This is a genomic window from Paracoccus sp. (in: a-proteobacteria) (genome assembly GCF_047605025.1).
In the GTDB taxonomy this organism is placed as follows: Bacteria; Pseudomonadota; Alphaproteobacteria; order Rhodobacterales; family Rhodobacteraceae; genus Paracoccus.
Genome location: NZ_JASGGO010000031.1, coordinates 1 through 44,000, shown reverse-complemented (window position 1 = coordinate 44,000; position 44,000 = coordinate 1). Strand labels below are relative to the sequence as shown.

36 protein-coding genes, 1 tRNA gene, 3 pseudogenes and 1 riboswitch are annotated in these 44,000 nt (G+C 67.7%); of the genes and pseudogenes, 21 read left to right on the top strand and 19 right to left on the bottom strand.

Annotated features, from left to right (window positions below; translation table 11 throughout):
* Positions 1–164 precede the first annotated feature (164 nt).
* Positions 165–1,526, bottom strand: a complete 1,362-nt coding sequence (locus QM682_RS15775; protein ID WP_415131411.1) for a condensation domain-containing protein — start codon at positions 1,524–1,526, stop codon at positions 165–167.
* Between the two features lie 211 nt (positions 1,527–1,737).
* Between QM682_RS15775 and QM682_RS15770 the strand changes: the two genes are divergently transcribed.
* Together QM682_RS15770 and QM682_RS15765 are read left to right on the top strand one after the other, a co-directional pair.
* A complete protein-coding gene (locus QM682_RS15770; protein ID WP_415131409.1) occupies positions 1,738–3,348 on the top strand; it encodes a (2,3-dihydroxybenzoyl)adenylate synthase in 1,611 nt (536 codons plus the stop codon).
* 25 nt (positions 3,349–3,373) lie between these two features.
* Complete coding sequence (locus QM682_RS15765) at positions 3,374–3,610, top strand: phosphopantetheine-binding protein (protein ID WP_415131407.1); 237 nt, start codon at positions 3,374–3,376, stop codon at positions 3,608–3,610.
* 9 nt (positions 3,611–3,619) lie between these two features.
* On the opposite strand, the gene QM682_RS15760 is transcribed toward QM682_RS15765, so the two are convergent.
* Genes QM682_RS15760 through QM682_RS15750 form a run of 3 tightly spaced genes read right to left on the bottom strand, consistent with a single transcriptional unit; the run spans position 3,620 to position 6,212 of the window.
* Positions 3,620–4,390, bottom strand: coding sequence for an SDR family oxidoreductase (locus tag QM682_RS15760; protein WP_415131405.1), 771 nt, complete (start codon positions 4,388–4,390; stop codon positions 3,620–3,622).
* Positions 4,381–5,028, bottom strand: coding sequence for an isochorismatase family protein (locus QM682_RS15755; RefSeq protein WP_415131403.1), 648 nt, complete (start codon positions 5,026–5,028; stop codon positions 4,381–4,383). The genes QM682_RS15760 and QM682_RS15755 overlap by 10 nt, the downstream gene beginning before the upstream one ends.
* On the bottom strand, positions 5,028–6,212 hold the full coding sequence (locus QM682_RS15750) for an isochorismate synthase (RefSeq protein WP_415131401.1): 1,185 nt from the start codon (positions 6,210–6,212) through the stop codon (positions 5,028–5,030). The genes QM682_RS15755 and QM682_RS15750 overlap by 1 nt, the downstream gene beginning before the upstream one ends.
* Before the next feature lie 322 nt (positions 6,213–6,534).
* On the opposite strand from QM682_RS15750, the gene QM682_RS15745 reads away from it, so the two are divergent.
* Positions 6,535–7,482 carry a diacylglycerol/lipid kinase family protein gene (locus QM682_RS15745; RefSeq protein WP_415131399.1) on the top strand — a complete coding sequence of 316 codons (948 nt, stop codon included), beginning with the start codon at positions 6,535–6,537 and terminating at the stop codon, positions 7,480–7,482.
* Positions 7,479–8,267 carry a metallophosphoesterase family protein gene (locus QM682_RS15740; protein ID WP_415131397.1) on the top strand — a complete coding sequence of 263 codons (789 nt, stop codon included), beginning with the start codon at positions 7,479–7,481 and terminating at the stop codon, positions 8,265–8,267. Before QM682_RS15745 ends, QM682_RS15740 begins: the two co-directional genes overlap by 4 nt.
* Positions 8,268–8,804: 537 nt before the next feature.
* Here QM682_RS15740 and QM682_RS15735 read toward each other — a convergent pair.
* Positions 8,805–9,599 (bottom strand): VOC family protein, encoded by a 795-nt coding sequence (locus QM682_RS15735; protein WP_415131395.1) that lies wholly within the window; start codon positions 9,597–9,599, stop codon positions 8,805–8,807.
* A gap of 243 nt (positions 9,600–9,842) precedes the next feature.
* Between QM682_RS15735 and QM682_RS15730 the strand changes: the two genes are divergently transcribed.
* Positions 9,843–10,946, top strand: a complete 1,104-nt coding sequence (locus QM682_RS15730) for a THUMP domain-containing class I SAM-dependent RNA methyltransferase (RefSeq protein ID WP_415131415.1) — start codon at positions 9,843–9,845, stop codon at positions 10,944–10,946.
* A 64-nt stretch (positions 10,947–11,010) separates the two neighbouring features.
* Here QM682_RS15730 and QM682_RS15725 read toward each other — a convergent pair whose 3' ends face one another.
* The 3 genes from QM682_RS15725 to ribA form a co-directional block, all read right to left on the bottom strand.
* The gene (locus tag QM682_RS15725; RefSeq protein ID WP_415131393.1) at positions 11,011–12,309 is read right to left on the bottom strand and encodes an MFS transporter; all 1,299 of its coding nucleotides are present in this window, start codon (positions 12,307–12,309) and stop codon (positions 11,011–11,013) included.
* A 213-nt stretch (positions 12,310–12,522) separates the two neighbouring features.
* Positions 12,523–13,053, bottom strand: a complete 531-nt coding sequence (locus QM682_RS15720) for a L,D-transpeptidase family protein (RefSeq protein ID WP_415131391.1) — start codon at positions 13,051–13,053, stop codon at positions 12,523–12,525.
* Positions 13,053–14,126: a GTP cyclohydrolase II gene (gene ribA / locus QM682_RS15715; protein WP_415131389.1), complete on the bottom strand. Its 1,074-nt coding sequence runs from the start codon at positions 14,124–14,126 to the stop codon at positions 13,053–13,055. Before ribA ends, QM682_RS15720 begins: the two co-directional genes overlap by 1 nt.
* Before the next feature lie 133 nt (positions 14,127–14,259).
* Here ribA and QM682_RS15710 point away from each other — a divergent pair, with 133 nt between their 5' ends.
* The 3 genes and pseudogenes from QM682_RS15710 (at position 14,260) to QM682_RS15700 (ending at position 16,304) form a co-directional block, all read left to right on the top strand.
* Positions 14,260–14,946, top strand: coding sequence for a response regulator transcription factor (locus QM682_RS15710; RefSeq protein WP_415131387.1), 687 nt, complete (start codon positions 14,260–14,262; stop codon positions 14,944–14,946).
* 363 nt (positions 14,947–15,309) lie between these two features.
* Positions 15,310–15,956 (top strand): annotated as a pseudogene (locus tag QM682_RS15705) (transposase).
* A gap of 102 nt (positions 15,957–16,058) precedes the next feature.
* Positions 16,059–16,304 (top strand): hypothetical protein, encoded by a 246-nt coding sequence (locus tag QM682_RS15700; protein ID WP_415131385.1) that lies wholly within the window; start codon positions 16,059–16,061, stop codon positions 16,302–16,304.
* A 911-nt stretch (positions 16,305–17,215) separates the two neighbouring features.
* On the opposite strand, the pseudogene QM682_RS15695 reads toward QM682_RS15700, so the two are convergent.
* Positions 17,216–17,525 (bottom strand): annotated as a pseudogene (locus QM682_RS15695) (IS5/IS1182 family transposase); the annotation flags it as partial.
* Positions 17,526–17,729: 204 nt separating this feature from the next.
* On the opposite strand from QM682_RS15695, the gene QM682_RS15690 reads away from it, so the two are divergent.
* The 4 genes from QM682_RS15690 (at position 17,730) to QM682_RS15675 (ending at position 20,389) form a co-directional block, all read left to right on the top strand.
* Complete coding sequence (locus QM682_RS15690; protein ID WP_415131383.1) at positions 17,730–18,515, top strand: exodeoxyribonuclease III; 786 nt, start codon at positions 17,730–17,732, stop codon at positions 18,513–18,515.
* A gap of 87 nt (positions 18,516–18,602) precedes the next feature.
* Positions 18,603–19,520 (top strand): thioredoxin, encoded by a 918-nt coding sequence (trxA, locus tag QM682_RS15685; protein ID WP_415131381.1) that lies wholly within the window; start codon positions 18,603–18,605, stop codon positions 19,518–19,520.
* A gap of 3 nt (positions 19,521–19,523) precedes the next feature.
* Positions 19,524–20,156 (top strand): LON peptidase substrate-binding domain-containing protein, encoded by a 633-nt coding sequence (locus QM682_RS15680; RefSeq protein ID WP_415131379.1) that lies wholly within the window; start codon positions 19,524–19,526, stop codon positions 20,154–20,156.
* A 74-nt stretch (positions 20,157–20,230) separates the two neighbouring features.
* The gene (locus QM682_RS15675; RefSeq protein WP_415131413.1) at positions 20,231–20,389 is read left to right on the top strand and encodes a Trm112 family protein; all 159 of its coding nucleotides are present in this window, start codon (positions 20,231–20,233) and stop codon (positions 20,387–20,389) included.
* Positions 20,390–20,841: 452 nt separating this feature from the next.
* Here QM682_RS15675 and argC read toward each other — a convergent pair whose 3' ends face one another.
* The 7 genes from argC to QM682_RS15640 form a co-directional block, all read right to left on the bottom strand.
* Positions 20,842–21,864, bottom strand: coding sequence for an N-acetyl-gamma-glutamyl-phosphate reductase (gene argC / locus QM682_RS15670; protein WP_415131377.1), 1,023 nt, complete (start codon positions 21,862–21,864; stop codon positions 20,842–20,844).
* 167 nt (positions 21,865–22,031) lie between these two features.
* Positions 22,032–22,334, bottom strand: a complete 303-nt coding sequence (locus tag QM682_RS15665; protein WP_415131375.1) for a hypothetical protein — start codon at positions 22,332–22,334, stop codon at positions 22,032–22,034.
* Between the two features lie 184 nt (positions 22,335–22,518).
* On the bottom strand, positions 22,519–24,045 hold the full coding sequence (adh, locus tag QM682_RS15660; protein ID WP_415131373.1) for an aldehyde dehydrogenase: 1,527 nt from the start codon (positions 24,043–24,045) through the stop codon (positions 22,519–22,521).
* A 142-nt stretch (positions 24,046–24,187) separates the two neighbouring features.
* Positions 24,188–29,731, bottom strand: coding sequence for an alpha-2-macroglobulin family protein (locus QM682_RS15655; protein WP_415131371.1), 5,544 nt, complete (start codon positions 29,729–29,731; stop codon positions 24,188–24,190).
* A gap of 61 nt (positions 29,732–29,792) precedes the next feature.
* The gene (locus QM682_RS15650) at positions 29,793–30,380 is read right to left on the bottom strand and encodes an ATP-binding cassette domain-containing protein (RefSeq protein WP_415131369.1); all 588 of its coding nucleotides are present in this window, start codon (positions 30,378–30,380) and stop codon (positions 29,793–29,795) included.
* On the bottom strand, positions 30,377–31,126 hold the full coding sequence (locus tag QM682_RS15645) for an ABC transporter permease (protein WP_415131367.1): 750 nt from the start codon (positions 31,124–31,126) through the stop codon (positions 30,377–30,379). The genes QM682_RS15650 and QM682_RS15645 overlap by 4 nt, the downstream gene beginning before the upstream one ends.
* Positions 31,123–32,124: an ABC transporter substrate-binding protein gene (locus QM682_RS15640; protein ID WP_415131365.1), complete on the bottom strand. Its 1,002-nt coding sequence runs from the start codon at positions 32,122–32,124 to the stop codon at positions 31,123–31,125. The genes QM682_RS15645 and QM682_RS15640 overlap by 4 nt, the downstream gene beginning before the upstream one ends.
* 183 nt (positions 32,125–32,307) lie before the next feature.
* On the opposite strand from QM682_RS15640, the gene QM682_RS15635 reads away from it, so the two are divergent.
* The 9 genes from QM682_RS15635 (at position 32,308) to QM682_RS15595 (ending at position 41,696) form a co-directional block, all read left to right on the top strand.
* Complete coding sequence (locus tag QM682_RS15635) at positions 32,308–33,021, top strand: response regulator transcription factor (protein ID WP_415131363.1); 714 nt, start codon at positions 32,308–32,310, stop codon at positions 33,019–33,021.
* A gap of 57 nt (positions 33,022–33,078) precedes the next feature.
* Positions 33,079–33,861, top strand: a complete 783-nt coding sequence (locus QM682_RS15630) for an SDR family oxidoreductase (protein WP_415131361.1) — start codon at positions 33,079–33,081, stop codon at positions 33,859–33,861.
* A gap of 83 nt (positions 33,862–33,944) precedes the next feature.
* Positions 33,945–34,035, top strand: a riboswitch (glycine riboswitch).
* A 128-nt stretch (positions 34,036–34,163) separates the two neighbouring features.
* Positions 34,164–35,276, top strand: a complete 1,113-nt coding sequence (gene gcvT / locus QM682_RS15625; protein ID WP_415131359.1) for a glycine cleavage system aminomethyltransferase GcvT — start codon at positions 34,164–34,166, stop codon at positions 35,274–35,276.
* Between the two features lie 10 nt (positions 35,277–35,286).
* Positions 35,287–35,643, top strand: a complete 357-nt coding sequence (gcvH, locus tag QM682_RS15620; RefSeq protein ID WP_415131357.1) for a glycine cleavage system protein GcvH — start codon at positions 35,287–35,289, stop codon at positions 35,641–35,643.
* A 164-nt stretch (positions 35,644–35,807) separates the two neighbouring features.
* The gene (gene gcvP / locus QM682_RS15615; RefSeq protein WP_415131355.1) at positions 35,808–38,639 is read left to right on the top strand and encodes an aminomethyl-transferring glycine dehydrogenase; all 2,832 of its coding nucleotides are present in this window, start codon (positions 35,808–35,810) and stop codon (positions 38,637–38,639) included.
* 202 nt (positions 38,640–38,841) lie between these two features.
* On the top strand, positions 38,842–39,207 hold the full coding sequence (locus tag QM682_RS15610; RefSeq protein ID WP_415131353.1) for a hypothetical protein: 366 nt from the start codon (positions 38,842–38,844) through the stop codon (positions 39,205–39,207).
* 5 nt (positions 39,208–39,212) lie between these two features.
* Positions 39,213–41,096, top strand: a complete 1,884-nt coding sequence (locus QM682_RS15605; RefSeq protein WP_415131351.1) for a pyrroloquinoline quinone-dependent dehydrogenase — start codon at positions 39,213–39,215, stop codon at positions 41,094–41,096.
* Between the two features lie 9 nt (positions 41,097–41,105).
* Positions 41,106–41,552: a thioredoxin TrxC gene (gene trxC, locus QM682_RS15600; RefSeq protein WP_415131349.1), complete on the top strand. Its 447-nt coding sequence runs from the start codon at positions 41,106–41,108 to the stop codon at positions 41,550–41,552.
* Between the two features lie 68 nt (positions 41,553–41,620).
* Positions 41,621–41,696, top strand: a tRNA-Ala gene (locus tag QM682_RS15595).
* Positions 41,697–42,255: 559 nt separating this feature from the next.
* Here the strand turns inward: QM682_RS15595 and QM682_RS15590 are convergent.
* From QM682_RS15590 to QM682_RS15580, 3 genes and pseudogenes are all read right to left on the bottom strand, one after another.
* A pseudogene (locus tag QM682_RS15590) lies at positions 42,256–43,233 on the bottom strand (recombinase family protein); the annotation flags it as partial.
* A 30-nt stretch (positions 43,234–43,263) separates the two neighbouring features.
* Positions 43,264–43,596, bottom strand: coding sequence for a hypothetical protein (locus QM682_RS15585; protein WP_415131347.1), 333 nt, complete (start codon positions 43,594–43,596; stop codon positions 43,264–43,266).
* A gap of 102 nt (positions 43,597–43,698) precedes the next feature.
* Positions 43,699–44,000, bottom strand: a 302-nt coding sequence (locus tag QM682_RS15580) for a hypothetical protein (RefSeq protein WP_415131345.1), incomplete at its 5' end; no start/stop codon positions are given.

The window sequence follows — 44,000 nt, the reverse complement described above, 5'->3', positions numbered from 1 at the left end:
CGACCCTAACCTTGGCAAGGTTATGCTCTACCCCTGAGCTACGCCCGCACTCCGTTCCCTTGGGCTTGTCGCCTTCGGTGAGCGGTCATTTATGGGACCGTGCCGATGGGTGCAAGGGAAAAAAGCAGATTCCCGAAAAAATCTGCCGAGGGGCAGGGGCTCGGTCAGGCGGCCTCGCGCAGTGCGGTCAATGCGCCGACGGGGCGGTTCAGCGCGGCTTCGGTCAGGCCCGTGCGCAGGAAGGCCGGCAGGCTGGCGGCATGGCGGGCGAAGTCGTCGGCTGGGGTCAGGGCGGGGTCCGCCTCGATCAGCAGTTCCAGGTGGCGCGCCTGCCCGTCGGCGCGGATGGTGATGTTGAACCCGTCGCCCGGTCCGTTCGACAGCACATGCCGCTGGCAGGCACAGCCCTGGAACTGTGCCGGGTCAAAGGGCAGCACATTGATAAGCGGCGAGAAGAAGAACCGCTGCCGGCTGCTCAGCCCGTGATCCGAGGCGATCTGCTCGATCCGGTAGCGCCCGTGCCGCCGCAGCTTGCGCAGCCGTCCGGCCAGGCGGGTCAGCACCTGGCCCAGCGGCTCGGATGCGGCCAGGTTGGCGTCGAAGGGCAGGATATTGACCACCAGCGCAGGGATATTGATCGCCACGCTGCCCATTCGGCTTAGATAGGGAAGCCAGACCGGCATGGCCAGCCGCCCGTCATGGTCCCGCTGCCGCGCGGCCGAACCGTCGCCCAGATGCAGCACCGTCCAGGCCGAGGCCAGCGTCGTCAGCAGGTCGGGCCAGCCGATCCCGGTTCGCGCAGCCTGCGCCAGCAGGGCCTCGCGCAGGCTCGACAGATCTTCGTCATGGGTCAGCGGGTGGGCGGGATAGTCCTCGGAGCCTTTGTCCAGCATCTGCGGCGCGGGCGTGGCGGACAGGATGTCGGCCCAATGCCGGCCATCCGCGAGATGGCGCGGGCTGTCGCGATAGGCGGCTTCCTCGGCCAGATAGGCGGCGAAATGATCCAGCGCACGGCCCGGCGTGGCGCCGTGGCCTTGGGCGTAAAGCTGGGCGCAGCGCGATTCGATCAGGCTCATGGCATAGCCGTCCAGCGCGATGTGATGGCCGCGATGATACCAGACCGCATGATCGGGCCCCAGCCGCACCAGCCATTGCGCGGCGATGGGGCGGCGCAGCAGATCGACGGGGGCGTCGACATCCTGCCGCATCAGCCGCATGGCGTGGCCCAGCGGGTCGGCATCCCCGGACAGGTCCAGCAGCCGCAGCGCCGGGCGCCGCTGGGGGTCGACCATCTGGCGCGGCAACCCGTCGGGGCCAGGCTGAAAGCGCAGCGCCAGGACATCGGTTTCGGCGATGGTGGCGCGGATCGCCTGCGCCAGGGCTGCCATGTCCAGAGCGCCGCGCAGTTCCAATGCATGCGCCACTGTCGAGACCGCCTCGCCGGGGTGGGCCTGGAACTCTTCCCAGAAATCAAGTTGCGCCAGCGTCAGCGGCGTCGCCGCGCCCGGATCATTGTCCTGAGTCATGAAAACACGGCCCCTTTCGGCGGGGATAGGAAATTGTGCGGTGGGGGAGGGGGCTGGCCGAGCCGCGGCGCTATCGCCGCGGCCCTGCTTGCTTCGAGAGAGAAAGCTGGATAAAAATACTCGCCTATTATGCCTCGTCAAGGGGGCGTCGGGGGTGTGCCGCCCGGCCAGAAAGATGAAGGACCAGATGCGAAGGAGGAACGGGTTTCAGATGATCGAATTCAGCCCCTGGCCGCAGGAACTGGCCCATCGCTATCGGCAGGCGGGCTATTGGATCGACCAGCCGCTGACCCATATCCTTGACGCCCAGCTTGCCGTCCGCCCCGAGGCTTCGGCGGTGATCTGCGGGAACCGCCGCTTCAGCTATGCCGATCTGGACCGCCAGTCGCGGCATCTGGCCGCGCGGCTGGCCGTGCTGGGTCTGGGCCGGGGCGATACGGCGCTGGTCCAGCTTCCGAACCTGGCTGAGTTCTATGTCGCCTTCATCGCGCTTTTGCGGATCGGTGTGGCGCCGGTGCTGGCGCTTTACAGCCACCGCCGGATGGAGCTTTCGGAATATGCCCGCCAGATCGCGCCACGCCTTCTGATCGCCGACCGGGGGCATGAACTGTTCGGGGACGACGCCTTCGCGGACGAACTGGGCATCGGTCAGGCGCTGTTTCTGAATGAAAGCGATCCGGCGCGCAGCCTGTCGCATTGGCTGGCCGACGGGCCGGACCTGCCCGAGGGGGCGGGGCCGACGCCTGCCGATCAGGTGGCCTTCTTTCAGCTTTCAGGCGGCTCGACCGGGACGCCCAAGCTGATCCCGCGCACGCATAACGACTATGATTACAGTGTCCGCGCCAGCGCCGAGATCTGCGGCTGCGATGGTGACACGCGGATGCTTTGCGCGCTGCCCGCCGGGCATAATTTCGCGCTCTCTTCTCCGGGTGCGCTGGGGGTTTTCCATGGCGGCGGCTGCATGGTGATGGCGCCCAGCCCCGATCCGCTGACCTGCTTTCCGATCATCCGCGACGCGGGCGTGACCATGGCCCAGCTTGTGCCGCCCGCCGTCGCGCTTTGGCTGCGCATGGTCGAGGAAAAGCCGGAACTGCGCCCGATGCTGGACAGCCTGCGCCTGATCCAGGTCGGGGGTGCAAGCTTTGCCGAGGCGACGGCGCGGCGCGTGCCTCAGGTCCTGGGCGCGATGCCGCAGCAGGTCTTCGGCATGGCCGAAGGGTTGGTGAACTATACCCGCCTTGACGACGATGCCGAGACGATCTTCACCACCCAGGGCCGCCCGATCAGCCCCGATGACGAAATCCGCGTGCTGGACGCGGACGGCCAGCCCGTCCCCGACGGCACGCCCGGCGCGCTTGCCACGCGCGGCCCCTATACCTTCCGCGGCTATTACCGCAGCCCCGAGCATAATGCCAAAGCCTTCGATGCCGATGGCTTCTATCACTCGGGCGACGTGGTGGTGCGCGAAAACGGCTATCTGCGCGTGGTCGGCCGGATCAAGGACCAGATCAACCGGGGCGGCGAAAAGATCGCTGCCGAAGAGATCGAGAACCTGCTGGTCCGTCATCCCGACATCACCCATGCCGCGCTGGTCGCCATCCCGGACGCGCATCTGGGCGAGAAAAGCTGCGCCTTCCTGGTCCTGCGCGAGGGGGTGGGCAAGCTTTCCTCGCCCGCCCTGCGCCGTCACCTGCTTGAACAGGGCGTGGCGGAATACAAGCTGCCCGACCGTTTCCGCTTTACCGACGTGCTGCCGCTGACGGCGGTGGGCAAGATCGACAAGCGCCGGCTGCGCGACAGCCTGGCCCATGAAAACGCCTAACGAGCAACCGCCTGAAAGGATGCCCATGCTGGACAAGACCGAACTCAGCCCCGAATGGCTGGCCGCCCGCGTCGTTGCCATGATCGAGGATGATTGCGAAATCGACCCGACCGAGAATCTGGTGCTTTACGGGCTGGATTCCATCGCCGTGATGACCTTTTCCAGCGAATTGGATCAGATGGGCATCTCGGCCAGCTTCGACGAACTGGCCAAGGAACCCCGCCTTGACGCCTGGTGGGCGCTGATCGAGGCGCGCCGCTAGGCGCGCGCCCTAAGCTCTCAGCGTGGCGCCGCCATCCACATAAAGGTCCGCCATGGTGACATGGCCGGCCTGATCGGACAGCAGGAACATGACCGAGGCCGCGATATCCTCGGGCGTGGCCAGCTTTTTCAGCGGGATGCCTGTGCGATAGGCCGCAAGGCTGCCCTCGATCACCGCGCGCTCGCCCGCGCCGCCATCCTCGGCCCACATGCCCGTCTGCATCGGCGTCAGGGTGGAGCCCGGCGCAACGATATTGCAGCGCACGCCCCGCGCTGCCAGTTCCAGCCCCAGGCAGCGGATCAGCATCGTCGCCGCCGCCTTGGACGCCGCATAGGCCCCCATGTTCAGGCGCGGAATCCCGGCGGCATTGGAGCTGACCGCGACGATGGCGCCCTGCCCGTGGCGCGCCATGGCCTGACCGAAGGCGCGGGTGACGTTGAAGGTGCCGGTGGTGTTCACGCCGATCACCCCTTCCCATTCGTGGGGGTCCAGGTCCAGCAGCGGCCCGATCGCCAGCACCCCCGCCGCATGGACGCCAAGCGCCAGGGGGCCGAATTCGGTCTCGGCCTCGGCGATCAGGGCCTGCGCGGCGGCGCCGTCGCGCACGTCCAGCACGCGGTTTGGCACGCCCGGCACCGGCGCGGCCTCCAGGGCGGCGATGGTGTCGGTGGCGACGACCTTCGCGCCGGCCTCGACCAGCGCGCGGACCACGGCCCGGCCGATGCCGCCAGATGCGCCGGTGACGACCGCCAGCCGGTCCTGGAACCCCGTCAGGCGCATGCGGCGACCTCTGCGGTCAGGGCAGCGACCGCCGCGCCGGTCAACAGCGGCACGCCGCAGGTCGCCGCGATCCACTCCATCGCCAGGCGGTGCTTCTCTTCCGAGAAATCGGCCTGCGCATCGGCCACGGCAAAAGCCTCGATGTCGCGCTGGAACGCCTCGGCGGCGGTGGCGAGGCAGCCGATATGGGCGTAGATGCCGCAGATCATCAATTGATCCCGCCCCCGCGCCCGCATCAGGTGATCTAGATTCGAGCGTTGGAACGCGCTGTAGCGGTGCTTGACCAGCACGATGTCGCCCTCTGCCGGCGCAAGCTGGGGCAGGATCTCCTCATGTTCGGGGATGGCGCTCATGCCCGGTCCCCAAAGGTCGGCCTGAAGGCCCCGGTCGGGGCGGAACTGGTTGCCCTTCTGCGCGGTATAGAACACCGGCACGCCCGAAGCCCGCGCGGCGGCGATCAGCCGGGCGATATTGGCGACGGCCGGGGCCAGGGGCGCGCCCTGTGGGAAGGGGCGGCAGAAATACCGCTGCATGTCATGGACCAGCAGCGCCAGCCGTTCGCGCCGGGGGTGCCAGGGGCCGCGCGGGGCGGGCAGGGCCTGGGGCAGATCATAGCCGGGAATACCGGGCAGGGCCATCAATCGTCTCCGTTTCTGGCGACACCCTCCAGCCCGGCATCCGGGGGCAGCCCCAAAGCCTGAAGGAAGGCGCCGAATTTCGCGCCGGTCTCGGCGGCCTCGGCCATCGGGTCCGAGCCGGGCACGATCCCCGCCCCGGCGTAAAGCCGGGCCTCGGCGCCGCAGATCTCGGCGCAGCGGATCGCGACATACCAGGCGCCGTCGCCTTGCGCGTCGCACCAGCCGACTGCCCCGGCATAAAACTCGCGGTCCACGGGTTCAAGCGCGCGAATCAGCGCCCCCGCCCGCGCCAGGGGCACGCCGCAGACGGCGGGCGTCGGGTGCAGCGCCGCCGCCAGCACCGCCGAGGACAGGCGCGGATCCTTCAGCCGCCCCTCGATCCGCGTGCCCAGATGCCACATGCTGCGCGTGCTGGTCAGCGTGGTCCCCGCCGGCACCGAAAGTTCGCGGCACCAGGGCGCCAGCACGTCAAGGATGCTCTCGACCACGATGGCATGCTCGCGGTGATCCTTGTCCGAGCGCATCAGCGCCTCGGCCGCCGCGCGGTCGCGGTCGGGATCGCCGTCGCGCGGCGCCGAGCCGGCCAGCGGATGCGAGGCGATCACCGCCCCGTTTTTTTCCAGCAACAGTTCGGGCGTTGCGCCGCAAAGCGTGCGCGCCTGGCCCGCGCGGGGCGGCAGCGCGACCTCGAAGGCGGTGACGGCCGGATCCAGGCCCAGCCGCGCCATCAGTGCCGCGACAGGAATAGGTGCCTCGGCGCGGATCTTCAGGCTGCGCGCCAGCACGATCTTTTCCAGCCCGCCAGGCTGTCCGGCCTCGGCCTGCATTACGGCCAGGGCCTGGGCCACGGCGTTGGCATAGCTTTGGGCGGACGGCTCGGCGGCAAGCTGCCAGCGGGCCAGCGGCAGACCCAGGGGGGCCTCGGCCAGGGCGGGGCTTGCCGCCGCTTGCGCGCGCCACAGGCAATCGGGCGCCGCCCGGTCAAAGGGCAGGGCGCCGCCGATCAGGCTGCCCGCCGGGGCGTCGGCCAGGGCGGTTTCGATCCGCAAGGCCAGGTCCGTTGCCGTGCCGGGGGGCAAGGCGGCTTCGGACCCCCGGCCCAGAACCGCGCCTCGGGCGCCGCGAAAGGCAAAGCGTGGCAGACCCGCCTCGGGCTTGGGCATCAGGGTGCTGGCCTCTGACATCCGCATATTCATGATTTGTCTCATCAAATTGGCTCGGCGCATGACCTGGGCCCGCCGGGATGGCGCCCGCCGCCGCAACTGTCCTTGGCCAGCGGCGCGGGGAAAATTCCGTCCGGCTGGCGGTTTCCTGGTGGCCAGCGCCGCGATTGCCATGTGGGATATGCGGGCTGCGGATGGCCGCTGGGGCTACCTGGCCATAAACTGCCAGACCCGGCAGGTAGGCACAAGCATTTTTGTCAGGATTGACGGGTCCTGTCACGGGAACCAGCGCCTTGCGCCTTTGGTTCCTGCATCTCAACAGGGATCAGGTGCCGGGGCGCTCATGGACCAAGCCGATCAGCCATACCAGCTTTCTGCGGCGCGCTGCTGCATTATCGCCAACACCGGATCGGGCAAAAGGGCCGGGGCCGAGATCGCCGACCGGCTGGACGCGCGGCTGCGCGGCCGGGTCGCCCAACTGGCGCAGCGCCGGATCAAAAGGGGCGCGGATCTGCCCCATGCCGCCGCCCAGGCCGTGCGCGAGGGATATGACCTGATCGTCGCGGCCGGCGGCGACGGCACCCAGGCGGCGGTGGCCAGCGCGGTCGCGGGCAGCGGGGCGGCGATGGCGGTGATCCCCGGCGGCACCTTCAACTATTTCGCCCGCGACCTCGGCGTCGGCGAGACGGTGGAGCAGGCGCTGAAGGTCTTCGACGCCCCGGTCCTGCGCCGCGTCCATGTGGCCGAGATGAACGGCATGGTGTTTCTCAACAATGTCAGCTTCGGCGCCTATCCCGAGATCCTCAAACGCCGCGAGGACATCTACAGGCGCTGGGGCCGTTCGCGGCTGGCGGCCTATTGGTCGGCGCTGGCCGCGCTTTGGGCCCTGCGCCATCCCCTGCGCGTGACCGTGCGCGCCAATGGCCAGGAACGCCGCTTCAGGACCGCGCTCGCCTTCGTGGCGAAAAGCGCCTATCAACTGGATACGTTCGGGCTTGAGGGTGCCGAGGCCATCCGTCGGGGCCAGCTTGCGCTTCTGGTCGCGCGGGCGCATCGGCCGGGGCCGCTGATCCGCTCGGCTCTGCGGCTGGCGCTGGGGAAATCCGCGCGCTATCAGGATTTCGATCTGATCGCGGCCTCGGAAATGGAAATCCAGACCGTGCCGCGCAACGAATATGTCGCTCATGACGGGGAAAAGGACTGGATGGATTCGCCTTTCCTGGTGCGCGTGCGCCCGCATGATCTGGCCGTTCTGGTCCATGCCGAAAGCCGGGGCCGCGACGCGGCATGACCCGGCTCTTGCATCTCTCGGACCTGCATTTCGGGCATGAGCGGACGGCGCTGGTCCAGCCGCTGCTGGACCGGGTGAACCAGGCGGGGGCGGATCTGGTCGTGGTCACGGGCGATCTGACCCATCGCGCGCGCTCGGCGCAATTCGCCGCCGCCGCCGCCTTCCTGCGCCGGATCGAGGCGCCGCTGATCGCTGTGCCCGGCAATCACGACATCCCGCTTTACCGGCTGGCGAACCGGATGATGCAGCCCTATCGGCGCTACCGGCAGGCGGTGGCAGGCAATCTGGAGCCGGTGGGCCATGTCGGCAGGCTGCGGGTCCAGGGGCTGAACAGCGTCGATCCGATGTCCTGGCAGCGGGGCATGATCAGTGCGGACCAGATACGCCGGGTCTCGGACGGGATCGACCCCGATTGCGTGAACATCGTGGCGCTGCACCATCCGATGCAGCAGGCCCCGGCGATCGACAAGCAGCTCATGCGCGGCGCGGCCGAGGCGCTCTCGCAGTTCGAGTCGCAAGGCATCCAGATCCTGCTGACGGGTCATCTGCATGTCTGGTCCGCCGGCGCCTTCCTTGGCCCCAAGGGGCGCGGCATCCTGCAAATCCAGGCCGGCACCGCCCTTTGCGCGCGCGAAGGCGACCGCCGGAACGAATTCGCGGTCCTGGACTTCCAGGGGCCGGACCTGCTGATCCAGCGCCATGTCGCGCCCATGGACGAGCCGGGTTTCCGCCCCCCCGAGCACCTACGTTTCACGCGCCGCGACAACCGCTGGAACCGGGCCTGAGGCCATGCGTCTTTCTTGCCCAAATATCCAAGATGCTATGCGCCCACCGTTGTCGGCTGTCCGGCCCTATGCCGCTTGGCACAGGATTTGACATGCGAAGACCCTCATGGGACTCGCGCCTGTCGCGAAAGCCCGATGACGCCGCGCCCGGAAAGGGACGGATGGGCAGGAAGCGGGCCGCGACCTGGCGATAGGTCGGCGGGGGCAGCGGCGGGGCCAAGGCCATATCCGGCGCATTCATCCGGTCGATGCACCTTTCGTCATCGGCCGATCATCAAGCCGAAACAGAGGCGCTGGGCGATGCTTACCTCCACGAGGAAGCATGTCGCATCGGAACAGGCCATGGGCACCGCAGCCACGGCTTCGTTTTTCAACTTATCGATACTTATGACATGAAGCCGTTCCTGATCGGAAAATCGGCCGGTTCGCGGTCCCAAGCCGCAAACGCCGCGACAAATCCGTCGGCCTGCCATTGGTCCATGGGGTCTGGAAAGTGCGCCGGTGGCAGGGGCGCCAGCGCGGCATCCCCAACCCCGCTCAACCCTTGGGCCGCAGGCTGATTCTGGTCCCCCAGGGATCCCGTAGCTCGACCTCGGCCAGATCGGCCAGCACGCCGGGATCCGCCTCCAGCACGATCTTTTCCAGCCCGGCGGCATCGGCGCTGCGCTGCCCCGCTCCGCGCGAATGCCAGACATTGCCCGCCAGATGATGGTGATAGCCGCCCGAGGCGAAAAAGCTTGCCCCGGAAAGATGCGCGGTCCGGTCCAGGCCCAGCCGGTTCATATAGAAATCCTCGGCCGTCGCGACATCGCCGACTTGCAGATGCACATGACCGATCACGGTGCCATCGGGCGCCGCTTTCCAGCCGTCCCGGCCAGCGGCCACCAGCCCGTCCAGATCCGCGCGGATCGTGTCCATCCGCACCTCTGCGCCCTGTCGGTGCCACTGGGCGCGGGGGCGGTCGACATAGATCTCGATACCGTTGCCCTCGGGATCGCGCAGATAGATCGCCTCGCTCACCAGATGGTCCGAGGCCCCGTCCAGCCGCTGCCCGCGCGCCGCCACATGGCGCAGCCAGGTGCCCAGATCCTGCCGCGAGGGCAGCAGGAAAGCGGTGTGGAACAACCCCGCCTCCGACGGACGCGCCCGCGCCGCCTTGTCCTGGCGCAGTTCCAGCAGAACCCGGTCGCCAATCCCCAGCCGCCGCTCGGCCGTGTCCCCGCCCAGGCGGTGCAGGCCGATCACCCGTTCGTAGAAATCGCCGACCGCGCCCAGATCGTTCACCACCAGCCGGACCCGGCCGACTTGCAGGGGTGCATCGCTCGTCGCCATGATCATCTCCTTATCATCTTGCTGTCGGTGCCCAACATAGCTATCGCGCGCCCATCCCCATATGGCGACGATAGGGAATGATTGACGCCATGGCGTGGACAGTCTGCCCGCGATTGCCTTCCGCCCCCATTCGGCGCAAGATGCGGCTCCTTTTTTCGTCGCGACTCCATGACCAGACCCAAGCCCCAGCCCCCACGCGCCCCGCAGCCCGAGGCCGCGCCCCTTGCCGCCGATCCCGCGCGTATGGAGATCTTTCTGGTCGCGACTCCGGGCCTTGAGGAACCGCTGCTGGCCGAGGCCCGCGCGCTGGGATTCCCGGCCCAGCCGCAGCCCGGTGGCGTCGCCTTCACCGGCGGCTGGCCCGAGATCTGGCGCGCGAACCTGGCGATCCGGGGCGCCACCCGCGTCCTGGCCCGCATCGGCGCCTTCCGCGCCATGCATCCGGCGCAGCTGGACAAGCGCGCGCGCCGCTTTCCCTGGGCCGACTGGCTGCGTCCCGACACGCCCCTGCGGATCGAGGCGACCAGCCGCAAATCCCGCATCTACCACGCGGGCGCCATCACCCAGCGCATCGAGGCTGCCATCCGCGACACCCTGGGCGCACCCATCGCCGAGGATGCGCCCGTCACGCTGAAGGTGCGGATCGAGGACGATCTTTGCACCATCAGCCTGGACACATCGGGCGAATCCCTGCACAAGCGCGGTCATAAGCAGGCGGTGGGCAAGGCCCCGCTGCGCGAGACAATGGCCGCGCTGTTCCTGCGCCAATGCGGCTTTATCGGCGATGAGCCGGTGCTGGACCCGATGTGTGGTTCGGGCACCTTCCCGATCGAGGCCGCCGAAATTGCCGCGAACCTCGCCCCCGGACGCCTGCGCGGCTTTGCCTTCGAGCATCTGCCCAGCTTCGATTCCGCCGCCTGGTCCGCCCTGCGCGCGCCTGCCCAGCGTTCGCCGATACCGCACGGGCCGAAATTCCGCTTTTACGGCCGCGACCGCGATCCCGGCGCGATCCGCATGAGCCATGAGAACGCCGCCCGCGCCGGCGTCGCCGACTGGACCGATTTCCAGACCTGCTCCTTTGCCGAACTGACCCGCCCCGAAGGTCCGCCGGGCCTTGTGATGATCAACCCGCCCTACGGCGCCCGCATCGGCAACAAGGGCCCGCTTTTCGGCCTTCATGCAGCGATGGGCGAGGTGCTGCGCACCCGCTTCCAGGGTTGGCGCGTCGGCCTGATCACCACCGAGCAGCAACTGGCCCGCGCCACCGGCCTGCCCTGGCTTGAGCCTGGACCCTATGTCGCCCATGGCGGGCTGAAGGTGCGGCTGTGGCGGACGGGGGTGCTGTAAGGGCCTTGGGCGGATGGCCGAACCGGCGGCGGATGCATCCGCCGTTCATTCGGCAGGCGCGGCGCTATCTGTCCGGGCTGGTCCGCCGGGCAAGGCCCGCGCCCAGCGGCCGCCATCCCGCAAGGCTGACCGACAGGATTCCCGCCGCCGCGATCCAGAACGGCGCGGTCAGGGCCGTCTCGCGCGTGGCGAAAGCCTCGGCGCCGCGAACGATCAGCCCGGACAGCATCACTCCCACCGGCATCATCCCCCAGGCCAGCAGCCGATAGGCGCTGTTCACCCGGCCAAGCAGGTGATCGGGAATCACCCTTTGACGGGTCGATACCGAAACCGTGTTCCAGACCAGCCCGGAAAGCTCGAACAGGGCGAGGATCAGGCCCAGGGACCATGCATTCGGCGCCAGGGCGATGCCAGCGAATGCGGGGGCGGACAGGAAAAGCATCCATCGGGCCGCCGGGCCTGCGCCCATCCATCGCACCACGCGTTCACCCAGGAACCCGCCTGCGATTCCGCCCACGGCCCCGGCTGCAAGGACCAGCCCATATTCGGCGGATGACAGGCCGAGATTTTCCTGCACATGCAGCACAAGCCCGATCATGACCATCTGGAAGAACAGGTTCCACAGGCCCGTCAACCATGCGAGCAGCCGCAGAAGCGGCGCGGCGCGCAGGAACGCCATCCCTTCGGCCAGTTCGCGGCGCCAGTCCCGCCCTTGCGTCCGCGCGGGACGGAAGCTGCCCGCGATCCCGGCGACGACCAGCGCCGCGAAAGCATAGATCAGCGTGTTGATGAAAAAGGGCAGCGGCAAAGCCACCGCGACCAGCATCGCGCCAAGAGGCGGCCCGGCCAGCGCGTTGCCCGTCAACTCCACGCTCCACAACCTGCCGTTGGCCGCTTCCAGCCGCTCATGCGGCACCAGGGACGGCAGCATCGTCTGCGCGGCATTGTCGCGGAAAACCTCGGCCGCGCCGACGGCCAATGCGGCGGCGAGCAGCGCCGCGAAGGCTGGAGCCGAGGAAACGCCCCTCTCTGCCGGAGCATCCAGCGGCAGGGCCGACCAAAGGGCGATTGTCGCCATGCCGAAGGCTGCGGCTCTCAACATGTCCATCCGCAGGATCAACCTGCGCCGGTCGGTCCTGTCGGTGATGATCCCGGCGGGAAGCGCAAGGACCGCCCATGGAAGCCGAAGGGCTGCGGCAACCAGCGCGATCAGCAGCGGATCGCGCGTCAGCAACGAGGCCGTCCATGCCCATGCGATGGTTGCGATCCCGTCCCCCAGATTGGTCAGGCCGCTGGCCGCGACGAACCTGGCGAAAGATCGGCGCTCCACCGGCGCAGGCGCTTCGCGATCTGGTCGGGCCATCATCCGGTCCTTGAATTTGCGGCGGATCTTGAAGAGCTTGCACGCGCAAACCCAGCTAAGGTCAAGCGCCGTCTCGCGGCAAAGGGGAAATCGTCTTTCGGCGATGTCACGGTCGGGCGGATGACGGCCCGGTCATGGTTATGGTCGCGGTCTTGGGCCGGCACTCTTACGCGGCGGCAGGTTGAAGCAGGACGCAAGCCCGCGAAGGCCCGCTCAATCCTTGCCCCAGCGAACCGCCATGCGCCGCCCCGGCCAACGGACCAGATCCGGCACCTCCAGCACATCCCCCGGCCGCACCATCGAACCCAGCCACGACAAATCCCGACGCGCCATGCCGATGCACCCGGCCGTTGGAAACCCCGGCCGCCGCCATTGGTGCAGGAAGATCGCCGAGCCCGCCCCCTCGCGCGCCTGCGGATGGTTCCAATCCGTCACCAGCACGATGTCGTAAAGCGGATCCGGCCGCCGCATCGCCTCGTGGCTGGCGGCGAAGGGGGCGCGGACGGGGTGGTTGTAGGCCGGGTGGCCCGAGGCGTCGCACCAGAGGTCTCCGGGCAGGATCGGCCTTGCCCAGCCCGAGGGCCGCGCCACCCGGTCGGGGCGATAAAGCAGCCCCACGATCCGATGCCGGCCGATGGGGGTCGCGCCGTCGCCCTCGCGCTTGTCGCGCGAAAGCCCGCCCCGCCCGACCACGCAAGGGATCACCCGCCGTCCGATCCGCAGGCCCATGGGGGTCAGGCGCATCACAGCAGATGCCCCGATTTCTGCGCCTTGATGTCCAGATAGCCGGTATTGTGCCGGTTGCGGGGGGTGATCAGGGGCACGCGCTCGGCGACTTCCAGCCCGTGATCTTGCAACATCGCCACCTTGCGCGGGTTGTTCGTCATCAGCCGCACGCGGGTGAAGCCCATCCGTTTCAGGATGCCCGCGCCGATGCGGAAATCGCGCTCGTCATCCTCGAAGCCCAGGCGGTGATTGGCCTCGACCGTGTCGAAGCCCTGGCTTTGCAGCGCATAGGCGCGCATCTTGTTGGCAAGCCCGATGCCGCGCCCCTCCTGGTTCAGATACAGCAGCACCCCCTCGCCCGCCTGGCCCATCGCGGCCAGGGCGGCATGAAGCTGCGGCCCGCAATCGCATTTCAGGCTGCCCAGCACGTCGCCGGTGAAACAGGCCGAATGCAGGCGCGCCAGGACCGGAGCGGCGCGCGCGGGGGCGCCGATCTCGACCGCGTAATGCTCGGCCGCGCCGTCATCGGGGCGGAAGATATGCAGCTTGGAGTTCTCGGCGGCCAGTAGCGGCAGGCGCGCGGCGGCGACGGGGGCCAGCGCCGCCTCGGTCGCAAGCTGCGCCATCAGCGGACCGGGGGCCAACCGCACCAGCCCCTCGGGCGGGTCCGAAATGGGGGCCATCAGCACGGCGGGCAGCAGTTCGGCGGATTTCGCCAAGGCGATGGCGGCGCGATGGGCCGTCACGTCGCCGCCCCGCGCCAGACGGAACGGACCCTTCATCGGCGTCATCAGATCGCCCGCCGGATCGGCCATGGCGCGCAGCCAGGCGCAATCGGCGCCCTCGGGCAGTTCGATCCGGGCCAGATCGCCGTCATAGACCATCGCCTTCAATGTCTCGGCCCGCCAGCGGGTGACAGCCAGTTGCGCCGGCCCAAGGCCCGCCATCAGCGTCAGGCGCGCCGGCGAAAGGGTCTCGGCGGCGGCGGCCAGCCAACCGCCGATCACCACCGGCAATCCCATGCGCAGATCGGTCCGCGCGCGCGAGACGCTTTCGGTCAGGGTCGGGATCAGGGGCGTTGTCAGGGTCATGGCCGGCGCTTTTCTGAAACAAACTGAAACATAGGGCTGATTTCCGACAACTCCATGTGAGAAATGCTGCAAGGCGCTTTACGGCCGCGGCATCCATGCTCACGTTTCCGCCATAACGCCAAAGGAGGCAAGAATGGCCGGACTGAAAAAGATCCTGTTGGTCGATGACGAGGAAGACCTGCGCGAGGCGCTGGCCGAGCAATTGGTGGCCACCGAGGATTTCGAGGTCTTCGAGGCCGGAAGCGGCCATGAGGCGGTCGAACGCACCAAGGGCGCGATTTTCGACCTGGTGGTGCTGGATGTGGGCCTGCCCGACACCGACGGGCGCGAGCTTTGCAAGCGCCTGCGAAAGCAGGGCATCAAATGCCCGATCGTGATGCTGACCGGCCACGATACGGATGCGGACACCATCCTGGGCCTGGATTCGGGCGCGAACGACTATATCACCAAGCCGTTCAAGTTCCCTGTCCTGCTGGCCCGCCTGCGCGCGCAACTGCGCACCCATGAGCAGTCCGAGGACGCGATCTTCCAGCTTGGCCCCTATACGTTCAAGCCGGCGATGAAGATGCTGATCGACGGCAAGGACCGCAAGATCCGGCTGACCGAGAAAGAGACGAATATCCTGAAGTTCCTCTATCGCGCCCAGGACGGTGTGGTCCCGCGCGACATTCTGCTGCACGAGGTCTGGGGCTATAACGCGGGCGTCACCACGCATACGCTGGAAACCCATATCTACCGCCTGCGCCAGAAGATCGAGCCGGATCCCTCGAACGCGCGGCTTCTGGTGACCGAATCCGGCGGCTATCGCCTGGTCGCCTGATGGCATCGGGAACCCCGTGGCACGGTCGCGGGTTTCTGACCTGAAGCCCAGTGGTCGGAGGATGCGGCCAACCCAAACCCGGTCCGATCCTGTCCATGGCAGGCGGCCGGGTTTTGTCATTTCGTCGGCGCCGCGCGGCCTGGACCCTCGGCACCCGGGGGCGCTTCGCCCCCCGGACCCCCCGAGGATATTTGGACAAGAAAGAAGGGGGGACGGCGCGGGCGGATGCGTGCCGGCTTGCGGGGCTGCTGTCGGGATTGGAAGGCTGTTTCCTTAGGCAGGACCAATAAATCCGCTTGAGGAAGGCGGGCGTCATGATTCACTCTCCCGACCTGGAGAGGGATCATGGACGCGCTTTTCTGACTGACCAACGAGCAGGTGGAGCGGCTGCGGCCGTTCTTTCCGAAGTCGCAAGGCAGGCAGCGCGTTGATGACCGGCGCGTGCTGGGCGGGATAATCCTCATCCAACGCAATGGGTTGATGTGGAGTGAGGCTCCGAACGCCATTGGTTCGAGTGAGCGGGCCGAACGCACCCAAGGAGTATGGCTCGCCGAAGACGCTCTACAATCGCTGGAAGCGGTGGAGCCGCATGGGCGTGTTCGCCACCATCATGACCGAACTGGCCGGCAAGCGCAGGAAGCCGGGATCGTGATGATTGACGCAACCCACGCCAGGGCGCACCGGACCGCATCGAGTCTTGCGGTTCAAAAAGGGGGCGCGGGCGCTCCTGTTGTCCATCCCGCAGGCCGTAGTGCTGCTCGTGGCGGGATTATAATATTGAATTTATTAGTAAATATTTTATTTAAATATGCATTTCGTCCTGCATCCCCTCTCGCACCAGTCGCAGGATTCCAGTCCCGCACGACCCCGAGCTTTGCCGAAAACGCCACAGGATTGAGGACATGTTCGCCAGACCGAAAGATGTGCGGCGCATCGCAACCCGCTATGATCGCTGCCCGATCCTGTTGCTCTCAGCCTGCGCCCCGGCGGCTACCGTAGTCTATTGGTAGTGAGGCGACCGTAGGCAGGACCGATCGTCGAGGCTGAGCGGCAGCCCGCGGGTGCGCGCAGCCGGGTCTCGCGCCGGCGCGGTCAGGGGGGAAGGGGCTCTGATGCTTTTGCTCGATGACGGCTCCCTGGAGGACCGGCGGGTTGACGGGTCGGGACAGGCAGCCGGGAATGTGCGCGCGGAACTGGCGGGCGAGGTTCAACAGGCCGGGGAGGATCGCGCCGTGATCGGGATCCTCTCCAGCGCCGGCTTGAGCGCGTCCGTCGACACGACTGGCGGACGGAGTGCGTCAGCTGCGTATTCCCGGCGCAGGCGGTGCGACGATTACGACAGGCTTGCCGCACAGTGATGGCAGTAATTCGGTCTTGGATCCGCTTGGTGGGTCGTCCGAAACGGCGATCGGCGGTTGTGGGCGGTCCGGGTCCGATGCCATTGCTTCCAGCATTCTGGAGATTGGAGCATCCGGGCAGGGGTATCCTGGCGGCGCAGAGCACTCCACCACCACCGCCGAAGCCTCTTTTGGTGGTTACGGTGGCGCTGGCGGCCCAGGGGGTGCTGGTGGTTCGGCCTCATCGGGTTTTGCTGGCCTTGGTGTTGGGTCTGATTGCCGCGCCTCGGACCGTTTGCGCCGGGGCCGCGGGCGTATTGCTCGCTGATGAGGTTCCGTCGCCGGCTGCGGGTTACGGCTCAGGCACCAGGCGCAGTCAATGTGACTGTCGGCGAGGGCGGCGACGGGTTCCTGCTTCTGGTCGCTCGGGCCGATCAAGCACGGGTGGTGCCCGCGTGATCTATGTCGCGGGCATCAAGGCCGGTCGCGTCGCCCAGCCCATCGTTCTGGCGGGCATCGGAGAAACGGTGGCGGATTCCGAGAGTATCTTGGGCACCGGGTGGGGCTACACGGCCGGTCAGGCCATGCCGCCCAACCGCTCTTCGAGGATCAGGCCGAGCAGGGGGCGCGGCAGTGATTGAAAGGGGGGGGGCGTGAGGGCCCTTTCGTCGTCTTACGCCAGGGAGGGATTTCGCGGCGTGAGATGTCAGGATCAAAGAGGACATGCCTGTCTTCGACACCAGAATGGGAAACTTCCCTGACAAAGCGAGTGCTGCAACAGCTACCTTGGGCGCCCGCCAAGCATAGCCTACATCTGGGATGACAGCGCGCATCGCCGCCCAGCAGGCCGCCTCGCCGATCCAGCTGACGCATTGCGCCGGATCAAGACCCGAATCTTCCCCCCGATAACCGGGACAAAGCGGTCACGGCCAAGCGCCACGCCGCAGATCCTTCAGGCGGCCGACCATGATCTCGATGCGGTCGCACCGCCGATAGCGCGCTTGCCGTAGCGGATAGTCTTGGCGCGCGGCTTCCGGTCCGGGATGTAAGGACATATCCCCCTGTCCTTCAAGGCGTCCCTGAACCAGCCGCCATCATGACCCGGTCGGAGATCCACCATTCAGCCTCGGGCAGGCCGCTCGACGATACCGGGGGGCGTGCTTTCAGACGGGTTGCATCGATCATGGCGGTCTTCTGTCCGCTGCTTCCGGCGGCCAGTCCCTTCATGATCCGGCCGAACACCCATAAGGCATCCCTCTTGCATTGCCGCACTCACCGAGGCCACGCATTGCGAAATAACCGGGTGCACCTCGCGTCGCCATTCTTTCTTGCCCAAATATCCCACGGGGGTCCGGGGGTGTGAAACCCCCGGCGCTCGGCGCCAGCGCGGATGGACAACCCCAACCGGGCAGCCTAGGCTCCGAGCCCGGAAAAGGAGCCCGCCCCATGTTCACCATCGCCACCTGGAACATAAACTCGGTCCGCCTGCGCGAGACCCTGGTGGGCCGGCTGCTGACCGAAGAAATGCCCGACATTCTTTGCCTGCAAGAGACGAAAAGCCCGGTCGAGAAGATCCCTCTGGATCTGTTCCAGAGCCTTGGCTATCGCCATTTCGTGGCGCGGGGGCAAAAGGGCTATAACGGTGTCGCGATCCTCTCGAAGCTGCCTGTCGAGGATGCGGGGGATCGCGATTACGCGGGCCTGGGCCATGCCCGCCATGTCGCGGCGCGGCTGGAAAACGGCATCACCATCCACAATGTCTATGTTCCCGCCGGCGGCGACATTCCCGACCGCGAGGTGAACGTGAAATTCGGCCAGAAGCTGGATTTCCTGACCGAGATGCGCGACACTTTCCATGCCGACAATCCCAGCCGCTCGATCCTGGTCGGCGACCTGAACATCGCCCCCCGGGAGGATGACGTTTGGTCCCATAAGCAGCTTCTGAAGATCGTAAGCCATACCCCCATCGAGGTCGAGCATCTGGGCGCCGCCCAGGATGCGGGAAAATGGGTGGACATCACCCGCCAGGACATCCCCCAGGGGCTGCTCTATTCCTGGTGGAGCTATCGTGCCCGCGATTGGGACGCCGCCGACAAGGGCCGGCGGCTGGACCATATCTGGGCGACACCCGACATCGCGAATGCGGGCCACGCAAGCCGTATTCTTCGCCCGGTGCGCGGCTGGGAACAGCCCAGCGACCATGTGCCGGTGCTGGCCAGTTTCGATCTCTAGCTTTCGCGCAATCCGGCTCTTCCGCTTGCCGCGCGAAGCCACCATATTGCGCCAGACATTCAGATTCCGAGCCAGGCGAGAAGAAACATGGCCATGCTTTTCGACGGTGCCAGCCAGACCGCACCCAAGACCGAAGACTTCATCAATGACGTGACCGAGGCCGATTTCATGGCCGAGGTGGTCGATGCCTCGATGGCCACCCCGGTCATCGTGGATTTCTGGGCTCCGTGGTGCGGCCCCTGCAAGACCCTCGGGCCGCAGCTTGAGGCCGAGGTCAAGAAGCACAAGGGCCGCGTCCGCATGGCCAAGGTCAATGTGGACGAGAATCAGATGATCGCGGCCCAGCTTCGCGTGCAGTCGATTCCGACCGTCTATGCCTTCTTCCAGGGCCAGCCCGTCGATGCTTTCCAGGGCGCCGTGCCGCAAAGCCAGGTCAAGCAATTCGTCGAGAAGCTGGCCGCGCTTTCGGGCGATGACGGCGGCCTTGCCGAGGCGCTGGAAGCCGCCGAAGCGATGCTTGCCGAGGGGGCGGCCGAGGATGCGGCCGAGACCTTCGCCGCTATCGCCGAGGAAGAGCCTGAAAACGCCGCCGCCTGGGGCGGTCTCGTGCGCGCGCGCCTGGCCCAGGGCGATGCCGATGCCGCCGGGGCCGAACTGGACCGCGTGCCCGCGGCCATCGCCCATGCCGCCCCGGTCGAGGCCGCGCGCGCCCAGTTGCAGCTTGCCCGCCAGGCCGCCAAGGCCGGCCCGCTGGACGACCTGCGCCGTAAGGTCGAGGCGGATCCCGCCGACCAGCAGGCCCGCTTCGACTATGCCACGGCGCTGCACGCGGCGGGCCAGGTCGAGGAGGCCATCGACCAGCTTCTGGACGCCTTCCGCCGGGATCGGGACTGGAACGAGGGTGCGGCGAAGGCCCAGCTCATCACCATCTTCGATGCGATGAAGCCCACCGATCCCCTGGTCCAGAAAGGTCGCCGCCGGCTTTCGTCGCTGATCTTCGCCTAAGCCATGGCGCGCCCGCCCGATCTGCCGCCCGTGATCGCGCTCTTCCCGCTTGAGGGCGCGGTGCTTCTGCCCCGCACCCGCCTGCCGCTTCACATCTACGAGCCACGCTATCTGCAAATGGTCGAGGATGCGCTGAAGACCCCCGAGCGGTTGATCGGCATCATCCAGCCCGATCCCGCCGGGAAACTTTCGCGTGTCGGCTGCGCGGGGCGAATCACCAGCTTTTCCGAGTTGGACGATAACCGGATGATGATCTCGCTGCGGGCGATATCGCGCTTTCGGCTGGACCGGACCGAACAGGGCTTTGCCCCCTATCTGCGCGGGCGCGTGCTGTGGCGCGGTTTCGAAAGCGACCTCGCCCCGCGTCCCGAGACCGCGCCGCCGGGGGATCGCGCGGCGCTGATCGCCAAGCTTGCCCGCTATGCCGACCGGCGCGGGTTGACCACCGACTGGGAGGCGGCGCAGCATTCCGAAGAGGAAACGCTGGTCAACAGCCTCGCCATGCTTCTGCCCTTCGCCCCCGAGGAAAAGCAGGCGCTTCTGGAAAGCCCGACTCTTGCTCTGCGGCGCGATCTGCTGGACGGGCTGCTGGAATATGCCCTGCGGGGCGGCGATGACGAGGAAACCATCCAATGACCTATGATCCTGCGCAGGCTTCCGCGACCGGGGCCGAGATCGCGGCGCAGAACGCGCGCGGCTATGACCGCCACATGCTTGAGGCGCTGGTCTGCCCCGTGACCCATTCGACCCTGCGCTATGACGCCCGCCGGCAGGAACTGATCTCGGAAGCGGCGGGGCTGGCCTTCCCGATCCATGACGGTATCCCGATCATGCTGGTGGCCGAGGCGCGCCAGATCAAGGCCGGCTAGCCCCGCGCGCCGCGTGTGGAAAAGGCCGCCGGCAGGGGGCCATCCGATTCCCCATGGGCCCGCAACGGATCATTTGGAGCAGAATCGGGACTGCCTTGCGTGAAAGCGGCTTGGCTTGCGGCGAAGGGATGACCGTCCAGATGCCCCGCCGCGCGCGGAATATGCGTGCCGGTGCCGCGCTTCGTCCTGAAAACCAGACCAGGGGCAGGGGAAGGGGAGGGCCGTCCTGGCCCAGATCACCATCTGCGGGTGCGCGCGCCCTTGCCGCCTTGCCTCTTGTCGCGCGACCTCGTATCGCCCTGCGCCGATTCCGGCCCGCGTCAGGACTGGAAATGCGATGCCGGCCCCCGCATGATACAAATGCACCATGCGGGGGCGGATTTTCCCATGGGGCGCGCGACGCCCGTGCATGGGCCGCGCGTCACGACATGCCTTCTGGCAGGTTCGGGGCCTTACAGCCCCGCGCTCTCGTCGCCGCCCAGCATGATGTTCAGGTTCTGCACCGCCGCCCCCGATGCACCCTTGCCCAGGTTGTCCAGGACCGCCACGACCACCGCGCAGCCATTTCCGGCATCGCCATGAACCGAGATTTCCAGCCGGTTGGTGCCATTCAGCCGGGTCGGGACCACGCGGGCCTCGGACGGGATCACCGCGACGAATTGCTGGTCCTGGTAATGCCGGGCAAGCGCCTCGCGCAGGCTCTCAAGGCTGCGGTCGCCGCGCAGATGCAGCGGTATCTGCACCGCCATGCCCTGCGCGAAATTCCCCACCGAAGGGGCGAAGACCGGGCGCGCGGAAAGCCCGGAATATTTCACGATCTCAGGAAGATGCTTGTGGGTCTGCGCCAGGGCATAGACGAAATGCGCGGGCGCCTCGCCGCGTTCGTATTCGCCGATCAGCTCCTTGCCGCCGCCTGTATAGCCCGAGACGGCGTTGATAGACAAAGCTTCGTCCGGGGCGATCAGCCCGGCCTTGACCAGAGGCGCCAGGATCGCGATGGCCCCGGTCGAATAGCAGCCGGGATTCGAGACATATTGCGCCCCGGCAATCGCCTGCCGTGCATCGCCCGAGAGTTCCGCAAAGCCGAAAACCCAGGCCGGATCGACCCGATGCGCTGTCGAGGCGTCGATGAAGCGGGTAGGCAGCCCTTCCGCCAGCGCCACCGCCTCGCGCGCGGCGGCGTCGGGCAGGCACAGGATCGCCACATCGGCGCCGGCAAAGGCCTCGCGGCGGGCATCGGCATCCTTGCGGCGCGCGGGATCGACCTGGATCAACTCGATATCCGTCCGCCCGACCAGCCGGTCGCGGATCTGCAAGCCGGTCGTGCCGGCCTCGCCGTCGATGAATACCTTCGCCATCATCGCCTCCTGTCTAAGCGCCTTGCATAGCGCGCGCCCGGTTCTCGGGCAACCTTGCGCGCAAAGATCCGGGCGGATCGGGAACCGCAGCCCGCATCCATGGTCAAGCCTGCTCATCCAAGGTCGGGCGGGAATGCGTCCGAACCTCGTATCGGCTGGCCGAGATATGAAGCGCCATGCCGCCCACCCCGTCCAGCCTGGCATCTCGGCTCGGCCGGTCCCGCTCCGGGGCGGAAATCCCTGGCCGTCACCGCCCCGCTCCAAGGCGCGGCGCAGTCAATCGCTCACTCATGTCGAACCTGCCCGGCGGCGTGCATCCTCCTTATCTGGATACTGGAACAGGGGCGGGCGGCGCGGATGGTGCGGGCCACCCGCCGGTGGCGCTGCATCGTCGGCCCGTGCCAGCGGTTCTCGCGCGCATGGGCGTCATTGACCATTTGGATCGTGGTGGTTTCCAGGGGATGCGGCGCTGTCGCCAACACCTTGTCGCCGGGCGGGCCGCGCGACCCCATGTCGCGGTCGGCCTGGCGTGGATATGGGGTGGCGGCGAAGCCCGGCATATGCTCGAATTTCGCGCTGTCGCGCAAGGCACGGAACTCTGCATGATCGCGGTCTTGCCCGCGCCCTCGATGGTCGCTCCATCCTCGGGCAGCGCGCGGTTCGGGCACCTAAGGCCCGGAACCGGGACGCGCCAAGGCGCCCCCCCCCCTTCTTCGTTTGCCAAAATACCCCCGCCGGAGGCTGCGGCCCCCGTCAGGGGGCCGCCTTTCTTCAGAAGAAGCCCAGCCTTTTCGGCGAATAGCTGACCAGCATGTTCTTGGTCTGCTGATAGTGGTCCAGCATCATCTTGTGCGTCTCGCGCCCGATACCGGATTGCTTGTAGCCGCCGAAGGCCGCATGCGCGGGATAGGCGTGATAGCAGTTGGTCCAGACCCGGCCGGCCTTGATGCCACGTCCCATGCGGTAGCAGGTATTCGCATCCCGCGACCACACCCCGGCGCCCAGGCCGTAAAGCGTGTCATTGGCGATTTCCAGCGCCTCGGCCTCGTCCTTGAAGGTCGTGACCGAGACCACGGGGCCGAAGATCTCCTCCTGGAAGATCCGCATCTTGTTGGTGCCGCGAAAGATCGTCGGCTCGATATAGAAGCCGCCCGACAATTCGCCGCCCAGATCGGCGGCCTTGCCGCCGGTCAGCACCTCGGCGCCCTCCTGGCGGCCGATGTCCAGATAGGACAGGATCTTTTGCTGCTGTTCGCTGGATGCCTGGGCTCCGATCATGGTCGCGGCGTCCCTCGGATCGCCCTGGGTGATCGCCTGGGTGCGCTTGACGGCGCGCTCGATGAAGCGGTCATAGATCGATTCCTGGATCAGCACGCGCGAAGGGCAGGTGCAGACCTCGCCCTGGTTCAGCGCGAACATGGCGAAGCCTTCCAGCGCCTTGTCGAAGAAATCGTCGTCCTCGCGCGCGACATCGGCGAAAAAGACGTTTGGGGACTTGCCGCCCAGTTCCAGCGTCACCGGGATCAGGTTCTCGGATGCGTATTGCATGATCAGCCGCCCGGTCGATGTTTCCCCGGTAAAGGCGATCTTGGCGATGCGCTTGCTGGATGCCAAAGGCTTGCCCGCCTCAAGCCCGAAGCCGTTCACTACGTTCAGCACGCCCGGCGGCAGCAGATCGCCGATCAGCCCGATCCAGACCATGATGCTGGCGGGGGTCTGCTCGGCGGGCTTGATCACCACGCAATTCCCGGCCGCCAGCGCCGGGGCCAGTTTCCAGCAGGCCATCAGCAGCGGAAAGTTCCAGGGGATGATCTGGCCCACCACGCCCAGCGGCTCGTGGAAGTGATAGGCGATGGTGGTGCCGTCGATTTCCGACAGCGTGCCTTCCTGCGCGCGCAGGACCCCCGCGAAATAGCGGAAATGGTCGATGGCCAGCGGCACGTCGGCGGCCATGGTCTCGCGGATGGGCTTGCCGTTGTCCCAGGTTTCGGCGGTGGCCAGCAGTTCCAGGTTCCGCTCCATCCGGTCTGCGATCCTCAGCAGGATGTTGGAGCGTTCAGCCGGGGCGGTATGGCCCCATCCGTCCTTCGCGGCATGGGCGGCGTCCAGCGCGGCCTCGATATCCTCGGCGCCCGAGCGGGCGATTTCGCCGATCTCGGCTCCGGTGATGGGCGTGGTGTTGGTGAAATAGCGGCCGGATTTCGGCGCCACCCATTCGCCGCCGATGTAATTGTCGTATCGTTTGGCGAAGGGCATGACGGTGACGCCTTTGAAGTCATGCGTCTGGTCGTTTGGCATGGTGGTTCCTCCTGTCCTGACCAGCCTCCCGCCGGTCCCGCGCATAGGGTGGGCCTGTCGGGGCCAGAAATCAACGACAGGCTTGACCGCGCCGTCGAATGTGTTCGGCGCGGGGGCGTCCCCGCCTCCCGCGTCGTTCGGGTCAGGGTGTGACCGCCACGGTCCCCCCCTCGCTCCAGGCGCGGAGTTCGGGGCGATACATGTCCTCGACGCTGGCCGAGGGGTGGCGGAAGGTGCCGGGCGTCACCGCGCGCAGGATATAGGCCAGGCTGAAGGGCTGGTCCGAGGTCCAGGTCAGCGCCGCCGCGAAACGGTCCGCGCGGAATTCGGTCATCTCGGCCTCGGTCTGGCCCTCAAGCCAGTCCAGCGCCGCGATGTCGCCCGCGCGCAGCAGGTTGGGATTGTCGATCTCCCATCCCGCCGGCAGCGGATCCGAGACGATCAGCCGCCCGCCCCCCTCGGCTTCGGGGATGACGCGGATCTGGGCCACCATGCGCGTGCCCTGGGCGACGCTCGCGGGGTCGATGGCCTCGCCCTGGATCGAGAAATAGCTGCGCTCGATCCGATAGCCGCGCCCGCCGGCCGGGGGGCTGTTCATCGGCTTGCCCGTGGCGGTCAGCGTCACCTCGACGGGCGCAGTGCCGGTATTGGCGATGCTGGCCGAGGAATCGGGCAGGGCCAGGACCGGCTGGCTCAGCGCGATGCCGTTCAGGCTGGCGCCCGGCGCGCCCTGCGACAACGCCTGCGCGGCCATCACCGTCCAGACTGATTCCTGGGTCGAGAGCGCCTTGCCCTGGGCCTCGGCCTGGGCGATGGCCTGGGCCAGCCGGCCGGTCAGGCCGGTTTCGTCGATGACCTTGGTGCGGGCCTCGGCCGCAAGCGCCAGAAGCGCCGCGGTGTCGCGCAGCCGGGTGCCGTAATCCGGGCGGAAGCTGCGCGGCTCGGGGGTGTCCAGGTTCAGCAGGTCGCGCGCCTGGCCGAACATCCGATCCGCGCGCGGCTGGTCGCCGTAAAAGGCCAGCGCCGCGCCCAGATTGCCCGCCGCCATGGGCGTCGAGAAGGCACCCGCCGCCGTGTCGGCGTAATAGCGCAGGTCGCCCACCGTCGCCGCGCGCTCGCGCGCCAGCACGGCCAGGGCATAGGCCAGGGCCGCGTTCTCATCGGCTGAGGCGGCCGAGGGGTCGGTGGCGTAATTGGCCCGGTTCCTGAGGTTGTCGATGGCCTGGCGGAAGGCTGTGTCCGGCACCGCATGGCCCGCCGCGCGGGCGCGGGACAGGAAATCGGTGACATAGGCTTCCAGCCACAGGTCGCCCGAATCAGCCGACCACAGGCCGAAGCCGCCATTCGCGCCCTGCCGCGTCAGGATCTGGGCGATGGCCTGGTCCACGGTCGCGCCGGTATCGCCCCGTGCCACTCCCTCCAGTGCCGAAAGACGGGGCAGGTAAAGCAGCGGCAGCGCCCCCGAGGTCAGTTGCTCGGTGCAGCCATAGGGATAGCGCGAAAGCCGCGCCAAGGCACCCGCCACGTCCAGCCGCGCATAGGGACCGATCGTCGCCGTCAACTCGGCGCCCGGCAGCAGCCCCGCCGTCAGCGCCGGGGGCAGGGTCACGCTTTCCCCCGGTGCCACGGTCAGCCGGTCGCGGCGCTGGATGTCGGACTGGTTCAGCGCCACGGGGATCGCGATCCGCTTGGTCAGGTCCAGCCCGTCGGGTGTCGTCAGCGTCAGCAGCAGATCGGCCGTGCCCAGCGTATCGTCTGCCGCGACCGGCATCCGCACCTGCGCCTGGGCATGTTCGGGCAGGTCAACGGTCTGCTGGGCCAGGGTGGTTTCCAGCGCCGGGCCGCCGGTCTGCCGGACGGCCAGATGCATCTGCCCCGACGGCCCGCCCGCATGGGTCAGCCGCAGCCCGATCTCGGCCCGGTCGCCGGGTGCCAGGAAGGCGGGCGCGGTCATGGTCATCACCACGGGATCGCGCACCAGCACGGTCGCATTCGCCTGGCCCACGGCCGCCTCGGACCAAAGCACGGCCATCAGCCGCAGTTCGCCGTTGAAGTCCCCGACCGGGACCTGGACGGTCGCGGTCCCGTCCTCGCCCAGCGTCACCGGCCCCGAGAACCAGCTCATCAGCTTTTCCGTGGGCGGCGGGGCCTGGGTCGCGGCGCTCATGGCATCGCCGCCCTCGCGCAGCGCGCCGTCCGGGGCGCCGGTCGACAGGATCAGCCGCCCGTAAAGGTCGCGCAGGCCCACGCCCAGCCGGCGCTGTCCGAAATAGTGATCCGAGGGGTCCGGCGGCTGGAATCCCGTCAGGTTCAGGATGCCCTGGTCCACGGCGGCGATGGTGGCCTGCACCGTCTGGCCCCCCGCGGTCTGCCCGGCCGCTCCTTGGATCTTCAGCGTGACGGGGATCGTGCCGCGCGGGCGGGTCTCGGCCGGGGCCTGGATGCTGGCCGAAAGCCTGCGGTCGCCGGGATCGACGGCGGCATGGGCCAGACCCAGCGCGCGGACCGGAACGCGCTCGTCGGCCTTGGCCTCGCCCAGCGGACGGATGGCCGAGACGGTGACATAGACCCCCGCCCCCCAATCGTCGGTGACGGGCAGCGAAAGGCCGTTCTCGCCCTGTTTCAGCGAGACGGTCTGCATCGAGACCACGCGGTTCGACAGGACCGAGACCAGCCCCAGCCCATCGGCCAGCGCCTGCACCTTGACCTGCGCCGTCTCGCCGCTGCGATAGGCGGGCTTGTCCAGCACCACCTGAAGGCGGTCGGGCGTCGGCGTCCCGGCATTCGCCACCGCGCCCCAGCCGGCATGGAACAGGACCGAGCTTTGCCCGCCCTGTCCCGAGGCCGGCTCGGCCACCAGTTCGTATTGGCCCCAATCGACGGGGACGGCGATCTCGGCAGCGAATTCGGTGGCGACTTCGGCGGTGGTCTCGCCCTCGGCGATGCGGCGGCGGGTGGTCGTCGCCTCCCAGTTCCATTGCCCGCCAAGCGAATACCATTGGTAATCGGTGTCGACGCGGTTCAGCACCCAGCGCACCGGCTGGGCGGCGGGCTTCAGGTCGGGGCCGACCGCCAGCAGCGCGAAGCGCGCCTCGGCTCCCTCGGGCACGGTATCGCCCTGAAACAGCGGTTTGATGCCGATCACCGGGGTGTCGGGCATGATGGTGCGGGTCTCGGCCCGTTCGACCGGGCGGCCCGCGCCCTCGCGGATGTCCAGCACCACCTCGGCCCGGATCGGGCGGGGGCCAAGCTCGGCGGCGGGGGGCAGCGGGATCCGGGCGTGGTAATTCCCCCGCGCATCGGTCTGCCCCGAGGGCAGGCTGCTCGCCACCGGCGCCGTCGCGTCGTCCTGGGGCCCGAAGCGATAGCCCGCGAAGCCCTCAAGGCTGGCCGAGGGGGAAAGCCGCAGCACCGCCTCGACCGGTAGGTTGGCGGCGGGGGCGCCGAACAGCCAGCGCGCCGACAGCGACAGATCCAGCGTGCCGCCCGCGCGGGCCGGGCCTTGCGGCAGGCTGGGGGTGAAGTCTATGCGCTCGGGCAGGAAATCCTCGACCAGCAGGCGCTGGGTGGCCAGCGCCGGGCCGTCCGCCTCGGCGCGCAGTTCCAGCCGCCAGGTGCCGCGTGGCGCGGTGCCGGGAATGGTCCAGGACAGCGTGCCGCCGCCCGCCTGCGCAGGGGCCGGGGCCAGGCGCGCGGCCTCGACCCCGTCGGGGCGCAGGATCACGGCGGTCAGGGGCAGGTTCTGAAGCGCGCGGGCATTGCCGTCGCGCGCCAGGATGGTGGCGTTCAGGGTTTCGCCCACGCGATAGGCGCCGCGATCGGTGCTTAGGAACAGGTCGATCGGCGGCGCGGGAGGGCGGCCTTCGACCCCGCGATCGGACAGATCGAACTCCGGGTCCGAAAGCGACAGGAAGGCGATGTCACGCGGGACCGGCCCCGCGCCTTCGCCCTGCCAATAGGTGACGGTGACCAGCGCGGGCGCGGCGCCATCGGCCCCCAGCGCCAGGCCCGGCGCGAAGCGGGCGATGCCGTGCTCGTCCGTCAGCGTCCGCGCCAGCACCTCGTTCGAGCGGCTGACCAGCGCGACCTCGGCCCCAAGCTTCGGCGCGGTGTCGCGCAGGCTGCGCACGGCGACGGTCAGCCCGTCCGTGCCCGAAAAGGCCGAGATCCCGAAATCCGAGATCACGAACCATTGCGCCGCGATCCCGGTATCCGAGGCGCTTTCGCCCGAGACCTGGGCTTGCAGGATATAGATCCCCGGCTCAAGCGGGCCGGCCTTGGCCGGGACGGCAAGGCTGGTGGTCAGCTCCTGGTTCAGCGCGGTCTGGCCCATGGGCTTCGCGACATCGGCCGTGCCGGACCAGACCCGCCGCGCCATGCTGTCACTGAAATAGCCGGCGCGCCAACTGTCCAGGGGCGTCGCGAACATGTCCTCGGCCATGGCGCGGATCAGGTTGCGGTCCGAGATCTTCAGCAGGGTCAGGTCCACCCGGTCGGCATTGACCGTGACCATGGACAGCCGCTGATCGCCCGAGGCCGGCAGCACATAGGCCCGGCCGGTAAAGCGCACCTCGGGCGCGCGGTCGCGGACATAGCCGGTCAGCGTCACATCGCGCGCCAGCCTTTCGCCATCGCCCGAGGGCAGGCCCGCGCGCAGCGTCATCCGCACCTCTTGCCCGTGGCTCAGCCCGGCGATGCAGATGCGGTTGCCCTGCGCCTCGACCGTCAGATCGCTCTGGGGCAGGCGCAGATAGGGGGTGTAGTCGGTGCCGGTTTCCAGATCGCGCGACAGCGTGGCGCAGAAACGGGGCCGGGGGCCTTCGACCTCGACCTGGCTGTCGGTGACGCGCAGCCCGTTTCTTGCCTGCGATTCCTGAAGCGCCGAGGCGATGGCGCCGTCCTGGGGCGACAGCTTCGCGGCCAGGCGCAGCGCGCTCAGCGCGTCCACGCCCCGGCCCTGCCGTTCCCATGCCATGGCAAGCCAGCTCAGCGCCTGCGCCGCGACCGGATCGGCGGCCGCGCGCAGATAGCCGTTCGCGGCGATGGCGGCGATGGCGGCGGATGCCTGGTTGTCGCCGCTGTCGCTGGTGTAAAGCGTCAGGCGGGCAAGGTTGGTCCAATCCTCGGGCGCGTCGCTGGGGCCCAGTTCCTGCGCCATCAGCCGCGCGGCGGCGGAAAGATCACCGCCATGTTCGGCGGCGATGGCGGCCTCGCGCGCGTCCAGCCCCGGTTGTGGCGGGTTCATCGCGGACAGGCTGCGGGCCTGGGTCCGGGCGCCCTCAAGATCCTGGGCGGTCAGGAAGGGCGCGGCCTTGGCGCGGCCTTCGGCGCGGGCCTGGTCCTCGGGCAAGGCGTCCAGCACCCGGCCCGAAAGCGCCCCCGCGAAGCGCGCGGGCGCGCCGGCCCCCTCGCCCTTCGGGAAACAGGCGCGGGCATTCTGGTTGTAGGTCAGCGCGTGGCATCGCGCATCGCCCAGGCAAGCCTGGATGCAGGCTTGCAGGGTGGTGTCGAAGATCTTGCCCAGATCGCCGCCGGGCAGGTCGGTATCGGCCTGCAACTCGACCCGACGGGGCGGCAGGGGCGCGTCCTGGGCCCGCGCCGCCGGGGCGGTCGCCAGATCCAGTCCCAGACCAAGGCCAAGGCCCAGAACCGCCGCCGCACGGATCACTCGCCCCCAGGAATCCATCGCTTCCTCCCAATCCCGCACGGCTGAGTTGTGCCATCCCCACGGCTGGCAGGCAATCGCTTCATGGGGCCAGGGTGGCGGGCCGGCCCGACAGGCGCAGGATGCGACAGCCAAGCGCCCGCGCCTCGTCGGGGTCATGCGTGACCAGGATCAGCCCCGCGCCGCCTTGCTCCAGAAGGGTCCCTGTCAGCGCCAGCATCCGCCCCTGCGTCCCCGCATCCAGCGAGGCGAAGGGTTCGTCCATCACCAGCATGTCGGGCCTGGCGGCGAAGGCGCGGGCCAGCGCCAGGCGGCGCTGCTGGCCAAGCGAAAGCTGGTCGGGAAACAGCGCCTCATGCCCCGAGAGGCCGGCCCGAGCGATCCAGTCCCGCGCCGTCCGGGGCGTGCAGCCGGTGGGCAGGGTCAGGTTTTCCGTGGCATCGCGCCAAGGCAGCAGGACCGGGTTTTGAAACACCGGGGCCAGCCGCTCGGGCACGTCGCGCTGGCCCTGAAAATCGCGGTCGAGGCCCAGAAGGATGCGCAGAAGCGTCGATTTTCCGATACCGGAAGGCCCCAGCAGCGCCAGCCTTTCGCCGCGCGCCACGGTCAGGTCCAGCGCGCCCAGCACCGCGCGGGGGCCGAAGAACTTGGCGGTCAGGGACAGCTTCACGCGCGCCTCCAGCGGTTGGCGCGGCGTTCCCAGGGGCGCAGCAGGCCCAGGTCGATGCCCAGCATCACCGCGACGAAGGCCAGCGCCCAGGCCAGCACCCCCGCCACGTCGAAGCCCGAGAACAGCAGGTGGATCTTGAAGCCGACCCCGTTCGAGCGGCCCAGGAATTCGACCACCAGCACGATCTTCCAGATCAGCGCGATGCCCGCCCGCGCCGAGGCCGCGATCTGCGGCGCAAGCTGGGGCAGCAGGATATGGCGCAGCCGGGCCAGAGGGGGCATGCGGAAGCTGGCCGCCATGTCGTCCAGGTCCGGGCGCAGGGCGCGCGTGCCCTCGCGGATCATCACCGCGACGACGGGGATCTTGTTCAGAGCGACGGCCAGGATCGCCGCCGTCTCGTTGAGGCCGATCCAGATATAGCAAAGCACGATGACCACCAGCGCGGGCAGGTTCAGGGCCAGGATCAGCGCCGGGTCCAGCCAGGCATTGGCGCCCCGCCAGCGGCCCATGACCACGCCCAGCCCCAGGCCGATCGCCATGGCGAGGCCGAAGCTGGCCGCGACCCGCATCAGCGTCATGCCGGCATGGAACCAAAGCTCTTGGCCGGCCGCCAGGCTGACGACGCGGGCGCCGACCTGCCAGGGGCCGGGCAGGGTCAGGGGACTGCCGGCCAGCCGCGCCGCCAGCGCCCAAAGCACGAGCATGCCCAGGACCGAAACGAGGCCGGGGCCGAAGCCCCTGTTCATGCGGGCCACCAGAACAGGCCCTGGGGCAGGTCGGCAAGGCCGCCGGTCAGTTCCTCGCCGCCCAGCCGGGCCATGGTCGCGAACATCTTGCGCGCGCTGTCCAGGTCCACCGGACCCGGCGCGGGCATGCCCGCGCGCCAGCCGTTCCGCAGCGCCTGGAACTCGGCCTCGTTCGCGGCGGCCATCAGCGGCCGCAGCGGCTCCCAGGGGGCATCGTCACGCGAAAGCAGCGTCTTGGCCGCGCGCGAGGCCCGCGCGAGGCCCGCCGCCAGCCCCGGCCGTGCCGCGATCCAGCGATCACGCAGCACATAGCCCAGAAGCGGCGTGCCGGGATCAAGCCCCAGGTCGCGCGCCGCGTCGGCGACCGCGATCACCTCGCGCATGCCGGCCGCCCGCGCCTTGGCCTGGAAGTTCCAGAAATTCACCGCCGCATCGACCTGCCCCGTCAGGGCGGCGTTCAGGATGATCGGCGGCGCGGCGAAAACCTGGGTCGAGATTTCGGCCAGATCCTGTCCCAGCGCCTCGCGCGACCAGGCGCGCAGGATCAGCCAGCTTTTGTCCAGCGGCCCGCCCGCGATGCCGATGCGCTTGCCGCGCAGGTCCGAAAGGGCGCGGATCGGGCTGTCGGCCGCCACCATCAGCCCGCCGACCGCGCTGGAATAGGGCAGGAATGTCAGATCCTGCCCGCGCGCCCGCTGCTGGGCCACCCAAAGCCAGTCCGAGACGATGGTGTCGACCTCGCCTCCCAGCATCGCGACCTGGGTGGCGGGGTTGCCCGCCAGGGCCACGGGTTGCAGGGAAAAGCCGTTCTGGCGGTCCAGGCCCTGGTCCCGGATGGCGCGGATCTCCCACATGACGGTGCCGTTTTCCAGCGTGCCGATCCGCAGCGCGGGGGATTGGGCTGTCGTCTGGGCTGTCGTCTGGGCCAGCAGGCGGCCCGGCAGTCCGGCAAGCAGGGCGGCCCCTCCCAGCAGGGCGATTCTGCGGCTTGGATGCATCGCATTCTTCCTTCGCGCCGGATGCTTCAGGCACCGGGGCGCGGCATTGGTCAACGGATCCGCCCTTTTAGCGGATTCTTCCCATGCCCGCCATCGGGCTTGCGCCAGGGCGACGCCCCCTTAAGATGGGGTCAGCGACGCCGGCTTCGAGCGGCGACCATCCGTTTCTTTGGGAGGAGAGCGATGGCTTCAGCGAACCCGCAGGAACAACCCGAACCGCCCCGGCCCGCCGCTCGATCAGGCGCCGCGCGCGTGCGCGAGATCCTGATCGTGGACGATCATCCGCTGATGTGCGACGCCCTGGCGCTGACGCTGAAGATCAGCTTCGGCCTGAAGCATATCCGCACCGCCCGCAGCCTGGCCGCCGCGCAAGAGCAGATCCGCATCCAGGGGCCGCCCGATGCGGTGATCCTGGACCTGAACCTGCCCGATGCGCGCGGCGCCGAGGGGCTGGTGATCCTGCGCCGGCAGATCCCGGACGTGCCGATCACGATGATCTCGGCCGAGCTTGAGGATGCGATGATCTCGGCCGCGATGGCGGCGGGTGCGCAGGGCTATCTGAGCAAGTCGCTGGGCCGCGAGGCGCTGGTGGACAGCCTGCGCCGCATGTGGCGGGGCGAGCATGTCACGCCTGACAGCTATCGCCCCGGTCCTGGCGCCGAGGATGCCGCGCGGGTGAAACTGGCCCGGCGCTTCGCCAGCCTGACGCCGCAGCAGATGACCATCCTGCGGCTGATCTGCCAGGGCAAGACGAACAAGGAGATCGGCGCCGAACTGTCCATCGCCGAGGCGACCGTCAAGACGCATCTGACCGCGATCCTTTCCAAGATCAACGCACGGCGGCGCAGTCAGGCGGTTCTGCTGGCGGGCAGTCTGAAGCTTTTCGAGCCGGCCTGACTGGACAAACGCCCTGGCCCGCGCTTCCCTGTCGCGCGAACGAACAGGAGGTAAGCGATGGATCTGGGGATCAGGGGCAAGACGGGTCTGGTCTGCGCGGCGTCGAAGGGCCTGGGCCGGGGCTGCGCCGAGGCGCTGGCCGAGGCTGGGGTGGATCTGGTCATCAACGCTCGTGGCGCCGCCGCGCTTGAGGCGACGGCGGAGGAGATCGCGGCGAAACATGGCGTCAGGGTCACGCCCGTCGCCGCCGACATCACCACCGAAGAGGGCCGCGCCGCCGTGCTGAAGGCGCTGGGCGGTCAGGCCGATATCCTGGTCAGCAACGCGGGCGGCCCGCCGCCCGGAAATTGGACCGACTGGTCGCGCGACGATTTCATCAAGGCCATCGACGCCAACATGCTGACCGCCGTGGCGCTGATGCAGGCCCTGGTGCCGGGGATGATCGAGCGGGGCTGGGGGCGGGTGGTCAACATCACCTCGCAATCGGTCAAGACGCCCATCGCCATCCTGGGGCTGTCGAACACCGCCCGTGCCGGGCTGACCGGCTTTGTCGCGGGCATGTCGCGCCAGGTCGCGCCGCATGGGGTCGTGGTGAACAACCTTCTGCCCGGCATCCATGCCACGGACCGCGCCGAAAGCCTGGATGCGGGCGTAGCCAAGGCCGAGGGCATCGGCATCGAGGAAGCCCGCCGGCGGCGCGAGCGCACCATCCCGACCCATAGCTACGGCACGGCGCAGGATTTCGGTGCCACCTGCGCCTTTCTGTGCAGCCAGCATGCGCGCTTCATGATCGGCCAGAACATCCTGCTGGATGGCGGGGCATCGAACGCCACGATGTGAGGCACCCCGGTGCCGATCCTGAAAGCGGTGCGACGGCGTGGCGAAATGTTCTTGCCAGAATGCCGCGCCGCCGCTACCACCAAGGCCGGAAATCGGGAGACACCGGCGCCATGCCGGGGCCGAAGGAGCAACCGCCCCAGGAAACTCTCAGGCACAAGGAACCGTTTCCGTCAAAGGATCTGGAGAGTGGCGATCCGTCGCCCGCCGAAGGGATAACGATCTCAGGCGCCCCCGCAGGGGTAGGGACAGAGGGGGCATCTGAAGCGGCCGGAACGGGTCCGTCCGCCAAACAGGGGATGCCCATGGCCGAACTTCGGCGCACGAAACTTTACGACCTGCATCTGGCCGAAGGCGCCAGGATGGTGCCCTTTGCCGGCTGGGAAATGCCGGTGCAATATCCCATGGGCGTGCTGGGCGAGCATCTGCACACCCGCGCCCATGCCGGGCTTTTCGACGTGAGCCATATGGGCCAGGTCATCCTGCGCGGGCCGGACGCGGCGGCGGCGCTGGAAAGCCTGGTGCCCGCCGATATCGTCGGGCTGAAGCCGGGACGGCAGCGATATGGCCTGTTCACGGATGCCGAAGGGGGGATCCTTGACGACCTGATGATCGCCAACAAGGGCGACCATCTGCTGCTGGTCGTCAACGCCGCCTGCGTCGCGCAGGACATCGCCCATCTGCGCAGGCTTGAGGCGCGGGGGATCGAGGTCGCGCCGGTGGCCGACCGCGCGCTGCTGGCCCTTCAGGGGCCGGCCGCCGAGGCGGTGCTGGCCGCGCTGGTGCCGAGCGTCGCCGCGATGAGGTTCATGGATGTGGCGGAGTTCGACTGGCAGGGCGGTGTCCTGTGGGTCAGCCGCTCGGGCTATACGGGTGAGGACGGGTTCGAAATCTCGGTCCCCGACGAGCAGGCGCAGGTTCTGGCCGAGGCGCTTCTGGCCTTGCCCGAGGTGGCGCCGATTGGGCTGGGCGCGCGCGACAGCCTGCGGCTTGAGGCGGGAATGCCGCTTTACGGCCATGACATGGATCCCGACACCAGCCCCGCCGAGGCCGGGCTGGGTTGGTCCATTCCCAAGGTCCGCCGCCTGGGCGGCGCGCGCGAGGGAGGCTTTCCGGGGGCCGCCGGAATTCTGGCGGAACTGGCCGAGGGTCCGACGCGGCTGCGCCGGGGCCTGCGCCCCGAGGGCCGCGCGCCGATCCGCGAGGGCGTCGAGATTTTCGAGGCGCCCGAGGGCGGCGCGGCCCTCGGGCGGGTCTGTTCGGGCGGGTTCGGGCCGTCGGTCGGTGGTCCCATCGCCATGGCGCGGCTGCCGCGGGGGCTGGCCGACGGCGCCACCGTCTGGGCCGAACTGCGCGGCAAGCGCATCCCGGTCCATGTGACGCCGCTTCCTTTCCACCAACCCGGCTACAAGCGTTAAGGGGCCAGAGATGCTGAAATATACCGAAGATCACGAATGGCTGCGGCAGGAGGGCGACGAGATCACCGTCGGCATCACCGCCCATGCCAGCGAGCAACTGGGCGATGTGGTATTCATCGAGCTGCCCGAGGTCGGGCGCGAGGTCGAGGCGGGCGAGGAGATCGTGGTGATCGAATCGGTCAAGGCGGCCTCGGACATCGTGGCTCCGGTGGCGGGCGTGATCACCGCGGTCAACGAGGCTCTGCCCGATAGTCCCGGCGCGGTGAACGAGGATCCGATGGGCGCCTGGTTCTTTCGCATCAGGCCCGTCGCGGTCGATCTGTCGGGCTTCATGGACGAAGCGGGCTATGAGGCGCTGATCGGCTGATCATGTGCCGGGCCTTGCGGCCCGGCGGAAGCCGGGGGGCTGTCTGCCCCCCGGACCCCCCGAGGATATTTCGGCAAGAAAGAGCTTGAGGGTTTGGGATCCGGGTCTTGCGGCATCCGCGCGGGTCCGAAGGAAATCTGAATATTGACGTATCGAGGCCAGTGATGGGCAAGTGGAAGCCGACCGACTATAACCCCGACGATTTCGCCAACCGCCGCCATATCGGACCTTCTCCGGCCGAGATGGCCGAGATGTTGAAGGCGGTGGGGGCGGAGAGCCTGGACGAGTTGATCGCCCAGACCGTGCCCGCCCGCATCCGCCAGGAGCAGGCGCTGGACTGGTCCGCGCTGTCCGAGGCGGCGCTGCTGGGTCGCATGCGCGAGGTGGCGGGGAAGAACAGGGTCATGACCAGCCTGATCGGGCAGGGCTATCACGGCACCGTCACGCCGCCCGCGATCCAGCGCAACATCCTGGAGAACCCGGCCTGGTATACCGCCTATACCCCCTATCAGCCCGAGATCGCCCAGGGGCGCCTGGAGGCGCTGTTGAATTTCCAGACCATGGTGGCGGACCTGACCGGCCTGCCCGTGGCCAATGCCAGCCTGCTGGACGAGGCGACCGCCGCCGCCGAGGCGATGGCCATGGCGCAGCGGGTGTCGAAATCGAAGGCGCGCGCATTCTATGTCGATGAGGCCCTGCATCCGCAGACCGTCGCGGTGATCGAGACCCGCGCCGCGCCCCTGGGGATCGAGATCGTCCGGGGCGGGGATTGCGATCCCAAGGCGGTGTTCGGGGCGATCTTTCAGTATCCGGGCACATTCGGCGGGTTGCGGGATTACTCCGAGCAGATCGCGGCACTGCATCAGGCGGGTGCGGTGGCCGTGGTGGCGACCGATCTTCTGGCGCTTTGCGTGCTGAAGGAGCCGGGCGCGATGGGGGCCGATATCGCCGTGGGCAGCGCCCAGCGGTTCGGTGTGCCGATGGGCTATGGCGGGCCACATGCCGCTTTCATGGCTTGCCGGGACGAGATGAAGCGCGCCATGCCCGGCCGCATCGTCGGCGTTTCCATCGATGCCAAGGGCAACAAAGCCTATCGCCTGTCGCTGCAAACCCGCGAGCAGCATATCCGGCGCGAGAAGGCGACCAGCAATGTCTGCACGGCGCAGGCGCTGCTGGCGGTGATGGCGTCGTTCTATGCGGTGTTCCATGGTCCCGTGGGGTTGCGCGCCATCGCCCAGCGGGTGCATCTGAACGCGGTGACCCTGGCCGATGCCCTGCGCGCCGCCGGGGCCGAGGTCGAGCCGGGCGCCTTCTTTGACACCATCACCGTCCGCGTGGGCGTGGGGCAGGCCGGCATCATGGCCGCCGCGCGGCATCGCGGCATCAACCTGCGCTGTGTCGGGCGCGACCGCGTGGGCATCAGCGTCGATGAGACGACCGATGCCGGCGTCATCTCGCGGGTGCTGGATTCCTTCGGGATCGCCGAGCCGGCTGTCGCGGCGACTGCCCCCGCCATCCCGGACGCATTGCTGCGGGAAAGCGATTACCTGACGCATCCGGTCTTTCACATGAACCGCGCCGAATCCGAGATGATGCGCTATATGCGACGCCTTTCGGATCGCGACCTGGCGCTGGACCGGGCGATGATTCCGCTGGGTTCCTGCACGATGAAGCTGAATGCGGCGGCCGAGATGATGCCCATCACCTGGCCCGAATTCGGCGCGCTCCATCCCTTCGCCCCCGAGGACCAGGCCGCCGGCTATCACGAGGTCTTCGCCGACCTGACCGAGAAGCTTTGCGCCATCACCGGCTATGACGCGTTTTCCTTGCAGCCGAACAGCGGCGCGCAGGGGGAATATGCGGGGCTGCTGACCATCGCCGCCTATCACAAGGCGCGGGGCGAGACCCGCGACATCTGCCTGATCCCCGTCAGCGCGCATGGCACCAACCCGGCCAGCGCCCAGATGTGCGGCATGAAGGTCGTGGTGGTGAAATCGGCGCCGAACGGCGATATCGATGTCGAGGATTTCGCCGAGAAGGCCGCCAAGGCCGGCGACCGGCTGGCGGCGGTGATGATCACCTATCCCAGCACGCATGGCGTGTTCGAGGACACCGTGCGCGAGGTCTGCGACATCACCCATCGCCATGGCGGGCAGGTCTATATCGACGGCGCGAACATGAACGCGCTGGTGGGGCTGGTCCAGCCCGGCGCCATCGGCGGCGATGTCAGCCACCTGAACCTGCACAAGACCTTCGCCATCCCGCATGGCGGCGGCGGTCCCGGTATGGGGCCGATCGGGGTCAAGGCGCATCTGGCGCCCTATCTGCCCGCCGATCCGAGGACGGGCGATGAGGGCGCGGTTTCGGCGGCGCCCTGGGGCAGCGCCTCGATCCTGCTGATTTCCTGGGCCTATATCCTGATGATGGGTGGCGCGGGGCTGACCCAGGCGACCCGCGTGGCGATCCTGAACGCGAATTACATCGCAAGCCGGCTGGCCGGGGCCTATCCTGTGCTGTTCATGGGCAATCGCGGCAGGGTCGCGCATGAATGCATCCTGGACACGCGCCCCTTTGCCGAGCATGGCGTGACCGTGGACGATATCGCCAAGCGACTGATCGACAACGGCTTTCATGCACCCACCATGAGTTGGCCGGTCGCGGGGACGCTGATGGTCGAGCCGACCGAATCCGAAACCAAGGCCGAGATCGACCGCCTGATCACCGCATTCCTCGCCATCCGCGACGAGATCACCGAGGTCGCTCAGGGCCGCATCGCGCCCGAGGACAGTCCCTTGCGCCATGCCCCCCATACGGTCGAGGATCTGGTCGCCGACTGGGACCGTGCCTATTCGCGCGAGCAGGGCTGCTTTCCGCCGGGCGCGTTCCGGGTGGACAAGTATTGGCCTCCGGTGGGGCGGGTGGACAATGTCTATGGCGACCGCAATCTGGTTTGCACCTGTCCGCCGCTGGAAAGCTATGCCGAGCTGGCCGAATAGCCCATCGATCAGGCCGCATCCCCAGGATGCGGCTTTTTCATTCGCTCCATCCGCTGGCCGCCGCCGCAAATTGCGGCAGGGGATCGGGCCCTTGTCCGCAGCGGGCCGAAACTCTTGTTCCGCCGCTTGCGTTTACGTTAACGCTTTGGGATGCGGCGCAAGGTGACAGCCCGTATCTGCCACAAAACAGAGGGATGGAAAGATGGCGACGACAATCCAGCCTCAATACGCCAATCTGCCCCGCGCGCAGTTGGCGGCGCGCATCATGGCGGTCCCGGCCGGGATTGCCCTGCTGGGCGCACTGGCCGAATTCCTTTGGCACGGTTCGGGCGTGGCCTGGACCTCGGGGGCGGGGTTGTCGCTTTTCGGTTGCGCGGCGCTGACCCTGGCCGCGCTGGCCCTGGCGGCATTGCGGCCGGGGGGCCTGCGCACCTGCCTGACGGTGCTGGTCCTGATCGGCGGGCTGCTGACCGCGCTTGCCGCCTGGTTCCTGGAAAGCCATCTGGTGCTGACCGCGGTGCTTGCGATGCTGTTGTGCTGGCTTCTGTTCATCCTGGTCGCGAGGTGACATCCATGCGTATCCTGGCAATGGCGCTATGCCTGTCCGCGTCCCCCGCTTTGGCCCAGCAAGCCGAATGGACCGGCTTTCACGGCGACAAGATGGCGCAGAAATTCTCGCGCTCGACCCAGATCACGCCCGAGAACGTGGGCAAGCTGGAAAAGGTCTGGGAACTGCATACGGGCGATGTCGCGAACGGCAAGGGCGAGCTTCCGGGCACGGTCTGGTCGGCCACGCCCATCGTCGCGAACGATACGGTCTATATCGGGACGCCGTTCTATCGGGTGATCGCGGTCGAGCCGGATACCGGCAAGGTCAAGTGGACCTATGACCCCAAGACGCTGCTGAAGGCGCTGACCCAGCCCGAGTTGAAGAACCGCGGCGTGACCTATTGGGCCGCCAGCGACGGCTCGACCGGACCATGCTCCAAGCGGGTGTATATCGGCACCATGTCGGGCCAGATCCACGCGCTGGACGCCGATACCGGCGCGCTCTGCCAGGATTTCGGCCAGGGCGGCATCCTGGACGTGAACCAGTGGAACAAGCCCGACGCGAATTTCCCGCTGTCGCAATTGCAGCCGCCGACCGTCTACAAGGACACGCTTCTGCTGGGCTGGGCCGGCAAGGATTGGGTGGACAGCAAGAACCCGCTTGGATCGGTCCATGCCGTCGATGCCCGGACCGGCGCGCTGAAATGGAAGTTCTATTCGATCGACCCGGATTATCCGGGCAAGACCGGCACCGCCAATGTCTGGACCGCCATGTCGGTGGATGAGGCGAACGGGCTGGTCTATCTGCCCGTCTCTTCGCCCAGCCCGGATTTCTATGGCGGCGACCGCAAGGAGAAGATCCCCCATGCCACCTCGGTCACCGCGCTGAACGGCGATACCGGCGCGGTCGTCTGGTCGCGGCAATTGGTCTATCACGACATCTGGGACTATGACATCAACGCCGCGCCGACGCTGGTGGACATCCCGAAGGATGGCGGCACCGTGCCCGCGCTGGTCCAGACCAGCAAGATGGGCGAATATTTCGTCCTGAACCGCCTGACCGGAGAGCCGATCTTTGGCATCGAGGACCGTCCCGTTCCCCAAAGCGATGTCGAGGGCGAGCAATCGAGCCCCGTCCAGCCCATTCCCGTGCTGCCCAAACCCGCCACCGGCGACAGTTGGAGCGGGGTCTTCAAGCTCGCCGATCTTGCCTCATTCGGCTATTGCTCGCGCAAGGCGGCCGAATTGCGCGACGATGGGCGCTATACGCCGCCCTCGCTGCGCGGTTCGCTGACCTATCCGGCGACGGCGGGCGGGCATCAATGGGGCGGCGGCGCCGTGGACCCCGAGAGCGGCATCTATTATGTAAACAATTCCAACGTGGTGCAGATCTATCAGCTGATTCCCCGCGCGGAATACCAGACGCTGGTTTCGGGCGGGTCCGAGGCCGAGGGCGGGCTTTTCCCGATGAACGGCGCCCCCTACGGCTTCCGGCTGACGAATTTCCTGAACCCGCTGGGCATGCCCTGCTGGAACCCGCCCTTCGGCGAGATGTCCGCCATCGACCTGAAAACCGGCGAGACGCTTTGGAAGCGCCCCTTCGGCCAAGTTCAGCAATGGGGCTTCTACATGCCCGAAAGCTGGGGCTCGCCCACCATCGGCGGGCCGGTCCTGACCCGATCCGGGCTGATCTTCATCGGCGCGTCGATGGACGCGCGGGTGCGGGCGCTGGATGCCCGGACCGGAGAGGTGCTGTGGAAAGCGCAGGTCGATGCCCCCGCCGTCTCGATCCCGGCGGTGTTCGACTATAAGGGCCGGGAATATGTGCTCTTTACCGCCGGCGGCAATTCGATCATCAAGCCGCAGGTGGGCGACCAGTTGGTGGCCTTTGCCCTGCCCGAGGAATAACGAGGCCGCATGCCCGCCCTGAAGCTGATCTGTCTGGACTGCGCGCAGGTGAACCGCGTGCCGTCCCAGCGTCTGGACCAGGCGCCGAGATGCGGCACTTGCGGCGCGGCGCTGCTGCCCGCGAAGCCGGTTTCAGTCGATGTCGCCACATTGCGTAAGGCGGCGCGCGGGGACGACCTGCCGCTTCTGGTCGATTTCTGGGCGCCCTGGTGCGGTCCCTGCCGCGCCATGGCGCCCGAATTCGAAAGGGCGGCGGCGCTGCTGAAGGGCCGGGCGCGGCTGGTCAAGATCGACACCCAGGCCCATCCCGAGGCCAGCCAGCACTGGCGGATCCGGGGCATCCCGGCCTTTCTGCTGTTCCGCTCGGGCCGCGAGATCGCGCGCGAGGCCGGCGCCCGCCCCGCCGCCGATCTGCTGCACCTGGTCGAGCGTGCGACGGCGCGCAATGTGGCGTGAATTTTCGTTCTTTCCGCGCCGGGGCCGCTTGACATCCGCCCCGCCCCGGTCCAGATAGCCCGCCAAGTGGGGCCGTAGCTCAGTTGGTAGAGCGCATCGTTCGCAATGATGAGGTCAGGGGTTCGATTCCCCTCGGCTCCACCAAACCGCACTTTTGGTTTAAAAAATCCGCTAACACCTTGAATGGAAAGGTGATTTCAGCGGTTCGATAGCCTTCATTCCGATTATATCTCAACGGTTCCGCGAAGGCCATTTTCAGCACTGTCCGCTTGAGGGCGAATGTGCCTTTATAGTATAGTTTCCAATGGCTTGAGAGGAACATCAGGGCCGGTTCGATAAATTCGTTCAGCCTGCCCGGCGGCGGCACGGCATTCTCTACCCGATCCGCCAATATCCGCTTCTCGCGTTCCAGCTTTTCGATGCGCTTCTCATAGGCGGCGGCCACGGTCGCGCTGTCGGTGTCCACGATCCGGTCAAGCAAACCGTCGATCTGCTTTTCAAGCGCCTTGAGTTGTTCGGCCAGCGTCAGGCGGCTGTTTCTGGCCTCTTCCAGCCGCGCGTTCCACAGGTCGCGGAACATCACCCGTGCCACCTCTAATAGCTGGCTGGCGGGTTGCAGGGTGCGCAGAATCGCCCGTGCCCCGTCCTCGATATCCGCGCGCGGAATCGATTTGCGGCGGGAGGCACAATCCGGCGTGTCGCAGAGGTAATAAGCGTAATGCCTGTTTCGGCCCTTCGACCAGCAGGAGGTCATCGGCTCGCCGCAATCGTCGCACAGCACGAAGCCCCGCATCGGGAAATCCTCGTTGATGTCTTTGCGCGCGGAAGCCTGCAACGTGCCGCGCAGCCGCGCCAGCACACGCTCATGCGTGGCGTAGTCGATCAGCGCCTCATGGAAGCCCTTGCGCAGGGACACGCCCCAATTCGGTGCCTCGACATAGCCCGCATAGGTGGGACGTTCGAGGATATCGCGCACCTTGGTCACGCGCACCTCGCCGCTGGCAGTGCTTTTGGGGAAATCCGGCTTGGCTTCGAGAAAGCGCTTCACTTCGGATTGCGAGGAAAAACGCCCGCTCGCAAAGCCTTCCAGCACTTCGGTGATGATCGAGGCCAGAGGCTCGTCGCGCACCAGCAGCTTGCCATGCTCGCGGTTGCGGGCATAGCGGTAGCCTACGGGCGGGTGAAACACGTAATAGCCCTTCTCGACGCGGGCTTTCATCTTTTGGACGACCTGCCTGCGGTTCTGCTCGCGTTCAAGCTGGCCTTGGGCGGCGATGATGGTTTCGATGAAGCGCCCCTCCGGCGAGTCCTCGAAATTGAAGTTCAGACATTCGATCCTTGCCCCGCGCTGCGCAAACTCGCGGCGCAGCTTGATATGGAACTCCGTGTCACGGGCGAAGCGCTTGAGATCGTCGAAGATGACCACATAGGGCTTGCCCGGCTGCGCCGAAAGATAGGCCAGCAGCGACATCATGCCGGGGCGCTTCATGAAATCGCCGCCGCCCGAACTGTCATCGGGGAAAACCATTTCGACCGCGTAGCCCTTGCTGTCCGCGTATTGGCGGCAGCGGTGTTCCTGCGAATCCAGCCCGCCGCCCTCAAGGCGTTGCTTGGCGGAGGACACGCGGCAATAGATCAGCGCCGCCTGCGGCTCCTGTGTGTGTTTGGTGTGTGTGTTCATTTGACCTGCCTTTCCGATGCCATCGCCGGGTCAGCCCCCATCCGGGGCATCGTTGAATGTGGTTGTGAGATCGGTATCCGGTGAGCTTACCCCATCGGAATCGGCCTGTGCGGCCAGATCAAGGGAATTCTCGACTTGTCCACAGGCTTGTTGGACGGGATGGACACCAAAGCCCAGATCGACAAAGGCGACGACGATTGACCACAGCGCCCGCAGGAAATCTTCCTTCTGCGCGGGCGTAAGGCCGGAGCCATCCAGATACGCCTGATACTTTTCGATGTCGATTTCAACGCGGGGTTTCGCGGCGACGTTGAATTCGCCGCTGGTTACAATTCCTGTTTCTCTGTCCGGCCCGTCCTTCATGGCCCCATCCCCCACGGATCGCGCGGCGTTCCGCGACATGATCCTATCTTAAGTATACAACTCTTGCGATTATTATGCAAAATCATGGCATTGATCCGGTCATCAGCAGGGAGAGACTGGCGAGCGGTAGCCTTCGATGAAGGCCCATTCGCCGCTGCGGTATTGCGGAAAATCCCGATACGCATCCGGCACCGCCTCGCGGATCACGCGGCGGCGGCGGCGCATCCCGAAGAGCGTGGGTACGCGAACACGGCTCTGGTCGCGGTCATGGAATGGGTTCGGGAAAAACCGTCCGGCATAGGCGCGGCAGGTGTAATACGGCACCTTGTCCACGGCGAAGGGGCGCACGCCATAGCCCGATGCCCAAACCAGCGCCTTGTCTGCGGGCATGGCAAGGATTTCAT

What these genes read in the sequence shown, in the direction of transcription:
- QM682_RS15775 (WP_415131411.1), bottom strand. Translation starts at nt 1,526, where the DNA reads ATGACTCAGGACAATGATCCGGGCGCGGCGACGCCGCTGACGCTGGCG.
- QM682_RS15770 (WP_415131409.1), top strand. Translation starts at nt 1,738, where the DNA reads ATGATCGAATTCAGCCCCTGGCCGCAGGAACTGGCCCATCGCTATCGG.
- QM682_RS15765 (WP_415131407.1), top strand. Translation starts at nt 3,374, where the DNA reads ATGCTGGACAAGACCGAACTCAGCCCCGAATGGCTGGCCGCCCGCGTC.
- QM682_RS15760 (WP_415131405.1), bottom strand. Translation starts at nt 4,390, where the DNA reads ATGCGCCTGACGGGGTTCCAGGACCGGCTGGCGGTCGTCACCGGCGCA.
- QM682_RS15755 (WP_415131403.1), bottom strand. Translation starts at nt 5,028, where the DNA reads ATGGCCCTGCCCGGTATTCCCGGCTATGATCTGCCCCAGGCCCTGCCC.
- QM682_RS15750 (WP_415131401.1), bottom strand. Translation starts at nt 6,212, where the DNA reads ATGTCAGAGGCCAGCACCCTGATGCCCAAGCCCGAGGCGGGTCTGCCA.
- QM682_RS15745 (WP_415131399.1), top strand. Translation starts at nt 6,535, where the DNA reads ATGGACCAAGCCGATCAGCCATACCAGCTTTCTGCGGCGCGCTGCTGC.
- QM682_RS15740 (WP_415131397.1), top strand. Translation starts at nt 7,479, where the DNA reads ATGACCCGGCTCTTGCATCTCTCGGACCTGCATTTCGGGCATGAGCGG.
- QM682_RS15735 (WP_415131395.1), bottom strand. Translation starts at nt 9,599, where the DNA reads ATGGCGACGAGCGATGCACCCCTGCAAGTCGGCCGGGTCCGGCTGGTG.
- QM682_RS15730 (WP_415131415.1), top strand. Translation starts at nt 9,843, where the DNA reads ATGGAGATCTTTCTGGTCGCGACTCCGGGCCTTGAGGAACCGCTGCTG.
- QM682_RS15725 (WP_415131393.1), bottom strand. Translation starts at nt 12,309, where the DNA reads ATGGCCCGACCAGATCGCGAAGCGCCTGCGCCGGTGGAGCGCCGATCT.
- QM682_RS15720 (WP_415131391.1), bottom strand. Translation starts at nt 13,053, where the DNA reads ATGCGCCTGACCCCCATGGGCCTGCGGATCGGACGGCGGGTGATCCCT.
- ribA (WP_415131389.1), bottom strand. Translation starts at nt 14,126, where the DNA reads ATGACCCTGACAACGCCCCTGATCCCGACCCTGACCGAAAGCGTCTCG.
- QM682_RS15710 (WP_415131387.1), top strand. Translation starts at nt 14,260, where the DNA reads ATGGCCGGACTGAAAAAGATCCTGTTGGTCGATGACGAGGAAGACCTG.
- QM682_RS15700 (WP_415131385.1), top strand. Translation starts at nt 16,059, where the DNA reads ATGCTTTTGCTCGATGACGGCTCCCTGGAGGACCGGCGGGTTGACGGG.
- QM682_RS15690 (WP_415131383.1), top strand. Translation starts at nt 17,730, where the DNA reads ATGTTCACCATCGCCACCTGGAACATAAACTCGGTCCGCCTGCGCGAG.
- trxA (WP_415131381.1), top strand. Translation starts at nt 18,603, where the DNA reads ATGGCCATGCTTTTCGACGGTGCCAGCCAGACCGCACCCAAGACCGAA.
- QM682_RS15680 (WP_415131379.1), top strand. Translation starts at nt 19,524, where the DNA reads ATGGCGCGCCCGCCCGATCTGCCGCCCGTGATCGCGCTCTTCCCGCTT.
- QM682_RS15675 (WP_415131413.1), top strand. Translation starts at nt 20,231, where the DNA reads ATGCTTGAGGCGCTGGTCTGCCCCGTGACCCATTCGACCCTGCGCTAT.
- argC (WP_415131377.1), bottom strand. Translation starts at nt 21,864, where the DNA reads ATGAGCAGGCTTGACCATGGATGCGGGCTGCGGTTCCCGATCCGCCCG.
- adh (WP_415131373.1), bottom strand. Translation starts at nt 24,045, where the DNA reads ATGCCAAACGACCAGACGCATGACTTCAAAGGCGTCACCGTCATGCCC.
- QM682_RS15655 (WP_415131371.1), bottom strand. Translation starts at nt 29,731, where the DNA reads ATGGATTCCTGGGGGCGAGTGATCCGTGCGGCGGCGGTTCTGGGCCTT.
- QM682_RS15645 (WP_415131367.1), bottom strand. Translation starts at nt 31,126, where the DNA reads ATGAACAGGGGCTTCGGCCCCGGCCTCGTTTCGGTCCTGGGCATGCTC.
- QM682_RS15640 (WP_415131365.1), bottom strand. Translation starts at nt 32,124, where the DNA reads ATGCATCCAAGCCGCAGAATCGCCCTGCTGGGAGGGGCCGCCCTGCTT.
- QM682_RS15635 (WP_415131363.1), top strand. Translation starts at nt 32,308, where the DNA reads ATGGCTTCAGCGAACCCGCAGGAACAACCCGAACCGCCCCGGCCCGCC.
- QM682_RS15630 (WP_415131361.1), top strand. Translation starts at nt 33,079, where the DNA reads ATGGATCTGGGGATCAGGGGCAAGACGGGTCTGGTCTGCGCGGCGTCG.
- gcvT (WP_415131359.1), top strand. Translation starts at nt 34,164, where the DNA reads ATGGCCGAACTTCGGCGCACGAAACTTTACGACCTGCATCTGGCCGAA.
- gcvH (WP_415131357.1), top strand. Translation starts at nt 35,287, where the DNA reads ATGCTGAAATATACCGAAGATCACGAATGGCTGCGGCAGGAGGGCGAC.
- gcvP (WP_415131355.1), top strand. Translation starts at nt 35,808, where the DNA reads ATGGGCAAGTGGAAGCCGACCGACTATAACCCCGACGATTTCGCCAAC.
- QM682_RS15610 (WP_415131353.1), top strand. Translation starts at nt 38,842, where the DNA reads ATGGCGACGACAATCCAGCCTCAATACGCCAATCTGCCCCGCGCGCAG.
- QM682_RS15605 (WP_415131351.1), top strand. Translation starts at nt 39,213, where the DNA reads ATGCGTATCCTGGCAATGGCGCTATGCCTGTCCGCGTCCCCCGCTTTG.
- trxC (WP_415131349.1), top strand. Translation starts at nt 41,106, where the DNA reads ATGCCCGCCCTGAAGCTGATCTGTCTGGACTGCGCGCAGGTGAACCGC.
- QM682_RS15585 (WP_415131347.1), bottom strand. Translation starts at nt 43,596, where the DNA reads ATGAAGGACGGGCCGGACAGAGAAACAGGAATTGTAACCAGCGGCGAA.